Below are 56,023 nucleotides of genomic sequence, written 5' to 3' on the forward strand. Positions count from 1 at the left end.
CCATATCTGGAATGGAACGACCGCTACCGCGACGATGTCAGGCGCTTCTGGCGCGGCGATACCGGCGCGATCGGCGCTCTGGCCACCCGGCTTGCCGGTTCCTCCGATGTCTTCGGCAGGGACGGCCAACCGGCGAGCCGCAGCGTTAATTTCATCGCCGCGCATGACGGCATGACGCTGACCGACATCGTCGCCTATGAGCGCAAGCATAACGAGGCCAACGGCGAGCAGAATCGCGACGGCCATAACGACAATTTGTCCTGGAACAACGGCGCCGAGGGCGAGACGGACGACGCGGCGATCGCCATGGCCCGCTTCAACGATCAGTGCGCGCTGCTGGCCACGCTGTTTGCCTCGCGCGGCACCATCATGCTGACCGCCGGCGACGAGTTCGGCCGCACGCAGAAAGGCAACAACAACGCCTATGCGCAGGACAATGCCATCACCTGGCTCGACTGGGCTGGCCGCGACCGGGCGCTGGAGCAATATGCATCGTCGCTGGCCACGCTGCGCCGGGCCTTTCCTGCGTTGCCGGATACGCGCTTCCTGAGCGGCGAGCCTGCCGACGGATCGGAAATCCCCGACGTCGCCTGGCTGACCGAGACCGGCGCGCCGCTCGGCGAGGCCGACTGGAACGACCCCGGCCGGCACCGTTTCGTCATGCTGCTCGGCGATGCCGAGGGCGGGCGCCTGGCAGTGGTGATCAACGGCGACCGCCGCCAATGTGTCTTCAGCCTGCCCGCGCGCAACGGATTTGAATGGCGCCCGGCAATCGAGACGCAGCCGGTCGATCTGGCGCGGCCGTTGCCCGGTCGCAGCGTCGGTTTCATGATCGAGCGGCGAGCCGCTAAATCGCGCAGCAGGAAGGGGTCGTGATGGCTGGCGACAATCCAGAGCAAGGCGCCGAATGGTGGCGCGGCTGCGTCATCTACCAAGTCTATCCGCGCTCCTTCCAGGATACGAGCGGCGACGGCAGCGGCGACCTGAAGGGCATCGCCGCGCGGCTCGCCCATATCGCTTCGCTCGGTGTCGACGCGGTCTGGCTGTCGCCCTTCTTCAAGTCGCCGATGGCCGACATGGGCTATGACGTGTCCGATTACCGCGATGTCGATCCGATGTTCGGCACGCTGGAGGATTTCGACGCGCTGGTCGCCGAGGCGCATCGGCTCGGCCTGAAGCTCATCATCGACCAGGTGATCTCGCATTCGTCGGACAAGCACGAATGGTTCGCCGAAAGCCGGGCCAGCCGCGACAATGCCAAGGCGGACTGGTACGTCTGGGCTGACGCCAGGCCGGACGGCAACGCCCCCAACAACTGGCTGTCCGTCTTCGGTGGCCCGTCCTGGGAATGGGACGCCACCCGCCGGCAATATTACATGCACAATTTTCTGGCCGCGCAGCCGGATCTGAACTTCCACAATCCTGACGTTCAGGACGCGCTGCTCGACACCGTGCGCTTCTGGCTGGAGCGCGGCGTCGACGGCTTTCGGCTGGATACGGTCAACTACTATGTCCACGACCGCTGGCTGCGCGACAACCCGCCCTTGGCATCAAGCGTCGCCGGCACCAACGGTTCGACCAGCACCTATGGCTTCCAGGAGCATCTCTTCGACAAGACGCGGCCCGAAAACCTCGACTTCCTGAAACGCTTCCGCGCGCTGCTTGACGAATATCCCGACCGCGCCGCGGTCGGCGAGGTGGGTGACGAGGAGCGTTCCTTGCAGACGCTCGCCGCCTATGTATCCGGCGGCGACAAATTGCAGATGTGCTACACGTTCGACCTGCTCAGCCCGCAATTTTCCGCCGCCCATGTGCGCGGCTGCGTGGAGGCGTTCGAGACGACCGCCCCGGACGGCTGGGTCTGCTGGGCCTTCTCCAACCATGACGTCGTGCGCCACGTCAGCCGCTGGACACGGCCCGGCGAGAGCCCGGACGCGGTGGCGAAGTTCTCGATCGCGCTATTGTCATGCCTGCGCGGATCGATCTGCCTCTATCAGGGTGAGGAACTGGGGCTGGAGGAAGCCGAGCTTGCCTATGAGGATCTGCGCGATCCGGTCGGCATCCGCTTCTGGCCGGGCGTGAAGGGCAGGGACGGCTGCCGCACGCCGATGGTGTGGCAGGCGGAGGCGGACAATGCCGGCTTCTCCACCGGCAAGCCTTGGCTGCCGGTGCCGCAAGCACATCGTGTGCGTGCGGTCGATGTCCAGCATGGCGAAGGCGGTTCCGTGCTGGCGACTTATCGCTCGATCCTTGCCCTGCGCAGGCGCCATCCGGCGCTGATCCAAGGCTCTATCCGTTTCCTCGAGGCCGAAGGCGATGTGCTGGCTTTCATCCGCCAGCACGAAGACGAGAAATTGCTGTGCGTCTTCAACTTCGCCGCGGAGCCGGCGAACTGGTCGCTGCCGGCCGAGATCAGGGATACCGAGATAACGGCTCTTGCCGTTGAGGTCGCCGGCGTTCTTGGCGGTGTTCTCGATGAGGTTGCCCTGGCACTGCCGCCCGTGGGGTGCTTCGTCGGGAGAATTGCCTGAAAGGCGGCTTACTGGACGAGGACCGAGCGTCCGCACGTCGCGCCGGTCACCCGGACGTCGGCCTCGCCGACACGGACGCCAAGCGCCCCAAGAACGTTGTAGACCAAGCTGTCGACCGGCGCGGTCACGCCGTTGAGCAGCGTCGTCACCACCGGCTTCACTGTGCCGAGCACGGCGGTCACGTCGAGGCCTAGCCCCAGCGCATTGACCGAAAGCGACAGGTTGTTGACCAGCGATGTCGTCAGCGACTGCGTCAGGTTCTTCGTCGACACCGTCTTGATCGCCTTGTTGGCGATGTCGGTGGCGTTGTAGGTCAGGGTGGTCGGCGCCATGTTGGTGACCGAAAAGGCCGACGAGCCTGTCACCTGCAGCACCGGGATGAGCAACGGCTTCAGGTCCGCGATATCGGCGTCGGAGAAGGACTGCGGCTTGGTGAAATCCGCGAAGCCGCTTGCGCTGCTGTTGGCAAGATGGGCTGAGACCACGCCCGGCTGCGCGGCGATCGAAACCTTGATGCTGGAGGGACCCGTCGGGCAACTGATATCGGTCAGCTTCGCTTCGGCATAGGCCACTTCGACATTGAGCGGCAGGTGGACGGCGACAAGACTGGCGCCGCCGCCGAGATTGGAATTGCCAAGTGTCACGCTGGCGTTGAGCTTGATGCGAGTCTGCGCCGTGCGCACCACGGTGCCTGCCTCTCCGACCGCGAGCCAGGGCGAGTTCTGCATCGGCTCGCCGATGGCGATGGCAAGCGTCGTCGATGCCAGCCCCGGTATCGTGGCGCCGAGATTGACCGGGACCTGGTTCGTGCCGTTGGCAAGCGCCGCCGCTGCCGTCAGCATGCTGAGCGCGCTGGCGTCGACCGACAGCCCGGCGGGTTTCTGCCCGAGGCCGAGGCTGCCCACCGAGCCCAGGTCGACGAGGCTGCCGAGCGGAATCTTGACCGTATTGGTGGCGCTGGAGGCCATGGTCTGCAGGGCGATCTTGGCTGTGCGGTCCAGCCCCGGCACATTGGCCATGGCGGTGGCGATCTGGCCGATCGTTGCCTTGGAGGCGAGCACGTCGGAATAGCTGACGCCAGTCAGATGCAATTGCGTGGCCAGCGCATCGGTGAACGAGAGAACATCGACATCGGCCGACACCAGTGAATTGTAATCCATCACGCTGAGCGAGATGTTGCCGCCGAGAAGGCCGCCGAGAAGCGCGTTGAGAATGCCGCCATTGAGGCTGGCAAGCCGCGAGCCGACCGAAAAAGCCGCTTGCGGCTGCGCGCTGGCGATAGCGGTCGTGCCAAGAGTGGGCGGCGACATGATCGAGCCGGCGAAATAGAGCGTGCCCTGCTTCTTCAGCGACACCTGCACGGCATTGTAGGGCAGCTTGCCCGCCTCGAACCGGTTGCCGGCGGCAATGGTGCTGACGCCCGTGTAGCGCCCCGGCATGATCTGGACGACCGCCTTGCTGGCGGTTGGCGCCACGGTGGTGCCTTGCTGCTGCACGGCGACCGAGGTGATGCCGTTGTCGCTGAGCGTCGTCAGCACCGCCTGCTCGGCATTGGTGATGTTCGAGGCCGCGGTGATGGCGGCAAGGTCGACGATCGACTGCGCGGCGCGGCGCTCGTTGTAAAGTGAACCTTCGTCGATCGCGAAGGCGGTCAGCGCCAGCGCCACCGGCGTGCATAGCGCCGTCATGACGGCGAAATTCGCATTACGGTCGGCGAGCAGTCTCCGCGTCGCCGCCATCAATCCCCCCTTGATGGGCATCATATGCCTCCGACGCGGATCGTCGATTGACTCTGGATCGTCGTGCCCGGCAGCGGCAGTGTCCGGAACAGGTTCCAGATCGGCAGGTTGCGTGCATCGTAGCTGACCGAGACGACGAACTGGCTGCCGTCGGCGACACTGTCCTGTGCGTTGATGGTCAGCTTGTTGGGATCGACGAAGGGGTACCCCGCGACGTCGTGGGCGATGAAATCGGTGACCAGTGCCTGCCGCTCGGTCTGGTTGAGGCCGGCAATCGCCGTGCGCGCCGCATCGGCGGCGATCTGCTGCACGGAGTGGCTGGCACCGAAATAGATTCCATATGCAACCATGCCGAGCAGAAGCAGGATGAAGATCGGCGCAAGCATGGCGAATTCGATTGCCGACGTCCCCGAGGCGTCCGCCCGGAAACGAGACCAAGAAACAGGGAATTTTCGGTTTTTCAGCATGTTGCGGAGAATGCCAACACCTGCCTGCAAAAACAGAAAACACATCGAACAACCGGCAGGTGTGCCAAGTTGAAGGCAAGCTATAAGCTTTAGGTTTCGCTGTTTTAGCGTGATGACGCTCACTCTGCGTCAAGCAGGCAATGGTTGAAATAAGATTTCGCTCTGTCTAGTCTCCTGCCACCAGCCGCCGGAACGGATCGGCGGCACGCCTGAAACGGGGCCGTTTCAACGGTTCCGGGTGTCAAAACTTAAAAAGGCGCGGCTGAGGGGCCGCGCCGACAGGGAGAAACTTCATGCTGAAAAACATGCTGAAGGCGACGGTGTTCGCCACCACCATGGCTCTGGCCGCCGGCACCTTGTACACGCCGGCCTTCGCCGAGACCGTCTACAACCGCGGCGCCGCCGCCGAGGCGGAGACGGTCGATCCGCACAAGACATCGACAGTCTATGAAGCCGATATCATACGCGACCTGTTCCAGGGCCTCGCCATGCATGACCAGAAGACGAACCTCATTCCGGGCGCCGCCGAAAGTTGGACGGTATCGGATGACGGCACCGTATACACCTTCAAGCTGCGCAAGGACGGCCTCTGGTCGGACGGCACCCCGGTGACAGCGGACGACTTTGTCTATTCGTTCCGTCGACTCGAAGATCCGGCCACCGCTGCGGAATACGCCTCGATGCTCTATCCGGTGAAGGGCGCGGAGGACTTCAACACCAAAAAAGGCAAGGCCGAGGATATGGGCGTGAAGGCGATCGACGCCAACACGCTTGAAGTCACGCTGAAGGCTCCGACACCCTACTTCCTGGAGATGCTGACCCACCAGGCGACCTATCCGGTCAACAAGGCTTCCATCGACAAGCTCGGCGCCGACTGGATCAAGCCGGGCAAGCTGGTCTCCAACGGCGCCTATACGCTGGCGGAGTGGGTTCCCAACGACCATATGAAATTGGTCAAGAACCCGAAGTTCTGGGACGCCGCGAGCGTCAAGCTCGACGTGGTCAACTACATCCCGACCGAGGATCGCTCGTCGGCGATGAAGCGTTTCGAGGCCGGTGAACTCGACAGCTATGGCGACCTGCCAACTGAGCAACTCGCCGATCTCAAGACCAAATTCGGTGACCAGGTCCGTGTCGGGCCATATCTCGGCACTTATTATTACGCGATCAAGACAGACAAGGCGCCGTGGGACAATGTCGAGTTGCGCAACGCAATCTCGATGGCGATCGACCGCGACTTCCTCGCCGAGAAGGTCTGGCAGAACTCGATGCTGCCCGGATATTCGATGGTGCCTCCGGGCATCGAGGGCTACACGCCGGCACTGGCCAAATACGCCGACATGCCGCAGATCGACCGCGAGGACGAGGCCAAGAAGATCCTGGAAAAACTAGGCTATACACCCGAGCATCCGTTGAAGATGGAGATCCGCTACAACACCTCGGAGAACCATAAGAACACGGCGGTCGCCATCCAGGAACAGTTGAAGCCGCTCGGCGTCGAGGTGACTCTGCTCAACACCGACACCAAGACCCACTACGGCTTCCTCGAGCAGAAGGGCAATTACGACGTCGCCCGCGCCGCCTGGATCGCCGACTACAAGGATCCGGAGACCTTCCTCGGCATCTCGCGCAAGGCAAGCGGCAACAACTACTCGAACTACAACAGCCCTGCCTATGAAGCCGCCATGGACAAGGCGGCCGCTGCGGGCGGCAAGCCTGAGGAGCGCATGAAGGACCTCGCCGCAGCCGAGCGCATCCTCGTCGACGATGTCGGCGAGATCCCGCTTCTCTACTACAGCTACCACGACATCGTTTCCTCGAAGCTGCATGGCTTCGACGACAATGTGATGGACATTCATCCGTCCCGCTTCATCTCCAAGGACTGACAAGAAACCTTGGCCGTGCCGCCGCTCTCTTTTTGGGAGCGGCGGCCTCGGTCTGTCATCGTGCCGGGCCGAAAGTCGGATTGGATTTTCGGGCATGCCGGTGCGAAGATCAGAGATGCCAGCGCGCCACGGTCTCGTCTGGAGAGCTGTCGCCCTGGCTGAAGCGGGGCGCCGATGCTGCGTTATGTCTTCCGGCGGCTGTTGACCGCCATCCCCACGCTATTCGTCATCGTGACGGTGGCGTTTTTCCTGATCCGCGTCGCCCCTGGCGGCCCGTTCAACCAGGAGCGGGGCCTGAGCCCCGAGATCAGGGCCAATCTCGAAGCCCAGTTCGGCCTCAACGATCCGCTCTGGCTGCAATATGTTCACTATCTCGGCAATCTTTTGCGCGGCAGTTTCGGCCCGAGCTACAACCTGCCGGATTTCACCGTCACCGAACTCTTCGCCAAGGGCCTGCCGATCTCGATCCAGATCGGCACCTCGGCGCTGGTGCTGGCGCTGCTGCTGGGCTCCATCCTGGGCACCATCGCCGCGCTCAACCAGAACAAAATAGGCGATTATTCGGTGATCGCCTTGGCCACCGCCGGCAGCACCATCCCGACCTTCGTCATTGCGCCGGTGATCCAGCTCGTCTTCGGGCTGTCCTGGAAGCTATTGCCGATCGGCGGCTGGGGGGACGGCGCCTTCATCAACAAGGTCGGCCCGGTGCTGACGCTGGCCTTGCCGCAGATCGCCATCGTCGCCCGCCTGATGCGCGGCTCCATGATCGAGAGCCTGCGTTCGCACCATATCCGCACGGCGCGCGCCCTCGGTCTCTCCGACTGGTCGGTGGTGGTCAAGCACGCGCTGCGCGGCGCCGTGCTGCCGATCGTCTCCTTCAGCGGCCCGGCGGCCGCCGCGCTGTTGACCGGTTCGATCATCGTCGAGACGATCTTCTCCATCCCCGGCGTCGGCCGCTACTTCGTCGATGCAGCCCTCAACCGCGACTATACGCTGGTCATGGGAACCGTGGTGGTGATCGCGCTTTTCACCATCGTCTTCAACCTGATCGTCGACCTGCTCTATGCGGTCGTCGACCCGAGGGTGCGCTATGACTGACCTCGCCGTCGCCGTGCCCGAGCCGATCGTCGGCCGCTCGCTCTGGGGCAATGCCTGGGCTCGGCTCAAGCGCAACCGCGCCGCGATGCTCAGCCTCTATTACCTGGCCTTCATCGCCGTCACCAGCATTTGCGGTCCGTGGGTCGTGCCGCATGAATACACCACCATCTATGGCGACTATGTGCGCATGCCGCCGAGCCTTTCGGCCTATCCGAAACCCGACATGATCCAGGGTGCGCTGGGCGACGCCATCAAGCGCATGCGCGCCGACATCAAGGAATGGCACCAGGACGGCAATCGCATCGTCGTCACCGTCACCTCGACCAAGCCGATCGACGACCGCAACATCCGCTATCTCGACCGCTCCGACGCCTTCGACGACACCAGGATCGAGAACAAGTCGCCCGACGGTCTCGAAGTGACGATGAGCTCGGCCGTGAAGCAGCAATATTTCTTCTTCGGCACCGACAACACCGGCCGCGACCTGCTCTCGCGCACGCTGATGGCCGGGCGTATATCCTTAGCCATCGGCCTGCTCGCCGGCGTCGTCGCCGGCGTCATCGGCGTCATCTATGGCGCCACAGCTGGCTTCGCCGGCGGCAAGGTCGACGAGGTGATGATGCGCATCGTCGACGTGCTCTATTCGCTGCCCTTCATCTTCTTCGTCATCATGCTGGTGGTGTTCTTCGGCCGCAACTTCGTGCTGATGTTTCTGGCGGTGGGTGCTGTGCTGTGGCTCGACATGGCGCGCATCGTGCGCGGCCAGGCGCTGTCGATCCGCAGGCAGGAATATGTCCAGGCGGCGGAAGCCATGGGTGTCGGCCAGCGCGGCATCCTGCTGCGCCACGTCATCCCCAACCTGCTCGGGCCGGTGGTCATCTACATGACGCTGCTGGTGCCGCAGGTGATTATCCTGGAGAGCTTCCTCTCCTTCCTCGGTCTCGGCGTGCAGGAGCCGATGACCAGCTGGGGCGTGCTGATCTCGGTCGGCGCCAAGAACATCGGCTACGCCAACTGGTTGCTGCTGTTCCCGGCCTTCTTCCTCGTCTCGACGCTGTTCGCGCTGAATTTCGTCGGCGACGGCCTGCGCGACGCCCTTGACCCGAAGGACCGTTGACATGGCCACCGAAACGATCCTCAGCGTCAAGGACTTGCGCGTCCGCTTCCAGACCCTCGACGGCACGGTCGAGGCGGTCAAGGGCATCAACATCAAGGTCAATGCCGGCGAGACGGTCGCCGTCGTCGGCGAATCCGGCTCCGGCAAGAGCCAGACGATGATGGCGGCGATGAGCCTGCTTTCCTCCAATGGCGAGGCGACGGGCCATGTCGATTATCGCGGCCGGAACCTTCTGGCCATGTCGAAGAGCGAGCTGAACCAGGTGCGCGGCCGTAAGATCAGCATGATCTTCCAGGAGCCGATGACCTCGCTCGACCCGCTCTACACCATCGGCAACCAGCTGATCGAGCCGATCCGCCGGCATCGCGGGCTTGCCGCCGCGGCCGCACGGGAGGAAGCGCTGAAGCTTTTGCGGCTGGTGCATATTCCCGATCCCGAACGGCGGATGAAATCCTATCCGCACGAGATGTCGGGAGGCCAGCGTCAGCGCGTCATGATCGCCATGGCTCTGGCCAACGATCCCGACATCCTGATCGCCGACGAGCCGACGACGGCGCTCGACGTCACCATCCAGGCGCAGATCCTGACGCTGCTGGCCGAACTGCAGCGCAAGCTTGGCATGGCAATCGTCTTCATCACCCACGATCTGGGCATCGTGCGACGCTTCGCCGATCGCGTCTATGTCATGCGCCAGGGCGAGGTGGTGGAGGAGGGCGCGGCGGAAGCGCTCTTCGCCGACCCGCAGCATGCCTACACCAAGATGCTGCTCGCGGCCGAGCCGACCGGCACCAAGGCGGCGCCGCCCGCCAGTTCGCCGGTACTGCTCGAAGGCCGCAATGTCGAGGTGGTGTTCAAGATCGGCGGCGGCTTCTTCGGCGGCGAGCCGCTGATGCTGCGCGCGGTGGACAGGATTTCGGTCCGGCTGAAGCGCAACCAGACGATCGGCATCGTCGGCGAGTCCGGCTCGGGCAAGTCGACGCTCGGCCGCGCGCTGCTCAGGCTCTTGCCCAGCGACGGCGTCATCCGCTTCGGCGACCGCGATATTTCCGAGGCCGACCGCCAGGCGATGCGGCCGCTCAGGCGCGAATTGCAGCTCGTCTTCCAGGATCCGTTCGGTTCGCTGTCGCCGCGCATGACCGTCGGTCAGATCGTTACCGAAGGCCTTTTGGTGCACGAGCCCTCGCTCACGGGCAAGCAGCGCGACCAGCGCGCCATCGGGGCGCTGCGCGAGGTCGGCCTCGATCCCAACGCGCGCAACCGCTACCCGCACGAATTCTCCGGCGGCCAGCGCCAGCGCATCGCCATTGCCCGCGCCATGATCCTGAAGCCGAAAGTGGTGGTGCTGGACGAGCCGACTTCGGCGCTCGACCGCTCCGTGCAGAAGCAGATCGTCGAGCTGTTGCGCAAGCTGCAGGCCGATCACGAGCTGTCCTATCTCTTCATCAGCCACGACCTCGCGGTGGTGCGTGCCATGGCCGACTACATCATCGTCATGAAGCAGGGAAAGATCGTCGAGGAAGGGCCGACGCAAGAGATCTTCGACAATCCGCGCGAAGCCTATACGCAGACGCTGATGAACGCGGCGATCGATTCGACAAAGTTCCGCATGAGCGCTTGAGGCGGGCGAGCCCAGCCAGGCTAATGCATGTCGCCCAAAAGTGTGTGGCGGCATCGCCTGAATCCGTTCGGCGCGACGCGCTTCAGGTTCACTGCGAGGATGGGCACCTCTGCCTCCGCGTGGCGACGATCGCCTGTTGCTGTTGCTGCAGCCTGTCGATCCGGGCGGTTTCGCGATTGGCCACCACTGTCTTCACGCGCTCGCCGCCGAGCAGCCACGTCGGCACGCTCGTGTTGGCGACCTTGCCGCGGGCTATTGCGGTCCGTGAAATATCGATGGCGGTGTCGCCGACCGCATTATTGAGCTCGGGGCAGTTCATTTTGTCGTATTTCGCCGGGCTGATCGACGCCGTGGTCGATGAACAGCCTGCCGCGAACAGGAGGAACACGAGTGTCGGTGCAATGGCCGTCGGCGTGAACTTCATACTCTCAACCCTGGTTCGCCGTCTTACAGTCCCGCGCATCTCGAAAGCATAGCGGATTGCCATTAGGCCAAACTGAGAAACTGTTGTCGAGCGTTGCCGCGCGATTCTGTTTCGAAGGTCAGGCCATCCTTCGACGGCGCCGACCGCAATAACGATTGGCATAATATGCCATGTCCCTGTATCGTGCCTGTTGAATTGGAGCTGATATCGCGATGCCGACACGCAATGTTGTCCTGACGGAACACCTCGAAGAGGTGATCGACCGACTGGTGAAAACCGGGCGTTATCAGAACGCGAGCGAGGTGTTGCGTGACGGCTTGCGGCTGGTCGAGCAGCGCGAGGCGAGGGAGAAGGCAAAGCTCGCTGCGCTCAGGGAGGCCGCCAACATCGGCTTCCACGACATCGAACAAGGCCGTTTCGAGGATGTTACTGAAGACGGCGTCGAAAAATTTATGGATGGCCTGGGGCAACAGGCAAGCTTACGCGCGAAAAAAACCGGCTTGTAAGGCCATGGTCCTATACCGGCTTTCCGCGGCCGCGAAGGAAGACATCGTTCAAATACTCGCCTACACGGAAGTCAATTTCGGCGAGATTGCGCGTATTCGCTACCAACGGCTGCTGATGGTCGCCCTGCGCGACATTGTCGCCGATCCCCAACGGGCCGGCAGCATCGCCCGCGCGGAGCTGGGCAACAAGATCCGCAGCTACCACCTGCGCCTTAGTCGGGACCGCGCGCGGACCGAACATGGCATTGTGCTACGATCGCGCCATTTCCTGCTCTATCGCATGACGCTCCAGGTCATCGGAATTGGCCGCGTTCTCCACGACGCGATGGAACTACAGCGTCATCTGCCGGAGAGCTACGGCGACGATTGACGCCAGTCCTGATTTCAGGCGGGGAGCAATTTCGGGAAAAGCCAAGTGCTTGTTTTTTCTGGTCGGAGTGGCAGGATTTGAACCTGCGACCCCCTCGTCCCGAACGAGGTGCGCTACCAGACTGCGCTACACTCCGTGACCAGACCGCGGGCTTATAGCTGCCGCTTTCCGATCCTGCAAGCGGCAATGGCAGCACATGTGTCGCATTTCCTTTCTTTCGCGAAGCTTGCCCGAATGGCATAGGATTGGCCGTCAGCTAAAGGGGGGCTTAAAGGCTTTTGTCGTAAGGCCGTCCCATCGGAGCCAGACTTTTGACAGGGTCGTTCATGAGCCAGCGCATCGTCAGTTTCGTCATGAGCGGCGGCGTCGGCTCGCGGCTGTGGCCGCTGTCGCGCGAGGACAACCCCAAGCAGTTCCACGACTTCTCGGGCGACGGCTCGATGCTGGCCAAGACCTTGCGCCGGCTGGCGGCGCGCCCGCAAGGCGAGACACCGATTTTCCTGATCGCCGCGGAACGTCACGCCGACCGCGTCCATGCCGACCTTGCCGGTCTCGATCTGGCCGGCGGCGGACCGCTGTTCGAGCCGACAGGTCGCAACACCGCAGCCGCGGTGGCGCTTGCCAGCTTGCGCACGCTCTCCGAATATGGCGACGAGCTGGTGCTGGTGGTGCCGTCCGACCACGAAATATCGACGCCTCGTCAGTTCTGGCAAAGCATCGAGGCGGGCGCTGGCGCGGCAAATGCCGGCCGGCTCGTTGTGTTCGGCCTGAAACCGACACAGCCCGAGACCGGCTATGGCTATATCGAGGTCGGGGCCGGCAAGGACGGCGTCTTCGACGTCTCGCGCTTCGTCGAGAAGCCGGATCTCGCCACCGCGCAGGCCTATCTGGACGCCGGCAGCTTCTACTGGAACACCGGTATCTTCCTGTTCCGCGCCGGCGCCATGCGCGACGCCTTCGCGGCCCATGAACCGAAAATCTGGCAGGCGACGGAGGCCGCCTACAAGGCTGCGACCAGCGATCTGTCCGGCCTCTACATGCCGCTGGAACTCTATTCCGCGATCCCGTCGACCTCGATCGACTACGCCATCATGGAACGCGCGAAAGACATCGCCATGGTGCCGGCCGGCTTCCGCTGGAACGATCTCGGTTCATGGCAGTCGCTGCTCGATGTCGGCCCGTCCGATGGGCAGGGCAACGTCATCGTCGGAGACGTCGTCGCCATCGATTGCGAGAACTCCTATATCCGCAGCGAGGGGCGCCTGCTGTCGGCGATCGGCATGAAGGACGTGGCGATCGTCTCCACCGCCGACGCCACTTTCGTCGCGCCGGTCAGCCACAGCCAGCACGTCAAGAAGATCGTCGAGCAGTTGGAGAAATCCGGCCGGCTCGAAACCAGGTTCACGCCGGCGCATGACCGCGTCATCGAGAGCGGCGCCTGGCGGCGGCGCGTGCGCCACTGGCTGTTCGAGGAGACGCTGCCGCTATGGTCTACCATTGGCGTCGACGAGCGCCATGGCGGCTTCCACGAGGCGCTGGGCTTCGACGCCTCGCCGCTGATGAAACCCAAGCGCATGCGCACGCAGGCGCGTCAGGTCTATGCTTTCGCGGTCGCCAAGGAGCGCGGCTGGGACGGCCCGGCGGACACGCTGATTGCGCACGGCATCGACTTCATGGCGGGTCAGGGCCGCACCGACAAAGGCGGCTGGGTGCGCACGCTCAACATCGACGGCTCGGTCGCCGATGCGGTCGAGGATGCCTACGACCATTCCTGCGTGCTTCTGGCGCTGGCCCACGCCCATATGTCAGGCCATCCCGATGCGTTGCGGCTCGGCGAGGAGACGTTCGCCTTCCTCGATGCGCATCTGGAAGATGCCCGCATGACCGGCTTTCTGGAAACTTCCGACGGCGACGGCGAGCGCCGCTCCAACCCGCACATGCATCTGCTCGAAGCCTTCCTTGCCTGGCACCTGGCGACCGGAGACCGCGCCTATCTGCGCCGCGCCGCGCGCATCATCGATCTTTTCCGCAGCCATTTCTTCGACCCGGAAAGCTGGACGTTGGGCGAATATTTCGACGCCGGCTGGAAGCCCGCCGCCGGCGACAAGGGCGCCTGGACCGAGCCCGGCCACCATTTCGAATGGGCCTCGCTGCTCATCGATTTCGCCGCCCGCAGCGGCCAGACGGAGCTCGGCGGCTTCGCCAGGAAACTCTATGCCTCGGCGATCGCCAACGGCCTCAACCGCGCCACCGGCCTTGCCTATGGCGCCGTCTCGCGCCAGGGCGTGCCGCTCGACACGGTCTCGCGCAGCTGGCCGCAGGCCGAAGCGGTGAAGGCGGCGATAGCGCTCGACGGGTCAGGCGGCCCGGATCTCAAGCCGGAGATCGAGGCGCGCGTCGGCCGGCTGTTCCGCTGGCACATCGACCCGGCGCCGCTGGGCTTGTGGATCGACCGCATCGACGAACGCGGCCGCTCACTGGCGACCGACGTGCCGGCCAGTATCTTCTACCATCTGGTCTATGCGCTGACGCAGTATCTGGATGGCACCAGCGATAAGTCGTAGGCCGTTTGCCCCATGCTCGGACCTTGACGTCACGGCATGGTGGCGGGTGCGCTTTCCTGCATGACAAGGGGCACGATCGCAACGACCGGCGGCAGCGCAAAACACCACATTCCGGCTTGTGAATAGAGCAAAGCGGCTGTCCCACATCCCAGCGCGAAGACGAACACGGCGACCGACATTCGCGCCAGGCGCGATCGGGACGCGGCCTCGCTCTCGGGCAGTGCGCCGTGGATGAGATCGGCGAGGTCGAGCATGATCTGGGTCGTGGTGCCCGTCATCAGCGTCGACGGCGGCGCACTGGGAAGATGGACGCGATGCGCGGCATTCTGCACCGCCATGGCCGAAACCAGCACCATGCCGGTGACGATGGCGGCCCAGCTGTTTCCATCGGGGAACGGGCCAAGGCGGATTGCCAGGATCGCACCTCCCGTCAGCAGCAACAGTTTGATTGCCAACAATGACCGGAAGACCGGCAGCTTCCGGCTTTGTAACGGATAGGATAGAAGTCGGCTAAGGATAACCATGAAGCAGAAGACCGGCAAAGCCAGAAGTTTTGCAAAGGCGCCTGACGTGCCAAGCGCCAGCGAAGCGCCGAGCGTGACGAAATTGCCGGTGACATGCGCCGTGAACAGTCCCTGCAGCGCCAGGAAGCCCGCGGTATCGACATAGCCTCCATTGAAGCTAAGCAGCAGCGGCAGCGTGGCCGCCTTGTTGTCCTTGGCTTCGCCCGCCATTTTTGCTTCCTCGATTGCCCCCGTCAGAAAACCTACGGCAAGCCGGCAGCAAGGAGAACTGCCTTCTCGGCAAATCGCGCCCTTCAGCAGAGGCTCAGTAGGGGGCCACTACATCCCCCGTCTCGACATAGACGGACTTCAATTGCGAGTAATGCGCCAGCGCGGCCAGCGAATTCTCCCGCCCTATGCCGGACTGCTTGACGCCGCCGAACGGCATTTCCACGGGCGTCAGATTATAGGCGTTGATCCAGCAGGTGCCGGCCTGCAACTCGGCGATCACCCGATGCGCGCGCGGCAGGTCGCGCGTGAACACGCCGGCGGCCAGCCCGAATTCGGTGTCGTTGGCGCGCTCGATCACCTCGTCCTCGCTGTCGAATTTGAGCACGCTCATCACCGGCCCGAAAATCTCCTCGCGCGCGATGCGCATGGTGTCGGTGACGCCTGAAAACACCGTTGGCTCGATGAAGAAGCCGCCGTCGAAACCCTGCAGTGACGGCACGTTGCCGCCGCAGGCGAGGCTGGCCCCTTCCTGCTTGCCGGCTTCGATATAGGAGACGACCTTGTCCTGCTGCGCCCTGTTGACCAGCGGCCCCATCTGCGTTTCGGGATCGAGCGGATCGCCGATGCGGATCTTTTTCGTCCGCTCGACCAGGCGTTCGACGAAGCGGTCATGCAGGCCCCTCTGCACGAAGACGCGTGTGCCGTTGGAGCAGATCTGCCCGGTCGAGTAAAAATTGCCGAGCATGGCGCCGCCGATGGCGTTCTCGAGATCGGCGTCGTCGAAGACGATCAGCGGCGACTTGCCGCCGAGCTCCATCGTCGCGTGCTTCATCTTCGAGCCGGCAAGCGACAGCACCTTGCGGCCGGTCGGCACCGAGCCGGTCACCGAGACCTTTGCCACGACATCATGATCGACGAGGCCGGCGCCGACATCGCCGTAACCCTGCACGACATTGAACAGCCCGTCCGGCAGTCCAGCCTCCGAGTAGATTTCGGCCAGCGCCAGCGCCGAAAGCGGGGTGTTTTCCGACGGCTTGAACACCATGGCATTGCCCATGGCCAAGGCCGGCGCCGATTTCCAGCCGGCGATCTGGATCGGATAATTCCAGGCGCCGATGCCGACGCAGACACCGAGCGGCTCGCGTCGCGTGTAGGCGAAGGGTCCGCCGAGATCGATCATCTCGCCGTTGAAGGCGGCGACCGCGCCGGCGAAATATTCCAGGCAGTCGGCCGCCGACGGCGCGTCGGCCACAAGCGTCTCCTGGATCGCCTTGCCGGTGTCGAGCGTCTCGATGCGGGCCAGATCGGCATTGCGCGCCCGCAGGATGTCGGCGGCGCGGCGCAGGATGCGGCCGCGCTCGACCGGCTTCAGCCGCGCCCAGGCCGGCTGCGCGGCGCGTGCGGCCTCGATGGCGAGTTCCAGCACGTTAGGCGTCGCCGAATGCAGCGTGGCGATGGTCTCGCCCGTTGCCGGATAGATCACGGGCAATGGCGCGCCGCCTTCGTCCTCGATGTAGCGGCCGTTGACGTAATGCGATGCCGTGGGTTGGGCGCGCATGGCTTTCTCCAAGTCTGTTCGCCGAGCGGGCGGTCTGCCCGACAATGCCCTATCGGTCCGCCACCTGCCAGCGCGGATTGATCCACGGTTCCTGGTTGGATGGCGCCAGCGGCGTGCGGCCGAGGATGTGGTCGGAGGCCTTTTCGCCGGTCATGATCGATGGCGCGTTGAGATTGCCGTTTGTCACCCGCGGAAAAATCGAGGAGTCGGCGACGCGCAGCCCCTCGACGCCGATCACCCGGCATTCCGGATCGACGACGGCGGTCAGATCGTCGGCGCGGCCCATCCTGCAGGTGCCGCAGGGATGATAGGCGCTCTCGGCATGGTCGCGGATGAAGGCGTCGAGCTCGTCGTCCGATTGCACATGGCTGCCCGGCGAAATCTCCTTGCCGCGAAAGCCGTCGAAGGCTTTCTGGCCAAAAATCTCGCGCGTCAGCCGGATGCAGTGGCGGAATTCGCTCCAGTCGTCCGGATGCGACATGTAGTTGAAGCGGATCACCGGCTTTGTCTTCGGATCGGGCGAGCGCAGGCTCACCGACCCGCGCGACTTCGAGCGCATCGGCCCGACATGCGCCTGGAAGCCATGCGACTTCGCCGCCGACTTGCCGTCATAGCGCACCGCCGCCGGGATGAAGTGGTATTGGATGTCCGGGTAGTCCACACCGGCTTGCGAGCGCACGAAGGCCGCCGCCTCGAAATGGTTGGTGGCGCCAAGCCCGGTCTTGAAGAATAGCCACTGCGCGCCGATCAATGCCTTGGAGAAAGGATTGAGCACCGAGTTCAGCGTGATCGGCTTGGTCGATTCCTGCTGGATGTAGAGTTCCAGATGATCCTGCAGATTTGCGCCGACGCCCGGCCGGTCGGCAATCACCTGGATGCCGTTTTCCTTGAGATGCGCGCCCGGGCCGATGCCGGACAGCATCAGGATCTTCGGCGAATTGACCGACGATGCCGCGACGATCACCTCACGCCGCGCCTTAACGACCTGAATCTGTTTGTTAGCTTCGATCTCGACGCCGATCGCGCGTTGATTCTCGATCACCACGCGTCGGGCGAAGCCTTTGATCAGACTGACATTCCTGCGTTTGAGAGCCGGCTTCAGATAGGCGTTCGCCGCCGACCAGCGGCGGCCGCCAAGAATGGTCTGCTCCATCGGTCCGAAGCCTTCCTGCTTCGAGCCGTTATAGTCGTCGGTGAGCTCGAAACCGGCTTGGCGGCCGGCCTCGACGAAGGCGCCGTAGAGCGGATTTTTCTGCGTGCCGCGCTGCACATGCAGCGGTCCGCTTTTGCCCCGCCAGCCATCCTCGCCGCCGTCGGAATCCTCCATGCGCTTGAAATAGGGGAGCACGTCGGCGAAGGCCCAGCCGGCAGCACCCTGTTCGGCCCAGTGGTCGAAGTCATGCGCATGTCCACGCACATAGACCATGCCGTTGATCGAGGAGGAACCGCCGAGCACCTTGCCGCGCGGCGTGGCGAGCACGCGCCCGCCGAGATGCGGCTCGGGCTCGCTGGCGAAACCCCAGTCGTACAGGCTCATATTGAGCGGGATCGACAGCGCCGACGGCATCTGGATTAGCGGCCCCATGTCGGTGCCGCCGAACTCGATGACGATCACCGAGTGCTTGCCGTCTTCCGACAGCCGGTAGGCTATGGCCGAGCCGGCGGAGCCGGAGCCGATGATGACGAAATCCGCTTCAAGCATTGTTCATATGCGCCATAAAGTCGGCGAGCGAGACATTGCCGCCGGTTGCAACCACGAGGACAGTTTTGCCCTTCACGTCCACCTTGCCGCCGAGCAGCGCCGCCAGCGATGCCGCGCCCGACGGCTCCAGCACCAGCTTCATCCGCTCGAAGGCGATCTTCATCGCACGCCGCACCGAGGCATCGTCGACAGTGACGCCGCGCACCCCGGCGGCGCTCACCGCCGCGAAGGGCGCGTCGCCGGGCTTGCGCGCCATCAGCCCGTCGCAGATCGATTTCGGCCCGATCGGCATCGTCTCGATGGCGCCATGCGCGAGCGACGAGCCCATGCCATTGAAACCTTCCGGCTCGACCGCGATGATCTCGGTACCGGGCGACACATAGTGGAAGGCGAGCGAAACGCCGCCGATCAGGCCGCCGCCGCCGACCGAGCAGAACACCAGGTCTGCTTGCGTCTTCTTCGCTGTCAACTGGTCGAGCGCTTCCAGCCCGGCGCCGGCCTGACCCGCGACGATCTCCGGATCGTCGAAGGGATGCAGCAAGGTAAGGTGCTCGGTCTCGGCGATCTCGCGCGCCTTGGCGGCCGCGACCTCCTCGCGGGCGCGGTCGCCATGATCGGTCAGCACCACGCGCGCGCCATAGCCGGCCGTCGCGTCACGCTTGGCGGCCGGCGCGTCGATCGGCATGACGATGGTGACCGGAATGCCCAGCGCCTGGCCGGCGGCCGCCAGCCCCTGCGCGAAATTGCCGGAGGAATACGCCACCACGCCCTTCTTCGCTTCATCCGGTGAAAGCCGGTTCAGCCGCCAATAGGCGCCGCGCACCTTGAAGGAGCCGGCCCATTGCAGCGACTCCGGTTTGACGAAGACGCGCGCGGCGCCGGTCTCCTTGGCCAAAGCCGCCGACTCCAAAAGCGGCGTCACCTGCGTGGCCGTCGAGGTGACGGCGTAAGCCTGCTTCAGATGATCGAGGGTAGGGATGAGAACGTCTGCCATCATTCGCCTCTCGGATACCGTTTGCTCTCTTCGAGATTGTCGAGGTTCATGTGATTGCGCATGTAGCGTTCCGATGCCTTCTGCAGCGGCTGGAACTCCCACGGGTAGTAAGCGCCGTTGCGCAGCGCCGGGTAGACGACCCAGCGGCGCGCCTGGCTTTCGCGCACGGCGGCGTCGAAGCTTGCCATATCCCAGCGGCCACGGACCTTTTCCATGAAGGTCGAGACCAGATCGGCGTAGGCCGGATTGGTCGCGAGATTGTCGAGCTCGCGCGGATCGGCATCGAGGTCGAAGAGTTGCGGCGGATCGAGCTCGCAATGGACGAATTTGTATTTGCCCTCGCGGATCGCCACCATGGGTGCGGAGGAGCCTTCGGCCGCATATTCCATCAGCACCGGCGCCGAGCGCTGCTCGCCGCCGGCAAGCGGCAGCAGCGACTGGCCGTCCGTCCAAGGCGCGATCCCGCTCATATCGATCCCGGCGAGATCGCAGAGCGTCGGCGTCACGTCGAGATTGGAGACAGGCGCCTCGATCAGCCCGGCCTTGATGCCCTTGCCGGCCATCATCAAGGGCACCCGCGCCGCGCCTTCATAGAAGCACATCTTGAACCACAAGCCGCGCTCGCCCAGCATGTCGCCATGGTCTGAGCAGAACATCACGATTGTGTCGTCGGCCATACGGGTGCGCTCCAGCACCGACAGCAAGTCGCCGACCTTGTCGTCGAGATAGGAGATGTTGGCGAAATAGCCGCGCCGCGAGCGGCGCACCTGCTCCGGCGTGATGTCGAAGCTGTCGTAATCCGATGCCTTGTAGAGCCGCTTGGAATGCGGGTCCTGGCTGTCATAGGGGATGAAATCCACCTCCGGCTCCAGCGCCGGACAGTCTTTGTAAAGGTCCCAGTATTCGCGCCGCGCGACATAGGGGTCGTGCGGATGCGTGAAGGAAATGGTCAGGCACCAGGGGCGACGTCCGGCGTCGTCGGAAACACGGGCAAACTCATAGAGTTTTTGCGTCGCGTGGAACGCGACCTCATCGTCATATTCCATCTGGTTGGTGATCTCGGCGACGCCGGCGCCAGTCACCGAACCCAGATTGTGGTACCACCAGTCGATGCGCTCGCCGGGCTTGCGGTAGTCCGGTGTCCAGCCGAAATCGGCCGGGTAGATGTCGGTGGTGAGCCGCTCCTCGAACCCGTGCAACTGGTCCGGTCCGACGAAATGCATCTTGCCGGAGAGCACCGTGTGATAGCCGGCGCTGCGCAAATGATGCGCGTAGGTCGGGATCGAGGAGGCGAACTCGGCGGCGTTGTCATAGACCTGGGTGCGCGACGGCAGTTGCCCGCTCATGAACGAGGCGCGGCCCGGGGCGCAGAGCGGCGAGGCGGTGTAATTGTTGGCGAAGCGCGCCGAGCGCGCGGCCAGCGCCTTCAGATGCGGCGCATGCAGGAAATCCGCGGGGCCGTCCGGGAAGAGAGTGCCGTTGAGCTGATCGACCATGACGATCAGGAAATTGGGTCGCCGGGTGGTCAAGGCAGGCTCCGTCCGTTGAGCTTGGTTTCGAGGTAGTCTTCCACGAGCGCGATCGCGGTCTGCGCATCCGGCACACCGTCCTTCAGCGCGCGGCGGATGTAGAGCCCGTCGATCAGCGCCGCGGTCGCTTCCGCCACGCGGTCGGCCTCGGCCCGAGGCAGGATGCCGGTCAGCCCGCTCATCAGGTTCGAATGCAGCCGCCGCGCATAGATGCGCAGTAGCCGCCGCAGGTCGGAGGACTTCTGCGCCTCGACATAAAAGGCGAGCCAGGCGGCTATGATCTGAGGCTGGAACTGGTCGTCGGAAAAGCTGACGGCGACGACGGCCAAGACGCGCTGGCGCGGCGTCACCGCAAGGCCGAACGCGCGCCTTGTGTCCGCGTTGAGCTCGGCAAGGATGTGCCGCATCGTCGCGAACAGCAGCTCGTCCTTGGCGCCGAAATAGTGATGCGCCAGCGCCGACGACACGCCGGCGCGGCCGGCGATCTCCGACATGGTCACGTCCAGCGATCCGCGCTCGCCGATCGCCGAGATCGTCGCGTCGATCAGCGCCTTGCGGCGCACGGGCTCCATTCCGATTTTCGGCATTTTGGGGATCCGGTTCGAGCCGAGATTATTTTTTATTGACGCATCAATCAATAAAAAACTGGCGCTGGGATCAACCGATCGTGTCGTTCTGGACCATGGCATGGGGCTGGAAAACGGTTCATTGTTGAACAATATTGAATCACGTGCCGCGCGCGATCGTGCTAGGTTGCGGCGCAAATGGAGGTTGCCATGACCGCATGCATCGTCGGCTGGGCGCATTCGCGCTTCGGCAAGCTCGAAGGCGAGACGCTGGAGGGCCTGATCACCAAGGTTGCCGTCGAGGCCCTCGACCATGCCGGCATCGGTCCGGACGATGTCGACGAGATCGTCCTTGGCCACTTCAACGCCGGCTTCTCGCCGCAGGATTTTACCGCAAGCCTCGTGCTGCAGGCCGATGACCGGCTGCGCTTCAAGCCGGCGACGCGCGTCGAGAACGCCTGCGCCACAGGCTCGGCCGCCGTCCGGCAAGGCATCCGCACCATCGACGCCAACGCCGCCCGCATCGTGCTGGTGGTCGGCGCCGAGCAGATGACGACCACGCCCGGTCCCGAAATAGGCAAGAACCTGCTCAAGGCATCCTATCTGCCTGAAGACGGCGAGACGCCTGCCGGCTTCGCCGGCGTCTTCGGCAAGATCGCGCAGGCCTATTTCCAGCGCTACGGCGATCAGTCGGATGCGCTGGCCATGATCGCCGCCAAGAACCACAAAAACGGCGTCGAAAACCCTTACGCCCAGATGCGCAAGGATTTCGGCTATGAGTTCTGCCGCCAGGAAAGCGAGAAGAACCCCTTCGTCGCCGGTCCGCTGAAGCGTACCGATTGCTCGCTGGTTTCGGACGGCGCGGCCGCACTTGTGCTCACCGACACCGCGACGGCGCTGAAGATGCGCCGCGCCGTGACCTTCCGCGCCAACGAGCATGTCCAGGACTTCCTGCCGATGTCCAAGCGCGACATTCTCTCCTTCGAGGGCTGCGAGCGTGCCTGGGAGCAGGCACTGAAAAAGGCCGGCGTCACGCTCGACGACCTCTCCTTCGTCGAGACGCATGACTGCTTCACCATCGCCGAATTGATCGAATACGAGGCGATGGGCCTGGCAAAGCCAGGCGAGGGCGCCAGACTGGCGCTGGACGGCTCGACGGCGAAGGACGGCCGCCTTCCGGTCAATCCCTCCGGCGGCCTGAAAGCCAAGGGCCATCCGATCGGCGCCACCGGTGTGTCGATGCATGTGCTGACCGCCATGCAACTGATGGGCGAGGCCGGGGGCATCCAGGTGCCGGGCGCCAAGCTCGGCGGCATCTTCAACATGGGCGGCGCGGCGGTCGCCAACTACGTTTCCATTCTCGACAGGATTCGCTAGAAGCGGCCCGCATTGAAGCGGCGCACCCCTTGGGTGCGCGTGCGGGAGGCAACATGACAAATCCGGTTCTGGTCGAAGTCACGCGCGGCGCGGTGGTCGAAAGCAGGCACCGCGGCGCGGTTTCGATCTTCGACGCCGACGGAAAGGCCGTCTGGGAGATCGGCGACACGGACCGTCCGGTGTTCCCGCGCTCCGCGGTAAAGGCGATCCAGGCATTGCCGCTGGTCGAATCGGGCACTGCCGACGCCTATGGCTTCGGCGACCGCGAACTGGCGCTGGCCTGCGCCTCGCATTCGGGCGAGCCGGCCCATGTCGAGTTGGCAACGGCGATGCTCGCCAGGGCCGGGCTCGACAGGACGGCGCTGGAATGCGGCGCGCATTGGCCCTCGAGCCACGACGCCACCATCGCGCTCGCCCGCGCCGGCGGCGTGCCCAACGCTTTGCACAACAATTGCTCCGGCAAGCATTCCGGCTTCCTCTGCACCTGCGTCCATTCCGGCATTGCGCATGGCGGCTACGTCAAGGCCGGCCATGCGCTGCAGGAGATGGTGCGCGACGCCATGCAATCCGTGACGGGCGCGGCGCATGACGTCGACCATTGCGGCACCGACGGCTGCTCGATCCCGACCTACGCCGTACCGTTGAAGAGTTTTGCGCTGGGCTTTGCCCGCATGGCGACGGGCAGGGGCTTTTCGCCCGAACGCGCCAAGGCGGCGAAGCGGCTGATCTCGGCTTGCATGGCCGAGCCGTTCCTCGTCGCCGGCACCGGCAAGGCCGATGTCGCGCTGATGCAGGCAGCACCGGGCCGCATCTTCGTCAAGACTGGCGCCGAAGGCGTTTATTGCGCGGCACTGCCCGAACTTGGCCTCGGTATCGCCTTGAAATGCGATGACGGCGCGGGCAGGGCGGCGGAGGCGATGATCGCCGCGGTGCTGGCGAAGCTGCTGCGCGGCGATGAAGCGGCTGCGGCAAGGCTCACCGAGCTTGCCGATCCTCCGGTCGAAAGCCGCGTCGGCGCCAAGGTCGGCTTACTGCGGCCGACGGCGGCGCTCAACTAGCTGTCTTCAGCGACAGCACCAAAGTCATCGGATTTTTTGGGGAAGCCTGGAAGCCATAGCGCTCATAAAACGTCTTGGCTTCATCCGATATGGCATGAACCAGGAGACCGCGAATGCCGAGAATAGCTGCCGCTTGGCCCGTCCGCAGCACCGCGTCCTGCAGCAGAGCGACACCCAGGCCTTTTCCCTGCCAACTTGCGTCGACAGCCAAACGGCCGAGCACAGCCATAGGCACGGGATCGGGCATATTGCGCCGGATCGAACCGGGCGCATCCACAAGGTCAAATCCGCCTGATGAAAGGCAATAGTAACCGACGACGCGCGTGCCTTCTGCAATCACATAGGTTCTGGACGCACCGCTGACTTGATTGGCACGCGCCCGCCGTCGGAGCCATTGATCCAGGCTGTCGGTTCCGCTTTGAAAGAAGTCGAGTTCGTGACTATCGGCAAGAAGGACCGGTGCCGAAAGCATCAGTCCCGCCAGGGCTTGGGCGCATGCATCAGGCGGGCAAATCCCTCGCCGCTCGGTGGCTGGTCGAGGATATCGAGATAATGCTGATAGCTCTCGGCATCGACCTTGACGAGCGTCTGGTCGAGCAGCGTGTCTTCTGCGGCGCGATAAGCGGCGTCGATCATGAAGTCGGAGCGGGTCTTCCCGCGTATCTTCGCGGCACGGTCGATCAAGATACGAACATCCTCGCGGATGCGCAGATTGACGGGCTTGGCGTGGGTGTTGTGGTCTTTGGTGGCCATGGCAATGGATCCTTACCTTCACCGATATAGCAATTTGCATACACAATGTGTATCTAAATTTGTGGGTTACCCGGATTTAGGTCGCTGACGAGCCGGGAAAACGCTGGTCTACGACAAAAGGGAACAGCACCAAGTTCGTGTTTTTTTGCTAGTCTCATCCACTATTGAACGGGCGCTGGGTAATGAGCATGCTGGAAGCGGACAAGGTGTTTGCCGGCTCGATCCCGGAAAACTACGATCGCCATATGGTGCCGCTGATTTTCGAGGCCTATGCCGCCGAGACCGCACGACGGGCCGTGTCCTTCTCGCCCTTGGCCGTTTTGGAGACGGCCGCGGGAACCGGGGCCGTCACCCGCGCGCTGGCGCCACAGCTTTCTCCGGGCGCCAGCTACACCGTAACAGACCTCAACCAGCCGATGCTCGACTACGCCGCTTCGCGCCAGGGGCCCGACAGCCGCATCACATGGCGCCAGGCGGATGCCCTGAAGCTGCCTTTCGACGACGCTGCTTTCGACCTCATCTGTTGTCAGTTTGGCGCGATGTTCTTTCCCGACCGCGCCGCCGCCTATCGTGAGGCGAAGCGGGTTCTGAAGCCGGGCGGGCATTTCCTCTTCACCGTGTGGGATCGCATCGAGGAGAATGTATTCGCGGACGACGTGACGAATGCTCTCGCCCGGATTTTTCCGCACGATCCGCCGCGTTTCCTGGCGCGCACGCCGCATGGTTACCACGACAAGGCGCTGATCCGCAGCGATCTGGAGGCCGCCGGCTTCTCCGATGTGGCGATCGACACAAGGGCCGAGCAGAGCCGCGCATCCTCGGCGCGCGTTCCCGCCGTCGCCTATTGCCAGGGAACCCTGCTTCGCAACGAGATCGAGGCCAGGGAAGCCGGAAGACTGGCATCCGCGACCGACCACGCCGAATCCGTGATCGCCGACAGGCATGGCAGCGGCGAAATTGCCGCCAAGATCCAGGCCCACATTATCGTGGCCGTGGCCTAGCTCACCGTGTTGCGCTCGACGGTGAGATGCGCATAGCCGGTATCGGTTGACTGGGACAGGTCGCCGGTCACCGGATCGGCCCAACGCTGGCCGATGATGGCGCCGTTTTTCGCGCCGTCGATGACATTGTCCGAGATGACAGCGCTGCCGGAACCTTCGACGACGGAAACGACGATGCCGGTGCCGGCCTGGCGGATGATGTTTCCGCTTGCCACGACATTGCGCAGATAGGGGCCCCAGCCGAGCTGCACGCCGTAGAGCGGCGCGTTCTCGACGACATTGCCGGAAACAGTCGTATCGGCCTCGGCGCTGATGCCGACACCGAAGCCGGGCGGGTCGGCGGTGTATGGACCGGTGGTGGAGAGGTTGCGCACGATGTTGTTCGAGCAGACTGCCATCCGCCCGCCTTCGTTGAAATTGACGATCGAGATGCCGTTGGCGGCGCCGTCGACCAGATTGTTGCTGAGGATCGCGCCTTCGAAGGAGAATTCCGAATAGATTCCGGTCTCGCCCGAGCGCGAGCAGGTGTTACCGGTGATCTGCAGATTGCTGGAACTGTTGGCGCGGACCGCGGTGAAGGCGCAATCGGAGACGACGTTGCCCGAGATGATTACATTGCCGGCGCGGAAAGCATTGATGCCGTTGCCGTTCTGACCGGTGCCGCCGCTGCGCGCGCCAATCCGCTGGACGCGGTTGCCGCTGACGATGGTGCCGTCCTCCGCCGCCTGCCAGCGATGCACCAGGATACCGCCATTGGCGCAGTCCGAAACGCTATTGCCCGAAATCTCCAGACCCCCGGCCTCGACCGAATAGATGCCGGCATCCGCGGCGCCAGAAATATCGCAGCGGCCGATGCGGCCGACGGCATGCTCGAGCGCCAACCCGTTCTTGCCGCTGCCGGTCAGCTGGCAATTGTCGATGACGAGATGGCCGACGCGGCGCAAATCGAGCAGGCCCTGCGTGTAGTCGGCCAGCCAGCGGTTGGCGCCGTCCAGCACCAGCCCGCTGAACTCGATATGCTCGGCCTGTTCGGCCATCATCAGATGGCCGTTGCCGCCATAGACGATGCGCGTCGCACCGGGCACGCCCGACAGGCGCACGCGGGCAGGCAGCTTGAGGTTCGAGACGAGATAGGTGCCGGGCGGCAGGAACACCGGCTGGTCGCGGTCGCTGGCCTCGGCCAGCATCTTGGCGAAGACCTTGCTCTGGTCGTCGACCGCGCCGGGCTGCACGCCGATCTCCGTGGCGTTGATCGAGCCGCGCATAGCGGCCATTTCGATGCCGGGCAGCGATTTCGCCAATGCCTTGCCGGCGAAGACGCCGGCGACGGCGAAGCCGGCAGTCCGGGCAAGCAGCGTTCGTCTGTTCAACATCGGCACAGGTCCTGGCGTTTCGCCCTGTCTGTCGCAGGAATCGTGCCAGGGTGACCTTATCGGCAAACCGCTTGTGCAGTCGCCTCGCCAAGCCTAAGTTCATTGTATGAGCAGAGCTTTCACGCGCGAAGAAGACAGCGAGAATGCCATTGCCGGCGTCGGCGAACGGCCGGTCAGCACGCACCGCAATCTGGTGACGGAGCGCGGCCTTGCGATGATCGAGGACAACCTCGCCGAGCTGCGCGACATACTGGGCAAGGCGGAGAGGAAGGGCGACCGCGAGCGCATCGCAGTGGTTTCCCGCGACCTGCGCTATTGGACCGCGCGGCGCGAGAACGCCGAGCTTTCGGTGCCGGAGCCCGGCAGCAACGTGGTGCGCTTCGGCATGGGCGTCACGCTGGAAGGCGACGACGGCAGGAAGGTGCATTGGCGCATCGTCGGCGAAGACGAAGCCGACCCGTCAAAGGGTAGCATTTCCCATGTCTCGCCGATGGCCGTGGCCCTGTTCGGCAAGAAGGTCGGCGAGGTCGTCAAGGTCAACGGTAAGGAATGGGAGATCGTCAAGCTCTCGGACAAGGCAGAGAACTAGTCTTCGAGTTTCACGACATGGTCGCGGAAGAAGGCGGCCGCCCCAGCCTCATCGATCTCACCTGCGGCGACACCCATGACGAATTCGTAGATCGTGCCATTGTCCGCCATCAGGTCGTAACCGTTGATGATCAGGAACGCGCCGGCTGCAACCATGGCCGTGCGCTTGTTACCATCAACGAACGCATGGTTCCTCGCGATGCCGAAGATGTAGGCTGCAGCCAGATCCTCGATAGACGGGTCACCATAGTTGGCCTTGTTCTCGGCGCGGGCTAGCGCGGATTCAAGGGCGTTCTCGTCCCTCAAACCCTGTGCACCGCCATGCCGACGCAATTGCTCGGCATGCATCGCTTCGACTGCGCGACCCGACAGAAACTGCCAGCTCATTCCGCAAGCTTCTGAAGCGCGACTTTGTATTTGTCCATGACCTTGCGGGCGGCTTCCATTTGCCGCTCGAAGCTGTCGTCCACCGGCTCAAGGGCAATGCCCTTGTCCGTTTCAACGATCTGAAGCTGGTCACCCGCCTTCATGTTCAGGCGGTCAAGAAGCTCCTTCGGCAGAATCACGCCTTCGGAATTGCCGATCTTGCGAATGGTGGTGTTCATGACGGAATTATCCTGTTGCAACGATAATTATAACGTCAAGTGACTTATGTTGCAACTGGAATTATAACGAGGTTAACCCTCAGCCAACAATCGATCCATCAGCCGGTTTGCCGCCTCCGGGATGACGGTTCCCGGCGGGAAGATCTCCGCCGCGCCTGCCGCCAGCACCGCGTCATAATCCTGCGGCGGGATGACGCCGCCGGCGACGATCAGCATGTCGGCATGGCCGAGCTTCCTCAGCGCTTCCTTGAGCTCGGGGATCAGCGTCAGGTGCCCGGCCGCGAGCGACGACGCGCCGATGATGTCGACATCGTGCCGCGCCGCCAGCTTGGCGATCTCATCCGGCGTCTGGAACATCGGCCCGACGGTGACGTCGAAGCCCAGATCGGCGAAGGCGCTGGCGATCACCTTTTGGCCGCGGTCGTGGCCGTCCTGGCCCATCTTGGCGACGAGGATGCGGGGCTTGCCGCCGGATTTCTTCTCGAACGCCTCGATCTTCTCCTGCAGCCGCTCGAGCGCCGGGTTGTCGCCGAGCGCCTCGCGATAGACGCCGGAGATCGTCTGCACCGCCGCCGTGTGGCGGCCGAATACTTTTTCCAGCGCCAGCGAGATCTCACCCACGGTGGCGTTGGCGCGCGCGGCGCGGACCGCGAATTCCAGCAGGTTCTCGCCGCTCTCGGCGGCACGGGTCAGCGCTGCGAGCGCATCCTCCAGCACCGCGACGTCGCGTGTGCCTTTGAGCCGCTGCAGCTTCGCCAATTGCCTGGCTTTCACCTCGGCATTGTCGATCTTCAGCACATCGACTTCGATGTCGGTCTGGGGCCGGTGTGCGTTGACGCCGACCAGAATTTGCTCGCCGGAATCGATGCGCGCCTGGGTGCGGGCCGCGGCTTCCTCGATGCGCAGCTTGGGAATGCCTTGCTCGATCGCCGCCGCCATGCCGCCGAGACTTTCGACCTCCTCGATATGGGCCAGCGCGCGCGCCGCCAGATCATGCGTCAGCCGCTCGACATAGGCCGAGCCGCCCCATGGATCGATCATGCGCGTGGTGCCGGATTCCTTCTGCAGGATGAGCTGCGTGTTGCGGGCGATCCGCGCCGAATGATCGGTCGGCAGCGCCATCGCCTCGTCGAAGGAATTGGTGTGCAGTGATTGGGTATGCCCCTGCGTCGCCGCCATCGCCTCGATCATGGTGCGGGTGATGTTGTTGTAAGGATCCTGCGCCGTCAGCGACCAGCCCGAGGTCTGGCAATGGGTGCGCAACGACAGCGAACGCTCGTCCTTCGGCGCAAAATTCTTCTTCATCAGGCTCGACCACAGCAGCCGCGCGGCCCTGAGCTTGGCGACCTCCATGAAGAAGTTCATGCCGATCGCCCAGAAGAAGGAGAGGCGCGGCGCGAAACGGTCGATGTCGAGACCGCCCGCAACGCCGGCGCGCGCATACTCGATGCCGTCGGCGATCGTATAGGCAAGCTCGAGGTCGGCGGTCGCGCCGGCTTCCTGCATGTGATAGCCGGAGATCGAGATCGAGTTGAATTTCGGCATATGCCTGGAGGTGTAGGCAAAAATGTCCGACACGATCCGCATCGAAGGTTTCGGCGGATAGATGTAGGTGTTGCGGACCATGAACTCCTTCAGAATGTCGTTCTGAATGGTTCCGGCGAGATCCTTCTGCGCGACGCCTTGTTCCTCCGCCGCCACGATGTACAGCGCCATGATCGGCAGCACGGCGCCGTTCATGGTCATCGACACCGTCATTTCGTTGAGCGGAATGCCGTCGAAGAGCTGGCGCATGTCGAGGATGGAATCGATCGCCACACCCGCCATGCCGACATCGCCGGCGACGCGCGGATGGTCGCTGTCATAACCACGATGCGTGGCGAGATCGAAGGCCACCGACAGGCCTTTTTGGCCCGCGGCGAGATTGCGCCGGTAGAAGGCGTTGGATTCCTCCGCCGTCGAGAACCCGGCATACTGCCGGATCGTCCAGGGCTGCTGGACATACATGGTGGGGTAGGGGCCGCGCACGAAGGGCGGCATGCCCGGATACGTGTCTAGATTGGCGAGCCCCTTGAGGTCGCCTTGGCCGTAAAGATGCTTCACGGCGATGCCTTCCGGCGTCATCCGCTGGCCTTTGAGCTCGACCGGCGCGCGACGCGGCGCCGACCAGCCGATCTGGCTGAAATCCGGGATCATGACCCGGCTCCGATCGACTGATCGATGCGCACCGGAAACAGCGGCTCGCAGGTCGCGACGCCCTCCGTCAGCGCCGGACGCCGCTCTTGCGGCAGCGTCTCGACCGGGCGCTCCGTGCCGACGCGGTAAAGCGTCGTGCCGACAATGCCGCGTTCGCCCGACCGGTAGGCGCCGTTGCGCTTGGCCGCGGCCGTCTGAACGCGATTTTGGATATAGCCCTGCTGCAGGCTGGCAAGCACGCCGCCCTCGGCCTCGATGCGCTGGAATTCTTCCCAGGCCGCGGCGCAGAGATCGTCGGTCAGCGCTTCGACCGCGCCCGAGCCGCTGGCCGGGTCGACGACGTGGTCGATATGGCTCTCCTCGGCCATGATCAGTTGGGCGTTGCGGGCAACGCGGCGGGCAAAGCCGGCCGGCAGCCCATGCGCGATCGTGTGCGGCAGGATCGAGATCGAATCGGCGCCGCCGGTTGCCGCCGCGAAGGCCGCGATCGCCGTGCGCAAAATATTGGTCTCCGGGTTGGCCATCGTCATCATGCGATAGGAGGTCTCGGCATGGATGCTGGCGGTCGCGGCCGGGATCGAGCAGGCTTCCTGGATGCGCGCCCAGAGCGTGCGCAACGCCCGCACCTTGGCCATCGACAGGAACTGGTCCTGGTCGACGCTGAGCGCGAAGCCGATATAGGGCGCCGCATAGACCAGTGGCTGGCGCGCCTTCTCGAACATCCTGAGATAGGACACCACGGAAGCCATCATCGTGCCGAGCTCCTGCGCCTCGGTGGCGCCGGCATTGTGGAAGACACGGCCGTCGGCCTCGAGCAGCACGCCCGGCACGCCCATCGAGAAGAAATGCGCCAGCGACTGCGGCATCGATTCCTGCAGCGCCTCGATCGAGGTGCGCAGCCGTCCGGTGCCGGCGAAGATCGCCGCCGGATCGATGCCGAAGGAAAGGTTGAGCTTGGCCGGATCGGAACGGCGTTTGCTCAAGAAGGCGAGAAGCCAGTCGGCCACGGCGCGGCTCCAGGGATGCGCGTCGATGCGCACCTGCACGCGGTTGAGCGGCACGCCGTCGAGCACCCGTTCCAACGCTTCCGCGGTGCGCGGCAGGCCGTAGCCGAAGGCATTCGGCGCGCCCTCGAAGACCAGCGACAGACCGCTGGCGCCTTGGGCGATGTCTTCCAGGGCTTGCGCGCTGGCCCGGGCAATATCCGGGTCGTCGACGCGCTGGCTGACGATCCAGGGCGCGGTCGGATTTGTGCGCGGCAACGGCTCGGCGGTCGTCGAGCGTTGTCTGAGCGGCTCGATGCGGATGCCGTCATCGGTGCGGGAGACGAGCTTTTCCTCGAAGGAACCGCCGGCAAGCGCCTTTTCCGCCAGCGCCTGCCAACGCTTGGCGTCCGGGTTCGGAAGGTCGACATCCCTGGTCAAGGCGCCGGCGCCCATCGTTCTCCTCGCTTCTCGGCCGCATCAGCCGGGTTCAGCCAATCTAAGGTCAGGAACCGGATATCACAATGCGTCATCCGGCCAATCGATTGCCAAACATGCGCGGAATCCGCAAGCGCCAAAGGCCGAATTCGCTGCGCCCCAAAATCGATGCTGGGCATTGCCGCATGTGACGAGCGTTACTATACCTCCGAATGCGGCCTTTGAGCGGAACAGATTGCGGAGACAGGATATGGTTGACGAGACCAGCATCTTCATCGGCGCCAGCCGCAAGCCCGACGATTCCTATCAGCGCGCGGAGGAGCTGCTGCTGCGCTACGGCAACCGCCACGGCCTTGTCACCGGGGCCACGGGCACCGGCAAGACGGTCAGCCTGCAGATCCTGGCCGAGGGCTTTTCCAATGCCGGCGTGCCTGTCTTCTGCGCCGACATCAAGGGCGACCTTTCCGGCATATCCATGATGGGCGAGGCCAAGGATTTCCTGGTCAAGCGCGCCGAGCAGGTGAAGCTCGATCCCTACCAGTTCCAGGAATTCCCGGTCATCTTCTGGGATCTGTTCGGCGAGCAGGGCCACCCGATCCGCGCCACCATTTCCGAGATGGGGCCGCTGCTTTTGTCGCGGCTGATGAACCTCACGGTGGCGCAGGAAGGCGTCATGAACATCGCCTTCCGCATCGCCGACGAGGAGGGCCTGCTGCTGCTCGATCTCAAGGACCTGCAGGCGCTGCTCGCCAACATGGCCGACCGCGCCGACCAGCTCAGCGCCCGATACGGCAATGTCACCAAACCCTCCGTCGGCGCCATCCAGCGCACGCTGCTGGTGCTGGAGAGCCAAGGTGCCGCGAACTTCTTCGGCGAGCCGGCGCTGCGCATAGCCGACATCATGCGCACGACGCGCGACGGCCGCGGCGCGATCAGCGTTCTGGCCGCCGACAAGCTGATGATGAACCCAAGACTCTACGCCACCTTCCTGCTGTGGCTGATGTCGGAACTGTTCGAGGAACTGCCCGAGGTCGGCGATCTCGACCGGCCGAAGCTGGTGTTCTTCTTCGACGAGGCGCATCTTTTGTTCGAGGACGCGCCGAAGGTGCTGATCGACCGTGTCGAGCAGGTGGTGCGGCTGATCCGCTCCAAGGGCGTCGGCGTCTATTTCGTCACCCAGAACCCGCTGGATATTCCCGAAAAAGTGCTGGCCCAGCTCGGCAACCGCGTCCAGCATGCGTTGCGCGCCTATACGCCGCGCGAGCAACAGGCGGTGCGCACGGCCGCCGAGACCTTCCGGCCCAACCCCGATTTCGATTGCGCCACCGCCATCACCCAGCTCGCCACCGGCGAGGCGCTGGTCTCGATGCTGGAGGACAAGGGCGTGCCGGCCATGGTCCAGCGCACGCTGATCCGGCCGCCGTCATCCCGGCTTGGACCGATCACGCCCGACGAGCGCCGCAAGATCATCGCCGCGAGCCCGGTCGCCGGCCAGTACGACGAGACCGTCGATCGCGAATCGGCTTTCGAAATCCTGCAGAAGAAGACCAAGGAGGCGCAGGACGCCGAGGCGGCAAAGCAGCGGAACAGCGGCGGCTCGCGCTGGACCATTCCCGGTTTCGACGATGTTTTGGGAACAGGCAACCGGCGGTCCTCCAGCCGCCAGACCGTGGCCGAAGCCGCCATCAAGTCGGTGGTGCGCTCGGTCGGCTCCTCCGTCGGCCGCGCCATCGTACGCGGGATTTTGGGAAGCCTTGCGCGAGGCCGCTGAAGCGAAGAGCCGGCACCGAGCGGAGCGCGACGCGAATCACGCCCCGCAACCTTTGATGTCAGGCGAGGACCCGCTTGCCGTCGGGCGAATCCGTCACGGAAATGCGCCACCCCGGAAGGCTGTCCGCGTTACCTCCCGACGATCAAATCTTACCCGTCGACGGGTGAGCCGCATCAGTGGCAGCTGAAACTTTCCGCCAGGGAATTTTTCCCGGCGGAACCGCAATTTCATGAAATACCAGACGCGCCAAATCATGGCCTTTGACGTGCTGTTGCCGGGGGGCAAACTCGATAGCGCCGACAGCACGTGCGATCACGAATTATTGTGGCAAGGGAACCGAAAGCGCCCTCTAAGGTTGGGCAAAGGCTGCGGAGGGCTGAGCATCAGGAGTCCGAGTTGCGGCGCGATGACGATCTGCCAGCTTGGTATTCGGAAATTCCTGCTGAAAGGCGGCCACTGCTAAACGCGAAAGGCGGGCTGTCGTTCGGCCACACTCGCCTCATGCAGCAATTCTTGAGCGAGAACTTTTCGCGCAAGCTTTCGCTCGCCGAGATGGCGGCCGTGTGCGGGCTGTCCCCCTACCACTTCGCCCGTGCTTTCTCCAAGACGTTCGGCATGACGCCGCATCAATATGTTCTTACCCTTCGCCTTGACTTTGCCGAGAAGCTGCTGGCCGACAGGCGCATCTCGATCACGGACATCGCCTATCTGAGCGGCTTCTCGAGCCAGAGCCACCTCACCACCACGATGAAGAAATATCGCGACGCCACCCCACAGCAGGTGCGGGCAAGGCATGTTCGGTCGCGGTCCGGATAGGGTAACTAATTTAGCAGCATGGAAATTAAGCGGAGCTCTTATAAAGATTCGGCTAAAGTAATTTACTGTTAACCTCCAGAATACCTGCCGTATATTTTCAGATAAACAGCAATTTATTGGAATACGAAGCCCTGAAAACGTGTCTTTCTGCAGCAAATCCGGTATTCGGATTCTAAGCTGGCCGAGGGGACATGAGCGACGACACGGCGATTCGCCGGAGCCTTTCCGAGGAGATCGGTTATTGGCTGGAGTCGGCATCGCGGACGCTTGAGAAGCGCTATGGAAATGGCCTGCCCCTGGCCAAGCAGGACATGCTGCTGGCCCATTATCTCTATGGCCTCACGGCTGTCGTTCACGCGCATGACGCGCCTGCCGTCCATCTGGCGGCGGTGCGGTCCTATCTCGAGCGGCTGATCCCAACGGAGCGGGTTGCGGCGGCGCTTCAGGCTGTGCCCGAGGCGGGTGACGCCTGGCTTGAAAACACGCTCGATCGCGTCGAGGCGATCGGGGAAAAACAGGGCCACGCGCTGCTGGCGCGCGGCGCCGATATCGTCATCCCATTTTCGAGCAGACACGCTTTGGCGGCAGGGTCGGCGGAACCTGCCGTGATCGAGCGCGACCCACCAAAGGAGGCATTCTCGCAATGAACTTCAGGCAGGAACGTATCGCTCAGCGCGGGTCGGCCCGATTTGCCAGCAACTGGGTCTCCGGCGCCGGCGACAGCCGCTCGCTCCGGCGCCGCCTGATGGCGGCGCTGCGCAACGCGCATAGGGTGCTCGGCATGCGACGCAAGGGACATGGGCTCGGCATGCTCGGCGTCGGTAGGATGCTGGCGGCGGCGCTGGGTATGATTGCATTGGGCGGTATCGCCACGCCGGCACTGGCGCAATATGCCGCCGGCGGCGGGTCCGCGACCGCTCCCGAGGCCATAGCGATCGGGAATGGCTCAACAGCCAGCCTTAACTGGGCCATAGCGCTCGGCTTCCAGGCCCAATCGACGGCGCAATACTCTGTCGCTATCGGCCGAACCGCGTCGGCCACGGGCCCCGGTGGCGCGGTGGCGCTGGGCTCCGGCACAATCTCTAACAACATCAACACGGTAGCGATCGGCGTCAGCTCCAGTGCCACCGGGGCAGGCGCCAGCGCGCTGGGCACCTTCTCGGTAGCTTCGGGTGGCAACGCCACCGCCATCGGCGTCAGTTCCTTGGCTAGCGGCAACACGTCCTTCGCTGGCGGCTGGGGGACCCAAGCCACCGGGCTGCGCAGTACTGCGATCGGCAATTCATCGGTCGCGTCGGGAATAGATGCCTTTGCTCAAGGTACTTCCGCCGCCGCAAGCAACCAGAATGCCATCGCGATCGGCTTCCAATCGGTCGCTTCACAGATCAATTCCATCAATATCGGCGGGCGCACTCTTGCGGGAGCGGGCGCTACTGCGCAGGGCGCCATCGCCCTTGGCACGGATGTGACGGCATCTCAGCAAAACACCGTTGCCATAGGCATACTGACCAAGGCGACGGGAACGAGCGCCACGGCGATGGGTAACACGGCCAGCGCCTGGGGCAACCAGTCCATCGCACTCGGCTTGGGAGCGCAGGCGGGCGTTCAGGCCAACACGGCGCTGCCCAACAGCATCGCGATCGGCACCAATTCACTCTCTTCCGGCGCTTTCGCCGTCGCGATGGGTACTACCTCAGTTGCTAGTGGCACCGCCAGCACGGCAGTGGGCAACACCGCCGCTGCCAGCGGCACAAATGCCTCCTCATTCGGGTCTGGGGCGAAGGCGGCAGGAGACAACTCCCTTGCTGCCGGCGTCAACGCCAACGCCAGTGGTATCGCCAGCACCGCGCTCGGCATCGGTTCCAATGCATCGGCGCAGAGCGCCATCGCCGTCGGCAACAATGCCAAGGCCGATTCCGCCGAGGCGGTCGCCATGGGCACCAATGCGGTCGCGACCGGCGGCAAGGCTGTCTCGATCGGCTCCGGCAATACCGCATACGGCAACGGCGCGGTCTCCATCGGCGATCCGAGCTATGCCAGCGGCACCGGCGCCTTCACCGGCGGTGCCAACAACATCGCCAACAGCGACGGAACGGCCAGCGCCACCGCCGCCAACCAGGCTGCCGGCGCGGTGGCGATCGGCAACAACAACAAGGCGATCGGGCAGGGCTCCGTGGCGCTGGGCAACGGCTCTACCGCGGGCGCCGCCGGCCTCGCCGGCAATGTTGCGCTCGGCGACGGCGCGACCGCGGCGGCGAAGTCCGGCGATGTCGCCCTGGGCTCCGGCTCGGTGACCGTCGCGGCGGTCGGCACGAGCGGCACGACGATCGGCGGGACGGCCTACAGCTTCGCCGGAACGGCTCCGACATCGACCGTCAGCATCGGCGCTCCGGGCGCGGAGCGGACCCTCACCAATCTCGCGGCGGGCCGGCTCAGCAACGCCTCGACCGACGCCATCAATGGCTCGCAGCTGTTCGCGACCAACCAGCAGGTGACGCAGAACACCACCGATATCGCCGCCAACACCGCCGACATCACCAATCTCGGCAACACCATCACCAGCATCAACACCGGCGCCGGCATCAAGTATTTCCACGCCAACTCGACGCTGCCCGACTCCCAGGCTCTGGGGACGGATTCCGTCGCGGTCGGTCCCAATGCGGTGGCCAACAATGCCGGCGACGTCGCGATCGGCCTGAATTCCGTATCCGGAACCACGACCAATGTCGGCGGCACGACGATCGGCGGTGTGAACTATACCTTCGCCGGCGGAACCCCGGCCGGCGCGTTCTCGGTCGGTTCGGTGGGCGCGGAGCGCCAGATCCAGAACGTCGCGGCCGGGCAATTGAGCGGTTCCTCGACCGACGCGGTCAACGGCTCGCAGTTGTTCGCGACCAACCAGCAGGTGACGCAGAACACGACCGACATCGCGGCCAACACCGCCGACATCACCAATCTCGGCAACACGATCACCAACATCAACACCGGCGCCGGCATCAAGTATTTCCATGCCAATTCGACGTTGGCGGATTCTCAGGCGCTGGGGACGGACTCCGTCGCGATTGGCCCGAATGCCATCGCGAACAACGCCGGCGACGTGGCTATCGGCTTGAATTCGGTATCGGGCGCCACGACCAATGTCGGCGGCACGACGATCGGCGGCGTCAACTACACCTTCGCCGGCGGAACGCCGGCCGGCGCATTCTCGGTCGGCTCGGTGGGCGCGGAGCGCCAGATCCAGAACGTCGCCGCCGGGCAGTTGAGCGACTCCTCGACCGATGCCGTCAACGGCTCGCAGCTCTTCGCCACCAACCAGCAGGTGACGCAGAACACCACCGACATCGCCGCCAACACCGCCGACATCACCACGCTCGGCAACACGATCAACAATTTTGCCGGTGACACCTCGTCCACCTACACGGACGCCAATGGCGAGGGCATCCGCTACGTGCGCACCAACGACACGACGCTTCCGGTCACCGATGCCTTCGCGCAAGGGATCGGCTCCTCGGCGCTCGGCTACCAGGCGACGGCGTCCGCCGCCAATTCCCTGGCTCTCGGCCGCGGCACCGCGGTCACCATAACCGACGGTGTGGCGCTCGGCTCCGGCTCGGTTTCCGACCGTGCGGTCGCGCCCGTGTCGGGGTCGATCCTTTCCGGCACCGGCCTCATTCCCTACAACACCGCGGACATGACCCTGCTCGGCGCCGTCTCGGTGGGCACCTCCACCGCTTATCGCCAGATCATCAATGTGGCCGACGGCACCGAGGACCAGGACGCCGTCACGCTTCGCCAGCTGAAGGGCGCGCTGAGCTCCTTCGCGGTGACCGGAAGCATGTACTTCCACGCCAACTCGACCGCGTCGGACTCGCTGGCGGTCGGCACCGATTCGGTAGCGATCGGTCCACGCACGACCGTCAATGGCGACAACGGCATCGGCATGGGCAACGGCGCCATCGTCCAGCAGACGGCCCCCGGCGGCATCGCGATCGGCCAGACCTCGACTGTCAATGCGGCAGACAGCATCGCGCTAGGCACGAACTCGACCGCCAACGGCACCCAGTCAATGGCGCTCGGCGCCGGCGCCACGGCCAACGAGCCGGGCAGCGTCGCTCTCGGCGCCGGCTCGACGACGGCGGCTGCCGTCGCCACCACCGGCACGACGATCAACGGCGTCGCCTACACCTTCGCCGGAACCAATCCGACGAGCACGGTGAGCGTCGGCAGCGTCGGCAACGAACGCACCGTCACCAATGTGGCCGCGGGCAGGATCAGCGACACTTCCACCGATGCCATCAATGGCAGCCAGCTCTACGCGACCAACCAGGCCGTCGAAGCGGTGCAGGGGAGCGTCGGCAACCTGAATGAGTTCGCCGTTCAATATGACAAGAACCCGGACGGCACCAAGTCGAACTCGCTGACGCTCGTCGGCGGTGACGTGAATGCGCCCGTTGTCATCCACAATGTCGGCGCCGGCACCGCTGACACCGATGCAGTCAACGTGCTGCAGCTCAACAACGGGCTGGCGACAACGTTCGACAACTCCAAGACCTACACCAATCAGGTGGCGGCCACCACGCTGCAGCAGGCCAATGCCTATACCGACTCCAAGCTCAGCCAGCTCAACATGGACATGGGCGAGGCGCGCGGCGAGGCGCGGCAGGCCGCCGCGATCGGCCTGGCGGCTGCTTCGCTGCGCTACGACGACCGCCCCGGCAAGCTGAGCGTCGCGGCCGGCGGCGGCTATTGGCGCGGCGAAGGCGCCGTGGCGTTCGGCGCCGGTTACACGAGCGAGGACGGCCGAGCCCGGGCGAACCTCTCCGGCACGACGGCGGGCGGGCACTGGGGTGTCGGCGCGGGCGTCAGCTTCACCCTGAACTGAGTCTGCTGATGACCAGGCAAACAGTCCTTGCCGTAATATCGGTGGTTTGCCTCCTTCTGTCCGGCCCGCACGCGGCCGGGCAAGGGGCGGCCCCTGCCTACAGGATAAAACCTTCCGACGTCGCGGTGCCTCCGGACGTGAAGCTTGGCGAATATCAACGCATCACGCGTCCGTTCGAGAACTGGACGCTGATCTGCGACGAGAACCTGCAGGCCAGGAAGAAGGTATGCAACATCAGCCAGTCCTTCATCGACCAGGGCCAGGCAATAATCTTCAGCTGGTCGCTTGCGGCCGACGAGAAGGGCAAGCCGTTCATGATATTGCGCGCGCCCAGCGCGGCAGGGGCAGGCAGCAAGCTTTCGCTCAGATTTGCCGGCCGCAAACAGCCGGTCGACGTTCAACTGCAAGGCTGCGACGCGTCGGTTTGCGTCGGTTATCTACCCGTCGGCCCGGTGCTTCGCGAGCAGATCGGCAAGGAGACGATGGTCCAGGTTTCCTATTCCCTGCCGTCGGGAGCGACCGTCAGCCTCGATGCCCCGTTCAAGGGGCTCAAGACCGCGCTGTCGGCCATCAACTAGAAAGACCTTGAGATGACACGCCAATCCATCGAGGACAGAATCCTGACGCACTCCCAGCCGGTCGCGCTGCCGGAGCCGCCGGCAAGTGCGCCGCCACAGCGTTCGCCAGGCTGGCGCCTGGTGCGAAACACGGCGCTGCTCGGCGCGTTCGCGGTCTTGGTCGCGGCGGCGGTGATCCTGTCGCTCCGTCTCTATCCCGCGCTCGGTACATTCGTCGCCGGCACGGCCTCCGCGCAAGCACAGGCGCCCATGCAGGGCGAGCCGGCGCAAGCCGCGCCTGCGCCGGCGGATATCGCGGCGAACAAGAATCCGTTTCAGGCGCATGTCGCTCAGGCGGGCGTGCGCACCTGCGCCAATCTCTTTACCACGCTCGGACAGGCTCTGACGGCAGGATCGACCTATGCGGTCCAGACGCAATGGGACAAAACTTCGCCGGATGCCCATGCGGTGCAGGCCGTGGCCGGGATGAGCTACGATCTGCCGGACTACAAGACGCAGGCCGCGGGCGTCGTCTTTGCTTCGCCCGTCGGCCAGACCTGCGAGGGCGGCTTCGTGCGCGTGGCGCCGTTCCAGCGCTCTTGCCAGGAAGTTGCCGGAACGCTCCCGAAAGGCAGCCTGCTGGCGGACAATCTTTCGAAAACGATGCTTTTCAACCTGGCCAACAATGGCGGCCAGGCGCTGCTGGTCCCCACCGGCAATACCTGTGTCGTCGTCTCGGTGGCCCGCATGGGCGGCTAGCGGCCAGCCGTGATGGTCGATTCCTGGACAGCTGCAATTGGGAGCTACGAAAATGCTGATCAACCGTCGCCTCTCATTCCCGCTGCTGGCGGCTTTTGTCGGACTGACAATGGCGAGCCAGGCCGCTGACCTGGTGGCGCCGCCGCCGGCGCAGACCGGCGAGGAGAGGGGAATCTGGGGCGCGATCGCCTACTCGCCGGGCGACGGCAGGCACGGCTTCTTCTGGGGCGCCGACAAGCGGCAGGAAGCCGAAGACATCGCGCTCAAGCACTGCGAGAATGCGGACGGCGCGGGCTGTAGGGTGGTCGAGGTGTTTCGCAATCATCGCCATTGGGACGATGATGACGGCACCGGCTTTCCCTATGAGCATTGCGCGGCGCTTTCAGTCGGCAAGAGCCGTGGCCCGGCGACCCCGTTCTGGGGTGTCGCGTCCGCCACGACGCGTCGCGAAGCCGAGGACAAGGCCAAGGCCGAATGCGGCGGTAAGGAGAAGCAGTGCAAGATCCGCGAATGGGTCTGCACCTGAGCGTCGACAACGCTGCAGCCTGCATTAGATGTTCTGCCGCGTGAAGTGGAAGGCAGCGGCCCGCTGACTCAGATATTCTCCGGTGTGACTATTTCGAAAGGTATCGACCGCTGAAGGGTCGCGAATGGTGCTTGTGGTCCAATGACATCGATCATGGTCTGCACGAGAAGGGCGGAGGTCGCTTCAAGGGGGTGGCAGAGAGCTGCCGTGATCAATCCTTCGGACAATCCTCTGCGGGTCTCGGGCCCAATGTCGCGGCATACCACCTTGATCCCCGATCGCCTCTCGGAAGACACTTCCCTCAAGGCGCGAAGCACGCCTGTGATGCCGCCGCCAACAATTAGAATCCCCACCAGATCGTCCGTCGTCTTCAGCAACTCGGCCACCATGCGATAGGCCTCGCTCGATTCCTCGTGAGTGGGGCGGCTCTCCTCCACTGTGAGCCGAGGCGCGTGCTCGCGCAAATAGGAGCGGAAGCTGGCGTCCGAGACATCCTGGCATTGGTAGCGATGATTGCCGATGAAAACAGCGATTCGACCAGCCCCTTGGGTCGTTTGCGTGATCAGGAATGCTGCGGTGCGCCCCAGCTTCCAGTTGTCGGTGCCTACATAGGCCGCCCTTTCCGGTGCGGATTGATCTGTGATGTAGGAGACAACCGGCTTACCCATCTCCTTGAGGGAACGGATGGCCTGGCCAATGATCGGGTGATCCGCCGCGACCACCGCCACAGCGTCGCATGCATCGCCAAGCGCGATGAGCCGGCTCGATATCGTCTCCGGCGTCAAAATATCCACGAAGTCGACGACAGGGTCGATGACCTCGTCCCGCCGCTCGCGGCAGGCGGTGACGATCTTCTTCCCGAACAGTTGATAGAGGTCGCGGGTCGACTGCTGGAGCAGGAAACCCAGCCGGTAATGCGGCGAGATTTTTCGCGCCCGGTCATCGATCGCGCCGATGCCGTAAAAGCCAATTTCTTCCGCGGCGCTTTGCACGCGCTGGACTGTTTTCGGCCGCACGGCAACCGTGCCGCCCAGAATTCTGTTCACCGTCGCCACCGACACGCCTGCCGCGGTAGCAAGATCGTGGATTGTCGGCCGCTTCATGAACGCTCACCCTTCTCTGTATCATCATGATTGAAACTAAATGATACAAATGCAATTTTGATATTATTTCTGCCTTCTCCGAATATCAACCCTCCGATATGAATTGCGCCGAGTGAGGCCTCGATCGGATGTCGAGAGCCCACAGACCCCAGACCGATCCGGGCACGGAGGCGCTGTCACGATGGATGATCTTCAGTATGGAACGCGCGACAAGCGCGGTAACTGGGCACCACATCACCGTGCCGAGCCGGCGCCGATCTGGCACCGTCCGTTCAATGTGAAGAAGGTGGTAGCCTGGATTCCAGAATTCTTCTGGCCGTGGAACACCTTCCACCTCGCCACGTCGCTCATTTGGGTCAACCTGCTGATCCCGAGCTGGCAGAGTCTAGCGAGCCTCTCGCTGCTCAACTACCTTTGGCTGTACGGCCTCAACGCCGCCGGGATCTTTCTTTTCTACGGCTTCTTCGAGCTGCGCTACTACGTCCAGCGCAAGCAACAGAACCGCTTCAAGTACAATCCAAAGTTTCCCTCGGACGCGCCGTCCGACGTGTTCTGGTTTCAAAGCCAGAACGTCGACAATTTCACCCGCTCGTTTTTCGTCACCATACCGCTGTGGACAGTGGTCGAGATCGTGATGCTGTGGGTCTACGCGAACAGCTGGGCTGTCTGGCTGCCCTGGACGACGAACTGGCTATATCTGTCGTTCCTGGTGCTTATCGCGCCTGCGGTGCATGAGGTCTATTTCTTCTTCCTGCACCGGGCGATCCATTGGCCGCCGCTCTACAAATGGGTGCACTCGGTCCATCACAATTCGATCAATCCGAGCCCGTGGTCGTCGCTGTCGATGCATCCGGTCGAGGGCTTCCTCTATCATGCCGAAGCCTGGCTGCACCTGTTGATCCCGTCCAACCCGGTCTGCGCTTATTTCACGCTGCATGGAGCCGGTTTCGGCGCCGTCAACGGCCATCTCGGCTTCGAGACCTTCGAGATCACCGACAAGGTCAATCTCGATAGCCATTCCTACTTGCACTACCTGCACCACAAGTACTTCGAGGTGAATTACGGCGGCGACGGGCTGGTGCCACTCGATAAGCTGTTCGGCACCTGGCACGACGGCAGCAAGGATGGCGACGAGGTCATGAAGGCCCGCTTCCGCAAGAAAAAGGAAAAGGTGCGGAGCCGGCAGGAAGGCCGCGGCGATCCGGCATCCGGAATGCCTGCGGAATAACGAACCAGGCGCCGTTTCGGCTGGGTCCGTGAGGAGTGGGCCCGGAACAGGAAGACTTTTGTTGAAACCCTATGGGGTAATCTGGGAGGAATACCATGAAGCTTTTCAAGACACTCGTCTCGACGGCGATGCTGATCGGGTTCAGCACCGGCGCGACGCTCGCCGCCAACATCTTCGTCGTCGGCGGCAAGCCGGACGATCCGTTCTGGTCGATCGTCAAGCGCGGTGCCGAAGACGCCGGCAAGGTCGTCGAGGCTCAAGGCGGCAAGGTCACCTGGCTCGGACCGCAGAACTACGACAATCTGGGTGTGGACGCCGCAGAGCTGATCCGTCAGGCCATCGACCAGAAGGCCGATGCCATCGTCGGCCCGGACTGGGTGCCGGAAGCGATGGATCCTGCGTTCAAGGCGGTAAGGGACGCTGGCATTCCGCTGCTTATCTACAATGCCGGCGGGTTGAAGGCAGCCGATCGTCTCGGCGCCATGAACTATGTCGGCTCCGATGATTACAAGGGCGGCGTCGCGGCGGGCGAGTACCTTACCAAGGCCGGCAACAAGAAGGGCGTCTGCATCAACACGCTGCCGGGCGCCGCCAACATCGAGGCGTTTTGCGGTGGCTTCAAGGAGGGTATGAAGAACGGTGGTGGCGAAGCCGACGTGCTGCCATTGCCCGCCACATCCTTCGGCTCGGCAACCGCCGTAGCCCAGGCGGTGAAGGCCTATCTGTTGCAGCACCAGGACGTGAACGCTGTCTTTACGATCGGCAACGTCGACGCCAACTCGGCCATGAACGGCATCACCCAGGCCGGCAAGGTCGGAAAGGTGCACCTGTGCGGCATGAATTTTGACGAGACGATCCTGAACAACATCAAGGGTGGCCAGCAGGATTGCGCCATCGACCAGCAGGGTTACCTGCAGGGATATCTCGCCGTGGCGATCCTCAATGGTCACGTCAATTACGGCCTGTCGGTGCCCACCCGCGAGATCCTTACGGGACCAGGCATCATCGACAAGACGAACGTCGACGCCACCATCGCTGGCGTGAAAGCAGGGACACGATAATCCTCCCGCCTGGGCCGCCCGCGTTTTGCGGCGGGCGGCCCTTTTTCCCTTTCTCTGCGGCGGCACATTACGGCCAGCCGCGTGCTCGCGGATTACCCTAATGGCACATCCCGTCGCATCCACATCAACGCCTGCGCTCGAACGCTCGCGGTCCGGACTGGCGCTCGGCCGGTTGGCACGTCGACCGGAGTCGGGCTCGTTCCTTGGCATGGTCGCAGTCCTGCTTTTCTTCGGCCTATTCGGCGGCAGCAGTTTCATGTCGGCAGCCGGTGCGGCAAGCTGGCTGAACATCGCTTCCGAGATCGGGATCATTGCGCTGCCGATGGGGTTGCTGATGATCGCCGGGGAACTGGACATCTCGGTCGGCGCGGTGATCCCCGCGGCGTCGCTCACCGCTGCCATCGTCTCGGGTCACTACGGGCTGCCCGATTGGCTTGGCATAACGGCAGCGCTCGGCCTCGGCCTCGCCGTCGGCCTCGTCAACGGCCTGTTTGTGACGAGGACAACCATCCCGTCGCTTGTCATCACCATCGGAACCATGTTCGGCACGATGGGTCTGACGCTGGGCCTCACCGTCAAGATCGCCGGCAGCACCGGCGTCTCGCTCGTGCCGGACCCGCTTACCAAGCAAATCTTGGGTGACTATCTCGGCGGCATGTTCCAGGTCACGATCCTGTGGTGGGTCGTGTTCGTGGTTGGCCTGTTCTGGCTGTTGCACATCTCGCCGATGGGCAATTGGATCTATGCGCTCGGCGGCGACAAGGAGAGTGCGCGCAACGTCGGCATCCCAACCAAGCGCCTGACGATCGGCCTCTTCATGCTGTCCGGCTTCAGCGCCGCGTTCGTCGGGGTCAGCGAGGTGATGGTCTACCAAAGCGCGCAGGTTCTGGCCGGCCAGTCCTTCATCTTCAATTCCATCATGTGCGTGGTCATCGGCGGCGTCTTGCTCACGGGCGGTTTCGGCTCGATCGTCGGCATCGTGTTCGGCACGCTCACCTTCTCGATCGTGAACCAGGGCATCTATTTCACCAGTCTCGATCCCAATGTCGGCAGCGTCATCATCGGTGCGCTTCTCCTGATTGCGGTGTTGACCAACGACACGTTCCGGCAGTTGGCGCTCAGCTATTCGTCGAAGAAGGGAGGACAGTCATGATGGACGCAATCAAATCATCACTGCGCCGTCCCGAAGCCGGATCGGTCCTCAGCCTCATTGGCGTGGTGCTGTTCTTCGTTCTGTTCGGCGGCGCCAATCTGGGCACGCTGGTTGGCGCGGCGAGTTGGGTCAATTTCGCGGCCAATCTCGGCATCGTCGCCATTCCCGTCGGCCTGCTGATGATCGCGGGCGAACTCGACATTTCCATCGGCGCCTTGATCCCCGCCGGTTCGATGACCACGGCCGTCCTGACCGGCTACTACGGACTGCCCATAGCCGTAGGGATCGCCGGCGCACTGGCGGTCGGCGTGGCGGTTGGCCTGATCAACGGCCTGCTGACGATACGAACCTCCGTGCCCTCGCTGATCATTACCCTGGCCACGCTGGTCGCCATGCAAGGGGTAGTGCTCAGCGGGTCTGTGCTTCTGACCGGCAACGCCAGCGTTGCCCTCACTGCGCCGGACTGGGCCAAATTCCTGTTCGGCCAGCTGATCGGCGGCAGTCACCAGGTCATCATCGTCTGGTGGGTCGCCTTCGCCGCCATCATGGGTTTCGTTCTGCACAAGACCCGCTATGGCAATTGGCTTTTTGCAATGGGCGGCGACAAGGTCAGCGCCCGCAATGCCGGCATTCCGACGAACCGGATGACCATTGCGCTGTTTGTGTTGTCCGCGGTCAGCGCCACATTCGTTGGCATCTGCCAGGCGATCCTGTTCAACTCCGCCCAGGTCTCCGGCGGCATGAGCTTCATCTTCAACGCGATCGTGTCCGTGGTGGTGGGCGGTGTGCTGCTGACCGGCGGTTTCGGGTCGGTCGTTGGTATCTTCGTGGGAACCGTCACCTTCGCCATCGTCAGCCAGGGCATCTACTTCACCCAGATCGACCGAAACTGGTCGAACCTGATCATCGGCGTGATGCTCCTGCTGGCCGTGCTGATGAATCAGTCATTCCGCGACCTGGCGCTGTACTTCAGACCGCGGCGCAAGCGAAGCCTGCCGCGGGAGCCAGCCAACCCATGAGAGATGAGTTTGAGATCACTTCCCGCTTCGGTGAATGCCACCCCGGCGCAGTCGAATTGCAGATGAAGAGATGACGCCATGAACGACAAACCTGCCATTCTCGAACTGAGAAACGTCAACAAATCCTTTGGACCGATCGACGTCTTGCACGATATTTCGCTCAGGGTGCGCGCCGGCGAAGTGCTCTGCCTGCTCGGTGACAACGGCGCCGGCAAGTCCACGCTCATCAAGACCCTGGCCGGGGTCCACAAGCCAACCAGCGGCCAGATATTGATGGATGGTCAGTCCGTTACGTTCACCGGACCAAGCGATGCGCAGGGGCGCGGAATTGCCACCGTGCATCAGTTCGGCGGCACGTTTCCGCTGATGAGCATCGGGCGGTCTTTCTTCGTCGGCGTCGAGCCGACCAAAGGTTGGGGGCCGTTCAGGATCTACGACCGCAAGCGCGCCAACGAGATAGCGGTGAAAGCGGTCCGGGATTTTGGCATCACCCGTATCGACGACGGCGACCGCCTGGTGGGCGGCCTGTCGGGCGGCGAGCGCCAGTCGCTCGCCATTGCCCGCGCCGTGCATTTTGGAGCGCGCGTGCTGATCCTGGATGAGCCGACCGCGGCACTCGGCGTCAAGCAGGCCTCGCATGTGCTGCGCATCGTCAACGAGGCCAAGAAGCGTGGCCTGGCGGTGGTCTTCATCACCCACCAGGTCATGCACGCCATGACCGTCGGCGACCATTTCGCGGTACTGATCCGCGGCGCCATCGCCGCCGATTTCCGCAAGGGCGAAAAGTCACGCGAGGAGATTACGGATCTGATGGCCGGCGGCGAGACCATGGCCGACCTCGAAGCCCAGGTCGAAGGCTACATGGAAACCCATGCGGGCCATCCGCCGTCCCTGATCCCAGCCGCTCACTAGACTTTCCTTGGGAGGTTATCCAGTCCGGCGCGGCTTCATCTCGCCGCTCACCGCGATCCCGTAAACCCGAAAGCAAAAACAGGACAGAAATGACAATTCGCATTGCAGTGATCGGCGCCGGCCTCATGGGCGCGGATCATGCCAGGATAGTCGCCGAGGAACTGCCCGGCGCAACCCTCCAATTGGTTTGCGACATGGATGAGCAGCGCGCTCGTTTCGTCGCTGATGCATGCGGCGCCAACGACGTTGCCACCGATCCCGAGGGCGCCATCGCGCGGCAGGATGTGGACGCCGTTATCATCGCCAGCCCCGATTTCACGCACGCGCCACTGTCGATGGTCTGCATTGGCGCCGGCAAGCGGGTACTGTGCGAAAAGCCCCTTTCACAAGCGTCGGCTGACTGCATCGCGGTGATGGCAGCCGAACAGAAGGCCGGAGCGAAATTCGTCCAGCTCGGCTTCATGCGCCGGTACGACCGCTCCTACAAGGAGATGAAGCGGGCGCTGAAAGACGGCCGTCTCGGCCGGGCGTTGATGATGCACAATTTCCACCGCAACGTCGAAACGCCGGCCGCCGATTTCACCGGCGCGATGGCCATCACCAATTCCGCCCCGCACGAATTCGACGTCGTGCGTTATGTGCTCGGCACTGAATACACCGCCATCTCCGCATTCCAGCCGAGACGCTCGGACGCGCGTGTCGCCCCCGTCGTCATGGTGTTGGAAACCGTGGATGGCCAGCTGGTCAACATCGAGATCAACAACAACGCCGCCTATGGCTATGACGTGCGTGCCGAACTGGTCGGCGAACGGGGCGCCCTGGCGACCAACAATGTTGCCTATACCCGCACTGAGTCCGCGCTTACCCAAAGCACCAGCTACGACGCCGACTGGCGGACCCGTTACTACGATGCCTACCGCCGCCAGAACCGAGACTTCCTGCGCTTCGTCATGACTGGCGATTTTCCCGTGACAGCGTCGGATTGCTGGGACGGCTATTGCGCTGCCGTCGTTGCTGAAGCTGGCGTGAAGGCGCTGAAGGAAGGCCGTCGAACGCCCGTCCAGATGATTGCAAAGCCGGAGTTCTACGCGTGAAGCTCGGTTTCGTTTCAGACAGTCTCGGCAACCTGCCGTTCGAGGCGGTGCTCAATCATGCCCAGCGCATGGGCGTATCCGGTATCGAGGTGAACACGTGCGGCTGGTCGACCGCCCCCCATTTCCGTCTCGCGTCGATGCTGGGCAACAGGGAAGCACAGAGACGCTTTATGGGAGCGTTCGAGGGACGCGGGCTGGAGATCATCAGCCTGAATGCGAATGGCAATCCGTTGCATCCGACCGATCGGGCCCAGGGCGAGGGGCTGAGAGATACGATCCGCGTCGCAGGCGAGATGGGTATCCGCACGGTCTGCACCATGAGCGGTCTGCCGGCTGGTAGTGCCGGCGACAGCATGCCGAACTGGGTTGTCTCCTCCTGGCCGCCGGAAACGCAGATCATTCTCAAATATCAATGGGAAGAAAAGCTGATCCCGTTCTGGACCGAGATGGCGGCGCTGGCGAAGCAAAACGGCGTCGATCGCATCGCTCTCGAGTTGCATGGCAATCAATGCGTCTACAACGTGCCCTCGCTGATGAAGTTGCGAGCGGCGGTCGGACCTATCGTGGGCGCCAATCTCGACCCCTCGCACCTGTTCTGGATGGGCGTTGATCCGCTCGCTGCCGCCGAAGCGCTGGGCGAGGCCATCTATCACGTGCATGCCAAGGATACGATGCTGAACCGGCCCGTTCAGGCAACGACCTCGCTGCTCGAGAATGGCAGCCTGATGGACATCCCGGCCCGCTCCTGGAGCTACATCACGCTCGGCTTCGGTCATGGCGAGGAGTGGTGGCGGCGGTTCTGCTATCGGCTGAAGATGGCCGGCTATGACGGCTGGCTCTCCATCGAGCACGAGGACGTGCTTCTGAATTCGCTGGAGGGGCTCGAAAAGTCGGTTGCGCTGCTCAAGGGCGTGATGCCGTCGGCTCCCGCAGACTTCAAACCGCAAGATATCTGAGGAGACGTATATGCCCTGGGTCGACGCTTGTGCCACTGACGAAATCGAAGCCGAGGAAGCCAAGCGTTTCGAGAATGGCGGCCGCACCTTCGCGATCTTCCGTAACGACGCGGACGAATATTACTGTACTGACGGATTGTGCACACACGAGGCGATCCACCTTGCCGACGGTCTTGTCATGGGCAATACGGTGGAGTGTCCCAAGCACGCGTCCGTTTTCGACTTCACCACCGGCGATGTCGAGACGCCGCCGGCCTGCGAGAACCTCAGGACATACAAGACCAAGGTCGAGAACGGCCGCGTGCATATCGAGATCTGACATGTCCGACAGCTTTATCCTCGCCGCCTGCGCCGAAATGCTGTGGCGCGACCGGCCGATGGAATTCCGCGTCAAGCGCCTGACCGAACTGGGTTTCCAGGTCGGGCTGTGGAACTGGCCGGAGCATGATCTCGCCATGCTCGAAAAATCCGGCGCCACCTTCTCGATCATGAACGGCTATCTGCGCGGCCGGCTCGCCGACGATGAAGGCGCGGAAGAACTCCTGAAGACAGCCAAGGAGACGGCCGCCGTCGGCAAGCGCCTTGGCGTGGCACGCCTCAACCTGCATGGCACTGGACTGGGCGAAGGTGGTCTGCCGGTCAGCCCGCGCGAGACGGTCACCGGCGCGATGTGGCTCAAGGCGCGCGACACGCTCAACCGCGTCGCCGATCTTGCCGAAGCGGAAGGCGTTACCTTCACGCTCGAGAACCTCAACCTGCCGGTCGATCATCCCGGCGTGCCCTTCGCGCGCGCCGAGGACACGCTGGCGCTGGTGTCGAGCGTCAACCGGCCGGGCCTGCGCCTCAACCTCGACCTCTATCACGCACAGATCGGCGAGGGGAATTTGATCGAGCTCTGCCGCGCCTGCCTGCCATGGATCGGCGAGGTCCAGGTGGCGGACGTGCCGGGGCGCATGGAGCCCGGCACCGGCGAGATCAATTATCGCGGCATCGCCGGCGCGCTGAAGGATATGGGCTATCGCGGGCCGGTCGGCATGGAAGCGTTCGCTTACGGCGATCCCGAAGCGGCGCTCGAGGCCTTCCGCAACGCTTTCACCATCTGAGGGAACGAAAATGGTCACCAAGAACAACCGGCCCACCGTCGCCGACATCCGCGCCATGAAGGCGCGCGGACAAAAGATTTCGATGCTCTACGTCACCTCGCTCGAAGAGGCGGCGGCGGCGAACGCTGCCGGCGTCGACATGCTGTCGATCGAAGGACGCTTCTTCTCGCCTGAGATGCGCGAGGCCGCGGGCCGCTGCTTCGTCCAGGTCGGGCTTCCCTATGGGCCTGCCGGCGACCTGGTCTCGGCGCATGACTATCTCGGCGCCGCCTATCACTTTACGCGCATGGGCGGCGACTGCTTCTACTGCGCCGCCTCGCTCGATATCCAGAAAACGCTCTGCGACAACGCCGTGCCGATCATCGCCCATGTCGGCCTCATCCCCTCGCAATGCACCTGGACCGGCGGCTTCAAGGCCGTCGGCAGGACGGCCGAGAGTGCGCGCTGGGTGTGGGACCACGTGAAACGCCTCGAAGCCATCGGCTGCTTCGGCGCCGAATTGGAAGTGGTGCCGGACCGCATCGCCGAACTGATCACCAGGAACACGCCGATGATCATACTCGGCATGGCCGCCGGCCCCCATGCCGACGCGCAATATCTTTTCAGTGAGGACGTGCTTGGCCACACCGCCGGGCACAAGCCGCGCCACGCCAAGACCTATCGCAACTTCGCCGCCGAATTCGAGCGGCTGCAGCGCGAGCGCATCGCCGCCTATCGCGAGTTCATCGCCGACGTGCGCACCGGCGCCTATCCCGAGCCGCAGCACGTCGTGCCGATCGCCGACGAGGAGCTTGCCGCTTTCAAGGCCGCGGTGGATCTCTAGCGTTGAAGTGCGATCAGCCGATCTCGATGTCCATTTTGGCGATCAACCGCTCGCGCGCCCTTCAGGCGGCGTCCCACTGGCCTCTAAGCGTGTCCGCATTGGCGAGTGTGAGCCCGCAGGCTTCGACTGATCGCTTGGTGGCCGCGACGAGGTCCTGATTTCCCGAAGCCGGTGTTCCATCGGGCAGGAAAAGATTGTTCTCGAACCCGACGCGCGCGTTCCCGCCAAGCAGCGCGGCTGCCGTCACGCACGCCGTCTCCTGGTTGCCGAAGGCGCAGACCATCCAATGGCTCGCAGCGGGAGTGCCCGGGGCCAAGAAAGGCAACAGGTCGGCCGGGCGGGACGTCTGTCCAACCGTGTAGCGGCCAAGCACATAGAGAACCGGCAGATTGTCGAAGGGGATCAGGCCGCGGCCCGCGAGCATCGCGAGATAGGTTGCCTCCTCGGGAGTGTAGAGGATGACCTGCGGTGTGATCTTTTCCCTGCGCAGCGTTTCAAGGAATGCGGCGAAACCCGCTTCGTAAGTTTGGTCGGGCAACAACTCGCGCAGGGCCAGTGAAACCGCCTCGGGCCGCGCTTCCAGCACCACCCGCATCTGCTGTTCGGGCCGATAGATGCCCAGTGCCTCGCTGGTGATCTGGACGACGAGCCGTTCGTCGACACTGGCCCTGATCGCCGCGGTTACGGTCCGGTAGGCTTCGGCGTCGAGCAGGTGATGTCCGTCGCGGTCGCGGACATGGACATGGATCATGGCGGCGCCCGAGTCGAGCGAAGCCGCGGCCACATGCGCCAACTCATCCGGTGTGATCGGCAAGGCGGGATGATCGGCCTTCGTGCGCCGGCCGCCATTTGGCGCCACGGCGATCGCGACCGGATCGGGGCGGCTGGCAACCGGTTGCATGGAATTCCTTTCGGCCCGAATGGCTGCTTCATCTGTCGCATAAGCATGCGTTGTGCAACAGATGCGATGTCATGGCCATCGACACGATCGTCGAGGCCTCGTCGACCCGCCCGCTGAACGTCGCCGGGCAATCAAAGGGCGGGGCGCTTGGCTATGGCCAAGCCCATGCCGAGCGCGATCATAGCGCAGCCGGAGGCCTCCCGCAGCCGGCGTATGGTGCTGGCGCGCCCGGCCGCGCCTTGCCGGATGCGGCTCGCCGCAAAAGCGACCACGACATCGGCCACTGTGTTGAGCGTCACCGATATGAAGCCAAGGACCATGAATTGCAGGGCAACGTGGCCGGCGCCCAGGTTCACGAATTGCGGAATGAAGGCCAGGAAGAAGGCGGCCGTCTTTGGGTTCAAGGCCTCGACCAGCACGCCTTCGCGAAACGCTCGGCCAGTGCCGACGGCAGGCGACAGCGTCCCGCCTTCCAGCATCGTCTTTGCCTCGCGGCGCGCGGACTGGAAGGTGCGGAAGCCCAGCCAGACGAGGTAGAGGGCGCCGATCAGCTTCAGCGCCGTGAACAGCTCCGCGCTGGCGAGCACGATAGCCGAAACACCCAGGCTGCCGGCAAGCACATGGACCATGCCGCCGAGGCCCGTCCCGAAACTCGAGGCAATGCCTTCCGCGCGTCCTCCAGCCAGCGTGCGTGCGGCGACATAGAAGATGCCCGGCCCCGGTGTAATGGCAAGCAGGAATGCCGCGGCGAAGTACAGGGCGAACTGGGTCAAATCCGGCATGATGGACTCTCTTGAAAGTGCAGGGCCAGATTTCACACCGGCCAGTCTTCAGACTGGCTAGTCTTCACACCGGCCGGTCTTCACACCGGAATGAGCGGAGCGACCTCGCGGTCGGACGGCCGCTCGCTCGATGACAGGCCAGACAAGACGCCGGCGCGATCGGCGGCGTTGCGGTTCTGGCTCATCTTGCGCTTGCCTTCGAGCTTCGTAATCGGCATGCGCAGGCCGACAATGCCCTTCAGCTGCGACTGGATGAAATCCGCCGGTGCGTCCGACACGGCCCAGGGTGCTGCGCGCTCGCCCTCATGCAGGTTGGTCAGGCGGGTCACCACCTCGAGCAGCCTGTCGGCATCCTCGAAGAACTCGATCGGCCCATGGGCGTGGACGGCGACATAGTTCCAGGTCGGCACCACCTTCCCGGTCTCCTGCTTGGTCTGATACCAGGCCGGCGTCACATAGGCGTCCGGGCCCATGAACATCGCCAGGCCGTCGCCCAGCGGCGGCATGCGCCATTGCGGGTTTGCCTTTGCGACATGGCCGTAGATCACGCCGTGCTCGCCCTCGTTCTCGTCGAGGAAAAGCGGCAGAGGCGTCGCCAGCGGGCCATCGGCCGTGGCGGTGACCAGGATTGCCAGCCGCGCGGCGCGGATCGTGGCGGTGAGGCTCTCATGATCGTCGTCGCGAAAGGCGGGCGGTGTGTACATGGCAAAACTCCTTGCGTTCCAAGAAAAGATGCCGGATGTCTGGCTTGCTTGGAACATCCAGTTTTGGAGGTTTTTGGTGGTCCAGTTGGAGCAGGACGGCGTCGCGCGGCGGATCATCGCGGCGATCAAGGAGCAGATCCACAGCGGCGGCTATCGGCCAGGCGATCGCCTGCCATCGACGCGGGCTTTTGCGACCGAGTGGGGCGCCTCGCGAACCACGGTGACGGCCGCTTACAATCAGCTCGACGCCGAAGGCTATCTGATCATCCGGCATGGTGCGCGCGCCATCGTTGCTCCGGGGTTGGAGAGGGCGTCGGGAGAGGCGCCCGTCGCAGCCGCTTCGCCACGCAACCTCTCGGCATTCGCACGACGGTTGCTGGCCTTGCCTGCGCCTACGGTCGCGGGTTACCGTCGCCGGGGCCGAGACTGGCCTGCATGTCGTTGCTTGGATGAACGGTATCGATGCTGGACGCGAAGCGGCGATCATCGCTGCGGCGCGCACCGCCGGTATCGGCCTTTATCCCGTGTCGCCACTCTATGATCTGGGCGGGCCGCGTCCGGAAACGGCCGGCTTCATTCTTGGCTATGCCGGGCTCGATGCGGATGCGTTGCGGCGCGGCGTTGCGGTGCTGGCCACCATATTGGCCGAGCACCGCTGACGAACCAACCGCTTAGAAAATCGCGTCGTCGAGCCGCTTCACCGGACCGAGCAGGATGGAGCCCGTCGGCACGCCATTGTCGATCGGGATGGCCTTGCGCTCCGGCAAGTTCTCTTCCGGCGCGCCGACATTGGCCGTCACGATGACCGGCGTCTTGGTCGGCACGCGGTCGTAGAGGTCGATGATGTCCTGGTTGATCAGACGCACGCATCCCGACGACACCGACTTGCCGATCGACCACCATTCCGGCGAGCCGTGCAGGCGGTAGAGCGTGTCCTGGTTGCCCTGGAAGAGATAGAGCGCGCGCGCTCCGAGCGGGTTCTTCAGGCCACCCGTCATGCCGCCATTCTTGGCGCTGTATTGGGTCAGTTCCGGCTGGCGGGCGACCATCTCGTCCGGCGGCGTCCATTTCGGCCACTTCTGCTTCCATTGCACGACCGCATCGCCAGACCATTCGAAGCCGGCGCGGCCGAGGCCGACGCCGTAGCGGATCGCCTGACCGCCCTCGCGCACCAGATAGAGGAAGTGGCCGGTGGTATCGACGACGATGGTGCCCGGGCGCTGTCCGGTCGGATCGGGGACGATCTGGCGCAAGAATTTGTGATCGATCTTGTTGACCGGGATCGCCGGCAGATCGAAGCCATTGTCCGACATCGCGCCATACATCGTCTCGTAATCGCCGAGGGGCGGCTCGACATAGGCCGGCGGTGGCGGCTGGATGGGAGCGGGGCCCGGACCGGTGGTGGTGCACGCGGACACGGCGGCCGAAGCAGCGCCAAGGGCTGTGAAATTGAGGAAGCCACGGCGGCTGAGGCGGAAGGAAGCGTCTGACATGGTTGCCTTTTCTAGGTCTTAATTCGCAAGAAAGCATGAATCCGCGGGCACGTCGCCGACGGCATTCATAACAGTCGGCGGCGATAGGCGGTTCCAATTCTGGCCTGAGGGTGGACAGAAAAAGGCGAAGCTGTGACCGCGCCACAGCTGTTGCGCTGCAGCAACAGAGGTCTCAGGCGCCTGCCAGGAGACCTTCGAGCGAAGGCAGGATCAAGCCCGGCTGAAAGTCGCGGTATTCATCCGGCTGGTCGGTCCGGTTGATCCAGACCGTACGGAAACCGAACTTGGTCGCGCCGGCGATATCCCAGCGGTTCGACGACTGGAACGACACCGCGCCTGGATAGAGCCGCCAGCCAGTGACCACCATGTCGTAGACCGATGGGTCGGTCTTGAAGCGTTTGACCTGGTCGACCGAAAACACGTCGTCGAGGATCTGGTCGAGCGCCGCGGACTTGACCGCCGCGTCGAGCATTTCGGGCGAGCCGTTGGATAGGATCGCGAGCTTCGCGCCCGAGGCCTTGAGCGCTTTCAGCACGGCGGGCACTTCCGGATAGCAGTCGAGCCGCCAATAAGCTTCGAGCAGTCTCGTCCGCAGCGCCGGATCG

General features: G+C 63.8%; 53 protein-coding genes and 1 tRNA gene (2 of these 54 only partly in view). 31 read left to right on the plus strand and 23 right to left on the minus strand.

Translation table 11 applies throughout. The annotated features are described in order from the left end of the window. Together glgX and FJ414_RS08565 are read left to right on the plus strand one after the other, a co-directional pair. On the plus strand, positions 1–876 hold the end of the coding sequence (glgX, locus tag FJ414_RS08560) for a glycogen debranching protein GlgX (protein WP_140643417.1). It extends 1,125 nt beyond the left edge of the window; the window shows 876 of its 2,001 coding nt (coding positions 1,126–2,001); the start codon falls outside the window, past its left edge; its stop codon occupies positions 874–876. Further along, positions 876–2,531 (plus strand): alpha-glucosidase family protein, encoded by a 1,656-nt coding sequence (locus FJ414_RS08565; protein ID WP_140643419.1) that lies wholly within the window; start codon positions 876–878, stop codon positions 2,529–2,531. Before glgX ends, FJ414_RS08565 begins: the two co-directional genes overlap by 1 nt. 8 nt (positions 2,532–2,539) lie before the next feature. Here FJ414_RS08565 and FJ414_RS08570 read toward each other — a convergent pair whose 3' ends face one another. Continuing rightward, positions 2,540–4,291 carry a pilus assembly protein TadG-related protein gene (locus FJ414_RS08570; RefSeq protein ID WP_246672343.1) on the minus strand — a complete coding sequence of 584 codons (1,752 nt, stop codon included), beginning with the start codon at positions 4,289–4,291 and terminating at the stop codon, positions 2,540–2,542. Next, the gene (locus tag FJ414_RS08575) at positions 4,291–4,860 is read right to left on the minus strand and encodes a TadE/TadG family type IV pilus assembly protein (RefSeq protein ID WP_226891935.1); all 570 of its coding nucleotides are present in this window, start codon (positions 4,858–4,860) and stop codon (positions 4,291–4,293) included. The genes FJ414_RS08570 and FJ414_RS08575 overlap by 1 nt, the downstream gene beginning before the upstream one ends. A gap of 170 nt (positions 4,861–5,030) precedes the next feature. Between FJ414_RS08575 and FJ414_RS08580 the strand changes: the two genes are divergently transcribed. The 4 genes from FJ414_RS08580 (at position 5,031) to FJ414_RS08595 (ending at position 10,456) form a co-directional block, all read left to right on the plus strand. Next, the gene (locus tag FJ414_RS08580; RefSeq protein WP_140643423.1) at positions 5,031–6,623 is read left to right on the plus strand and encodes a peptide ABC transporter substrate-binding protein; all 1,593 of its coding nucleotides are present in this window, start codon (positions 5,031–5,033) and stop codon (positions 6,621–6,623) included. Between the two features lie 174 nt (positions 6,624–6,797). Beyond that, a complete protein-coding gene (locus FJ414_RS08585; protein WP_140643425.1) occupies positions 6,798–7,721 on the plus strand; it encodes an ABC transporter permease subunit in 924 nt (307 codons plus the stop codon). Next, positions 7,714–8,838 carry an ABC transporter permease subunit gene (locus tag FJ414_RS08590; protein ID WP_140643427.1) on the plus strand — a complete coding sequence of 375 codons (1,125 nt, stop codon included), beginning with the start codon at positions 7,714–7,716 and terminating at the stop codon, positions 8,836–8,838. The genes FJ414_RS08585 and FJ414_RS08590 overlap by 8 nt, the downstream gene beginning before the upstream one ends. Position 8,839: 1 nt before the next feature. Further along, positions 8,840–10,456, plus strand: a complete 1,617-nt coding sequence (locus FJ414_RS08595; RefSeq protein ID WP_140643429.1) for an ABC transporter ATP-binding protein — start codon at positions 8,840–8,842, stop codon at positions 10,454–10,456. 88 nt (positions 10,457–10,544) lie between these two features. Here FJ414_RS08595 and FJ414_RS08600 read toward each other — a convergent pair whose 3' ends face one another. Beyond that, complete coding sequence (locus FJ414_RS08600) at positions 10,545–10,880, minus strand: hypothetical protein (RefSeq protein WP_140643431.1); 336 nt, start codon at positions 10,878–10,880, stop codon at positions 10,545–10,547. 212 nt (positions 10,881–11,092) lie between these two features. Between FJ414_RS08600 and FJ414_RS08605 the strand changes: the two genes are divergently transcribed. Beyond that, a complete protein-coding gene (locus FJ414_RS08605; protein WP_140643434.1) occupies positions 11,093–11,386 on the plus strand; it encodes a type II toxin-antitoxin system ParD family antitoxin in 294 nt (97 codons plus the stop codon). Further along, on the plus strand, positions 11,337–11,756 hold the full coding sequence (locus FJ414_RS08610; protein WP_348639998.1) for a type II toxin-antitoxin system RelE/ParE family toxin: 420 nt from the start codon (positions 11,337–11,339) through the stop codon (positions 11,754–11,756). Before FJ414_RS08605 ends, FJ414_RS08610 begins: the two co-directional genes overlap by 50 nt. A gap of 59 nt (positions 11,757–11,815) precedes the next feature. Here FJ414_RS08610 and FJ414_RS08615 read toward each other — a convergent pair. Further along, positions 11,816–11,892: transfer RNA gene (locus tag FJ414_RS08615), tRNA-Pro, on the minus strand. A 190-nt stretch (positions 11,893–12,082) separates the two neighbouring features. Here FJ414_RS08615 and FJ414_RS08620 point away from each other — a divergent pair. Further along, positions 12,083–14,320 (plus strand): mannose-1-phosphate guanylyltransferase/mannose-6-phosphate isomerase, encoded by a 2,238-nt coding sequence (locus FJ414_RS08620; protein WP_140643437.1) that lies wholly within the window; start codon positions 12,083–12,085, stop codon positions 14,318–14,320. Between the two features lie 29 nt (positions 14,321–14,349). Here FJ414_RS08620 and FJ414_RS08625 read toward each other — a convergent pair whose 3' ends face one another. From FJ414_RS08625 to betI, 6 genes are all read right to left on the minus strand, one after another. Beyond that, positions 14,350–15,054 carry a YoaK family protein gene (locus FJ414_RS08625; RefSeq protein ID WP_140643440.1) on the minus strand — a complete coding sequence of 235 codons (705 nt, stop codon included), beginning with the start codon at positions 15,052–15,054 and terminating at the stop codon, positions 14,350–14,352. Between the two features lie 94 nt (positions 15,055–15,148). Further along, entirely contained in the window at positions 15,149–16,612 is a 1,464-nt protein-coding gene (gene betB, locus FJ414_RS08630) for a betaine-aldehyde dehydrogenase (RefSeq protein ID WP_140643442.1), read from the minus strand. A 49-nt stretch (positions 16,613–16,661) separates the two neighbouring features. After that, the gene (betA, locus tag FJ414_RS08635; RefSeq protein WP_140643444.1) at positions 16,662–18,314 is read right to left on the minus strand and encodes a choline dehydrogenase; all 1,653 of its coding nucleotides are present in this window, start codon (positions 18,312–18,314) and stop codon (positions 16,662–16,664) included. Continuing rightward, positions 18,307–19,311, minus strand: a complete 1,005-nt coding sequence (locus tag FJ414_RS08640) for a threonine/serine dehydratase (protein WP_181181569.1) — start codon at positions 19,309–19,311, stop codon at positions 18,307–18,309. Before FJ414_RS08640 ends, betA begins: the two co-directional genes overlap by 8 nt. Further along, positions 19,308–20,837: a choline-sulfatase gene (gene betC, locus FJ414_RS08645; protein WP_140643448.1), complete on the minus strand. Its 1,530-nt coding sequence runs from the start codon at positions 20,835–20,837 to the stop codon at positions 19,308–19,310. The genes FJ414_RS08640 and betC overlap by 4 nt, the downstream gene beginning before the upstream one ends. After that, positions 20,834–21,424, minus strand: a complete 591-nt coding sequence (gene betI / locus FJ414_RS08650) for a transcriptional regulator BetI (protein ID WP_140643450.1) — start codon at positions 21,422–21,424, stop codon at positions 20,834–20,836. Before betI ends, betC begins: the two co-directional genes overlap by 4 nt. A gap of 189 nt (positions 21,425–21,613) precedes the next feature. Between betI and FJ414_RS08655 the strand changes: the two genes are divergently transcribed. Together FJ414_RS08655 and FJ414_RS08660 are read left to right on the plus strand one after the other, a co-directional pair. After that, entirely contained in the window at positions 21,614–22,780 is a 1,167-nt protein-coding gene (locus FJ414_RS08655; RefSeq protein ID WP_140643452.1) for an acetyl-CoA acetyltransferase, read from the plus strand. A 53-nt stretch (positions 22,781–22,833) separates the two neighbouring features. After that, positions 22,834–23,838 (plus strand): asparaginase, encoded by a 1,005-nt coding sequence (locus FJ414_RS08660; RefSeq protein WP_140643454.1) that lies wholly within the window; start codon positions 22,834–22,836, stop codon positions 23,836–23,838. Here the strand turns inward: FJ414_RS08660 and FJ414_RS08665 are convergent. Both FJ414_RS08665 and FJ414_RS08670 read right to left on the minus strand, forming a co-directional pair. Beyond that, entirely contained in the window at positions 23,831–24,310 is a 480-nt protein-coding gene (locus tag FJ414_RS08665) for a GNAT family N-acetyltransferase (RefSeq protein ID WP_140643456.1), read from the minus strand. The genes FJ414_RS08660 and FJ414_RS08665 overlap by 8 nt on opposite strands. Next, positions 24,310–24,591, minus strand: a complete 282-nt coding sequence (locus FJ414_RS08670) for a DUF1778 domain-containing protein (protein ID WP_140643458.1) — start codon at positions 24,589–24,591, stop codon at positions 24,310–24,312. Before FJ414_RS08670 ends, FJ414_RS08665 begins: the two co-directional genes overlap by 1 nt. 188 nt (positions 24,592–24,779) lie before the next feature. Here FJ414_RS08670 and FJ414_RS08675 point away from each other — a divergent pair, with 188 nt between their 5' ends. Then, positions 24,780–25,592, plus strand: a complete 813-nt coding sequence (locus tag FJ414_RS08675; RefSeq protein WP_140643657.1) for a methyltransferase domain-containing protein — start codon at positions 24,780–24,782, stop codon at positions 25,590–25,592. Here the strand turns inward: FJ414_RS08675 and FJ414_RS08680 are convergent. Continuing rightward, positions 25,589–26,965 (minus strand): TIGR03808 family TAT-translocated repetitive protein, encoded by a 1,377-nt coding sequence (locus tag FJ414_RS08680; RefSeq protein ID WP_140643460.1) that lies wholly within the window; start codon positions 26,963–26,965, stop codon positions 25,589–25,591. The genes FJ414_RS08675 and FJ414_RS08680 overlap by 4 nt on opposite strands. Before the next feature lie 106 nt (positions 26,966–27,071). On the opposite strand from FJ414_RS08680, the gene greA reads away from it, so the two are divergent. After that, entirely contained in the window at positions 27,072–27,554 is a 483-nt protein-coding gene (greA, locus tag FJ414_RS08685; protein WP_140643462.1) for a transcription elongation factor GreA, read from the plus strand. On the opposite strand, the gene FJ414_RS08690 is transcribed toward greA, so the two are convergent. The 4 genes from FJ414_RS08690 to FJ414_RS08705 form a co-directional block, all read right to left on the minus strand. Continuing rightward, the gene (locus FJ414_RS08690; protein ID WP_140643464.1) at positions 27,551–27,940 is read right to left on the minus strand and encodes a type II toxin-antitoxin system death-on-curing family toxin; all 390 of its coding nucleotides are present in this window, start codon (positions 27,938–27,940) and stop codon (positions 27,551–27,553) included. The two genes, greA and FJ414_RS08690, sit on opposite strands and share 4 nt — an antisense overlap. After that, positions 27,937–28,158, minus strand: coding sequence for an AbrB/MazE/SpoVT family DNA-binding domain-containing protein (locus tag FJ414_RS08695; protein WP_140643466.1), 222 nt, complete (start codon positions 28,156–28,158; stop codon positions 27,937–27,939). Before FJ414_RS08695 ends, FJ414_RS08690 begins: the two co-directional genes overlap by 4 nt. Positions 28,159–28,230: 72 nt before the next feature. Continuing rightward, entirely contained in the window at positions 28,231–30,354 is a 2,124-nt protein-coding gene (scpA, locus tag FJ414_RS08700; protein ID WP_140643468.1) for a methylmalonyl-CoA mutase, read from the minus strand. Next, a complete protein-coding gene (locus FJ414_RS08705; protein WP_140643470.1) occupies positions 30,351–31,793 on the minus strand; it encodes a methylmalonyl-CoA mutase subunit beta in 1,443 nt (480 codons plus the stop codon). Before FJ414_RS08705 ends, scpA begins: the two co-directional genes overlap by 4 nt. Positions 31,794–32,025: 232 nt before the next feature. Between FJ414_RS08705 and FJ414_RS08710 the strand changes: the two genes are divergently transcribed. The 7 genes from FJ414_RS08710 (at position 32,026) to FJ414_RS08740 (ending at position 41,086) form a co-directional block, all read left to right on the plus strand. Then, positions 32,026–33,546 carry a helicase HerA-like C-terminal domain-containing protein gene (locus FJ414_RS08710; protein WP_140643472.1) on the plus strand — a complete coding sequence of 507 codons (1,521 nt, stop codon included), beginning with the start codon at positions 32,026–32,028 and terminating at the stop codon, positions 33,544–33,546. Positions 33,547–33,942: 396 nt separating this feature from the next. Beyond that, the gene (locus FJ414_RS08715; RefSeq protein WP_246672344.1) at positions 33,943–34,362 is read left to right on the plus strand and encodes an AraC family transcriptional regulator; all 420 of its coding nucleotides are present in this window, start codon (positions 33,943–33,945) and stop codon (positions 34,360–34,362) included. 191 nt (positions 34,363–34,553) lie between these two features. After that, complete coding sequence (locus tag FJ414_RS08720; protein ID WP_140643474.1) at positions 34,554–35,009, plus strand: hypothetical protein; 456 nt, start codon at positions 34,554–34,556, stop codon at positions 35,007–35,009. Beyond that, positions 35,006–39,244 carry a YadA-like family protein gene (locus FJ414_RS08725; RefSeq protein WP_140643477.1) on the plus strand — a complete coding sequence of 1,413 codons (4,239 nt, stop codon included), beginning with the start codon at positions 35,006–35,008 and terminating at the stop codon, positions 39,242–39,244. Before FJ414_RS08720 ends, FJ414_RS08725 begins: the two co-directional genes overlap by 4 nt. A gap of 8 nt (positions 39,245–39,252) precedes the next feature. Continuing rightward, on the plus strand, positions 39,253–39,822 hold the full coding sequence (locus tag FJ414_RS08730; protein WP_140643479.1) for an invasion associated locus B family protein: 570 nt from the start codon (positions 39,253–39,255) through the stop codon (positions 39,820–39,822). 12 nt (positions 39,823–39,834) lie between these two features. Beyond that, positions 39,835–40,560, plus strand: a complete 726-nt coding sequence (locus FJ414_RS08735) for a hypothetical protein (protein WP_140643481.1) — start codon at positions 39,835–39,837, stop codon at positions 40,558–40,560. A gap of 109 nt (positions 40,561–40,669) precedes the next feature. After that, entirely contained in the window at positions 40,670–41,086 is a 417-nt protein-coding gene (locus tag FJ414_RS08740) for a DUF4189 domain-containing protein (RefSeq protein ID WP_246672346.1), read from the plus strand. A gap of 68 nt (positions 41,087–41,154) precedes the next feature. Here the strand turns inward: FJ414_RS08740 and FJ414_RS08745 are convergent, their stop codons facing one another. After that, positions 41,155–42,189, minus strand: a complete 1,035-nt coding sequence (locus FJ414_RS08745; RefSeq protein WP_140643486.1) for a LacI family DNA-binding transcriptional regulator — start codon at positions 42,187–42,189, stop codon at positions 41,155–41,157. Positions 42,190–42,370: 181 nt separating this feature from the next. Here FJ414_RS08745 and FJ414_RS08750 point away from each other — a divergent pair, with 181 nt between their 5' ends. From FJ414_RS08750 to FJ414_RS08795, 10 genes are all read left to right on the plus strand, one after another. After that, positions 42,371–43,417: a sterol desaturase family protein gene (locus FJ414_RS08750; RefSeq protein ID WP_140643488.1), complete on the plus strand. Its 1,047-nt coding sequence runs from the start codon at positions 42,371–42,373 to the stop codon at positions 43,415–43,417. Between the two features lie 128 nt (positions 43,418–43,545). Next, a complete protein-coding gene (locus FJ414_RS08755) occupies positions 43,546–44,478 on the plus strand; it encodes a sugar ABC transporter substrate-binding protein (protein ID WP_140643663.1) in 933 nt (310 codons plus the stop codon). Between the two features lie 208 nt (positions 44,479–44,686). Further along, positions 44,687–45,631, plus strand: coding sequence for an ABC transporter permease (locus tag FJ414_RS08760; protein WP_246672347.1), 945 nt, complete (start codon positions 44,687–44,689; stop codon positions 45,629–45,631). Then, positions 45,631–46,650 (plus strand): ABC transporter permease, encoded by a 1,020-nt coding sequence (locus FJ414_RS08765; RefSeq protein ID WP_140643667.1) that lies wholly within the window; start codon positions 45,631–45,633, stop codon positions 46,648–46,650. The genes FJ414_RS08760 and FJ414_RS08765 overlap by 1 nt, the downstream gene beginning before the upstream one ends. Before the next feature lie 78 nt (positions 46,651–46,728). Further along, positions 46,729–47,562, plus strand: coding sequence for an ATP-binding cassette domain-containing protein (locus FJ414_RS08770; RefSeq protein ID WP_140643490.1), 834 nt, complete (start codon positions 46,729–46,731; stop codon positions 47,560–47,562). 89 nt (positions 47,563–47,651) lie between these two features. Continuing rightward, positions 47,652–48,656 (plus strand): Gfo/Idh/MocA family oxidoreductase, encoded by a 1,005-nt coding sequence (locus FJ414_RS08775; protein ID WP_140643492.1) that lies wholly within the window; start codon positions 47,652–47,654, stop codon positions 48,654–48,656. Beyond that, the gene (locus FJ414_RS08780; RefSeq protein ID WP_140643494.1) at positions 48,653–49,612 is read left to right on the plus strand and encodes a sugar phosphate isomerase/epimerase; all 960 of its coding nucleotides are present in this window, start codon (positions 48,653–48,655) and stop codon (positions 49,610–49,612) included. Before FJ414_RS08775 ends, FJ414_RS08780 begins: the two co-directional genes overlap by 4 nt. A 10-nt stretch (positions 49,613–49,622) precedes the next feature. Beyond that, positions 49,623–49,931 (plus strand): MocE family 2Fe-2S type ferredoxin, encoded by a 309-nt coding sequence (locus FJ414_RS08785; protein ID WP_140643496.1) that lies wholly within the window; start codon positions 49,623–49,625, stop codon positions 49,929–49,931. 1 nt (position 49,932) lies between these two features. Further along, the gene (locus FJ414_RS08790; protein ID WP_140643498.1) at positions 49,933–50,715 is read left to right on the plus strand and encodes a TIM barrel protein; all 783 of its coding nucleotides are present in this window, start codon (positions 49,933–49,935) and stop codon (positions 50,713–50,715) included. 10 nt (positions 50,716–50,725) lie between these two features. After that, positions 50,726–51,538 carry a 3-methyl-2-oxobutanoate hydroxymethyltransferase gene (locus FJ414_RS08795; protein ID WP_140643500.1) on the plus strand — a complete coding sequence of 271 codons (813 nt, stop codon included), beginning with the start codon at positions 50,726–50,728 and terminating at the stop codon, positions 51,536–51,538. Between the two features lie 61 nt (positions 51,539–51,599). Here FJ414_RS08795 and FJ414_RS08800 read toward each other — a convergent pair whose 3' ends face one another. The 3 genes from FJ414_RS08800 to FJ414_RS08810 all read right to left on the minus strand — a co-directional run bounded on the left by FJ414_RS08800 (position 51,600) and on the right by FJ414_RS08810 (position 53,925). Then, positions 51,600–52,439, minus strand: a complete 840-nt coding sequence (locus tag FJ414_RS08800) for a 3-keto-5-aminohexanoate cleavage protein (protein WP_140643502.1) — start codon at positions 52,437–52,439, stop codon at positions 51,600–51,602. Between the two features lie 131 nt (positions 52,440–52,570). Beyond that, the gene (locus FJ414_RS08805; RefSeq protein ID WP_140643504.1) at positions 52,571–53,221 is read right to left on the minus strand and encodes a LysE family translocator; all 651 of its coding nucleotides are present in this window, start codon (positions 53,219–53,221) and stop codon (positions 52,571–52,573) included. Between the two features lie 80 nt (positions 53,222–53,301). Next, positions 53,302–53,925, minus strand: coding sequence for an FMN-binding negative transcriptional regulator (locus tag FJ414_RS08810; RefSeq protein WP_140643506.1), 624 nt, complete (start codon positions 53,923–53,925; stop codon positions 53,302–53,304). A gap of 449 nt (positions 53,926–54,374) precedes the next feature. On the opposite strand from FJ414_RS08810, the gene FJ414_RS31425 reads away from it, so the two are divergent. Next, positions 54,375–54,584 carry a hypothetical protein gene (locus tag FJ414_RS31425; protein ID WP_181181574.1) on the plus strand — a complete coding sequence of 70 codons (210 nt, stop codon included), beginning with the start codon at positions 54,375–54,377 and terminating at the stop codon, positions 54,582–54,584. 12 nt (positions 54,585–54,596) lie between these two features. On the opposite strand, the gene FJ414_RS08820 is transcribed toward FJ414_RS31425, so the two are convergent. After that, positions 54,597–55,418 (minus strand): L,D-transpeptidase, encoded by an 822-nt coding sequence (locus FJ414_RS08820; protein WP_140643508.1) that lies wholly within the window; start codon positions 55,416–55,418, stop codon positions 54,597–54,599. Between the two features lie 172 nt (positions 55,419–55,590). Beyond that, positions 55,591–56,023: the 3' portion of a haloacid dehalogenase type II gene (locus FJ414_RS08825; protein ID WP_140643510.1), read on the minus strand. It continues 233 nt past the right edge of the window; 433 of the gene's 666 nt are visible here — the last part of the coding sequence; its start codon lies beyond the right edge, outside the window — the gene reads right to left on this strand; it ends in the stop codon at positions 55,591–55,593.

Source organism: Mesorhizobium sp. B3-1-6 (genome assembly GCF_006439555.1).
Taxonomy (GTDB): Bacteria; Pseudomonadota; Alphaproteobacteria; order Rhizobiales; family Rhizobiaceae; genus Mesorhizobium.

Excerpts from the sequence above, each read along its gene's own strand:
- FJ414_RS08565 (WP_140643419.1), top strand. The coding sequence starts at position 876 with ATGGCTGGCGACAATCCAGAGCAAGGCGCCGAATGGTGGCGCGGCTGC.
- FJ414_RS08570 (WP_246672343.1), bottom strand. The coding sequence starts at position 4,291 with ATGCCCATCAAGGGGGGATTGATGGCGGCGACGCGGAGACTGCTCGCC.
- FJ414_RS08580 (WP_140643423.1), top strand. The coding sequence starts at position 5,031 with ATGCTGAAAAACATGCTGAAGGCGACGGTGTTCGCCACCACCATGGCT.
- FJ414_RS08585 (WP_140643425.1), top strand. The coding sequence starts at position 6,798 with ATGCTGCGTTATGTCTTCCGGCGGCTGTTGACCGCCATCCCCACGCTA.
- FJ414_RS08590 (WP_140643427.1), top strand. The coding sequence starts at position 7,714 with ATGACTGACCTCGCCGTCGCCGTGCCCGAGCCGATCGTCGGCCGCTCG.
- FJ414_RS08595 (WP_140643429.1), top strand. The coding sequence starts at position 8,840 with ATGGCCACCGAAACGATCCTCAGCGTCAAGGACTTGCGCGTCCGCTTC.
- FJ414_RS08600 (WP_140643431.1), bottom strand. The coding sequence starts at position 10,880 with ATGAAGTTCACGCCGACGGCCATTGCACCGACACTCGTGTTCCTCCTG.
- FJ414_RS08605 (WP_140643434.1), top strand. The coding sequence starts at position 11,093 with ATGCCGACACGCAATGTTGTCCTGACGGAACACCTCGAAGAGGTGATC.
- FJ414_RS08610 (WP_348639998.1), top strand. The coding sequence starts at position 11,337 with ATGGCCTGGGGCAACAGGCAAGCTTACGCGCGAAAAAAACCGGCTTGT.
- FJ414_RS08620 (WP_140643437.1), top strand. The coding sequence starts at position 12,083 with ATGAGCCAGCGCATCGTCAGTTTCGTCATGAGCGGCGGCGTCGGCTCG.
- FJ414_RS08625 (WP_140643440.1), bottom strand. The coding sequence starts at position 15,054 with ATGGCGGGCGAAGCCAAGGACAACAAGGCGGCCACGCTGCCGCTGCTG.
- betB (WP_140643442.1), bottom strand. The coding sequence starts at position 16,612 with ATGCGCGCCCAACCCACGGCATCGCATTACGTCAACGGCCGCTACATC.
- betA (WP_140643444.1), bottom strand. The coding sequence starts at position 18,314 with ATGCTTGAAGCGGATTTCGTCATCATCGGCTCCGGCTCCGCCGGCTCG.
- FJ414_RS08640 (WP_181181569.1), bottom strand. The coding sequence starts at position 19,311 with ATGATGGCAGACGTTCTCATCCCTACCCTCGATCATCTGAAGCAGGCT.
- betI (WP_140643450.1), bottom strand. The coding sequence starts at position 21,424 with ATGCCGAAAATCGGAATGGAGCCCGTGCGCCGCAAGGCGCTGATCGAC.
- FJ414_RS08655 (WP_140643452.1), top strand. The coding sequence starts at position 21,614 with ATGACCGCATGCATCGTCGGCTGGGCGCATTCGCGCTTCGGCAAGCTC.
- FJ414_RS08660 (WP_140643454.1), top strand. The coding sequence starts at position 22,834 with ATGACAAATCCGGTTCTGGTCGAAGTCACGCGCGGCGCGGTGGTCGAA.
- FJ414_RS08665 (WP_140643456.1), bottom strand. The coding sequence starts at position 24,310 with ATGCTTTCGGCACCGGTCCTTCTTGCCGATAGTCACGAACTCGACTTC.
- FJ414_RS08670 (WP_140643458.1), bottom strand. The coding sequence starts at position 24,591 with ATGGCCACCAAAGACCACAACACCCACGCCAAGCCCGTCAATCTGCGC.
- FJ414_RS08675 (WP_140643657.1), top strand. The coding sequence starts at position 24,780 with ATGCTGGAAGCGGACAAGGTGTTTGCCGGCTCGATCCCGGAAAACTAC.
- FJ414_RS08680 (WP_140643460.1), bottom strand. The coding sequence starts at position 26,965 with ATGTTGAACAGACGAACGCTGCTTGCCCGGACTGCCGGCTTCGCCGTC.
- greA (WP_140643462.1), top strand. The coding sequence starts at position 27,072 with ATGAGCAGAGCTTTCACGCGCGAAGAAGACAGCGAGAATGCCATTGCC.
- FJ414_RS08690 (WP_140643464.1), bottom strand. The coding sequence starts at position 27,940 with ATGAGCTGGCAGTTTCTGTCGGGTCGCGCAGTCGAAGCGATGCATGCC.
- FJ414_RS08695 (WP_140643466.1), bottom strand. The coding sequence starts at position 28,158 with ATGAACACCACCATTCGCAAGATCGGCAATTCCGAAGGCGTGATTCTG.
- scpA (WP_140643468.1), bottom strand. The coding sequence starts at position 30,354 with ATGATCCCGGATTTCAGCCAGATCGGCTGGTCGGCGCCGCGTCGCGCG.
- FJ414_RS08705 (WP_140643470.1), bottom strand. The coding sequence starts at position 31,793 with ATGGGCGCCGGCGCCTTGACCAGGGATGTCGACCTTCCGAACCCGGAC.
- FJ414_RS08710 (WP_140643472.1), top strand. The coding sequence starts at position 32,026 with ATGGTTGACGAGACCAGCATCTTCATCGGCGCCAGCCGCAAGCCCGAC.
- FJ414_RS08720 (WP_140643474.1), top strand. The coding sequence starts at position 34,554 with ATGAGCGACGACACGGCGATTCGCCGGAGCCTTTCCGAGGAGATCGGT.
- FJ414_RS08725 (WP_140643477.1), top strand. The coding sequence starts at position 35,006 with ATGAACTTCAGGCAGGAACGTATCGCTCAGCGCGGGTCGGCCCGATTT.
- FJ414_RS08730 (WP_140643479.1), top strand. The coding sequence starts at position 39,253 with ATGACCAGGCAAACAGTCCTTGCCGTAATATCGGTGGTTTGCCTCCTT.
- FJ414_RS08735 (WP_140643481.1), top strand. The coding sequence starts at position 39,835 with ATGACACGCCAATCCATCGAGGACAGAATCCTGACGCACTCCCAGCCG.
- FJ414_RS08740 (WP_246672346.1), top strand. The coding sequence starts at position 40,670 with ATGGCGAGCCAGGCCGCTGACCTGGTGGCGCCGCCGCCGGCGCAGACC.
- FJ414_RS08745 (WP_140643486.1), bottom strand. The coding sequence starts at position 42,189 with ATGAAGCGGCCGACAATCCACGATCTTGCTACCGCGGCAGGCGTGTCG.
- FJ414_RS08750 (WP_140643488.1), top strand. The coding sequence starts at position 42,371 with ATGGATGATCTTCAGTATGGAACGCGCGACAAGCGCGGTAACTGGGCA.
- FJ414_RS08755 (WP_140643663.1), top strand. The coding sequence starts at position 43,546 with ATGCTGATCGGGTTCAGCACCGGCGCGACGCTCGCCGCCAACATCTTC.
- FJ414_RS08760 (WP_246672347.1), top strand. The coding sequence starts at position 44,687 with ATGGTCGCAGTCCTGCTTTTCTTCGGCCTATTCGGCGGCAGCAGTTTC.
- FJ414_RS08765 (WP_140643667.1), top strand. The coding sequence starts at position 45,631 with ATGGACGCAATCAAATCATCACTGCGCCGTCCCGAAGCCGGATCGGTC.
- FJ414_RS08770 (WP_140643490.1), top strand. The coding sequence starts at position 46,729 with ATGAACGACAAACCTGCCATTCTCGAACTGAGAAACGTCAACAAATCC.
- FJ414_RS08775 (WP_140643492.1), top strand. The coding sequence starts at position 47,652 with ATGACAATTCGCATTGCAGTGATCGGCGCCGGCCTCATGGGCGCGGAT.
- FJ414_RS08785 (WP_140643496.1), top strand. The coding sequence starts at position 49,623 with ATGCCCTGGGTCGACGCTTGTGCCACTGACGAAATCGAAGCCGAGGAA.
- FJ414_RS08790 (WP_140643498.1), top strand. The coding sequence starts at position 49,933 with ATGTCCGACAGCTTTATCCTCGCCGCCTGCGCCGAAATGCTGTGGCGC.
- FJ414_RS08795 (WP_140643500.1), top strand. The coding sequence starts at position 50,726 with ATGGTCACCAAGAACAACCGGCCCACCGTCGCCGACATCCGCGCCATG.
- FJ414_RS08800 (WP_140643502.1), bottom strand. The coding sequence starts at position 52,439 with ATGCAACCGGTTGCCAGCCGCCCCGATCCGGTCGCGATCGCCGTGGCG.
- FJ414_RS08805 (WP_140643504.1), bottom strand. The coding sequence starts at position 53,221 with ATGCCGGATTTGACCCAGTTCGCCCTGTACTTCGCCGCGGCATTCCTG.
- FJ414_RS08810 (WP_140643506.1), bottom strand. The coding sequence starts at position 53,925 with ATGTACACACCGCCCGCCTTTCGCGACGACGATCATGAGAGCCTCACC.
- FJ414_RS31425 (WP_181181574.1), top strand. The coding sequence starts at position 54,375 with ATGAACGGTATCGATGCTGGACGCGAAGCGGCGATCATCGCTGCGGCG.
- FJ414_RS08820 (WP_140643508.1), bottom strand. The coding sequence starts at position 55,418 with ATGTCAGACGCTTCCTTCCGCCTCAGCCGCCGTGGCTTCCTCAATTTC.